The sequence below is a fragment of the Streptomyces sp. NPDC058092 genome (assembly GCF_042884935.1).
Taxonomy (GTDB): Bacteria; Actinomycetota; Actinomycetes; order Streptomycetales; family Streptomycetaceae; genus Streptomyces.
Genome location: NZ_JBHVSY010000036.1, coordinates 1 through 56,561 on the forward strand (window position 1 = coordinate 1; position 56,561 = coordinate 56,561).

Here is a 56,561-nt window from a genome sequence, read left to right on the forward strand (position 1 = left end):
CACAACAACCAGCCCAGGCTGGACACCCCAGTCATCACCCTCGTCGGACCCACCAAACCAGCCCCGACCTCCCGGAAGAAGACCTAAATCACCGGCATTGCGTCTAGGCCCTGTCCGGCGGATCATGTGAACGCCCCGTTCCTGGAGCACTATTTCGCTTGTGGGGCGGGGCGATCTGACAAACGATGAGTGGGTACGACTGGCGCCGCGGCTCCCGAAGTCCGGCTGCCGCGGCGGGCGTTGGATTAATCACCGCAAGGTGATCAACGGGATCCTGTTCCGGATACGTACAGGCGTCCCGTGGCGGGACCTGCCCGAGCGGTTCGGCAAATGGAAAACGGTCTACGAGCGCCACCGCCGTTGGTCGGCGGACGGCACGTGGGAAGGCATCTACCAGGCCGTCCTGACCGACGCCGACGCGTTGGAGCGAATCGACTGGAGCATGGTCAGCGTGGACTCCGGTGAGCCGTTGCTGCTGCTCCACGGCATTGGTCACCACTGTCAGGCCTGGTATCCGGTGCTGTCCGTCCTGGCTGCGGAACGGGACGTGACAGCCGTGGACCTTCCCGGTTTCGGTACCTCCCCGGCACTGCCCGAGGGGGTGAACAACAGTTCCCATTTCTTTCAGCGGATATCGGTCATCCTGGGTGAATATCCTGATGTTGTAAAGCTTTCCGAGTGGGCGGCGCGTAACGGCGTGCATTACCAGACCGCGTGGACCTGGGCGAAGGAGGGCCGTATGCCGGTCCCGGTTGTCCAGACGCCGTCGGGTACATGGCTCGTGACCGAGTCCGTCCCGCAGGCTGCGGGACGGGTCGTGGCGTACTGCCGTGTCTCGTCCGGTGACCAGAAAGCGGACCTGGAGCGCCAGGTCGCCCGGACCGTTCAAGGCGCAACGTCCCAGGGTCTCGCGGTCGCTGACGTGGTGACGGAGGTCGGCTCCGGCTTGAACGGGCGCCGTCGCAAGCTGCACCGGCTGCTCGCCGACCCGGGTGTGGGGACGATCGTGGTCGAGCACCGTGACCGCCTCGCCCCGTTCGGCGTCGAGCACCTGGAGGCCGCCCTCTCGGCCTCGGGGCGGCGCCTGCTCGTCCTTGACCCGGGCCAGACCGCCGACGATCTCGTACGGGATATCACCGAGGTCCTGACCTCGATGTGCGCACGCCTGTACGGCCGGCGCTTGGCGAAGAACCGCGCCGCCCAGGCAGTCGCCGTTGCCACCGGCCCCGAGGTGGCCGGATGAAGAAGTTCAAGTCCCGGCCCGGTTTCACCGTCCTCGCGTACAAGCTCGCGCTGGACCCGAACGCCACGGCCGGCCGCCACCTGCACTCGCACGCAGGTGCCGCGAGGGCAGCGTACAACTGGGCGGTCGCGTACATCACCGCCGCGTGGTGGCAGCGCAAGGCCGAGCAGTCCTACGGCATCTGCGAGGACGAGCTGACCCCATGGCGGTCGTGGTCGCTGCCCTCGCTGCGCAAGGCGTTCAACGAGGACAAACGCACCAACCCACGTTTCGCCGACTGGTGGGAGGAGAACTCCAAAGAGGCGTACAACACCGGCCTGGCAGGCGCGTCGGCGGCGTTCGACAACTACGCGAAGTCGAAGAGCGGTAAGCGCAAGGGCCCGAGGATGGGCATCCCCCGCTTCAAGTCGAAGCGGAAAGCGTCCCTGACCTGCCGGTTCACCACCGGAACGATCCGTATCGAACCTGACGGCAGGCACATCACCCTGCCCAGGATCGGCACCATCCGCCTCCATGAACACCGGGCGGACCTGCGCGCCCTCGCCGACGCGGGAAACATGCGGATCCTGTCCGCGACGGTGCGTCTGGACCGGGGCCGCTGGTTCGTGTCGTTGCAGGTCGAGGAGAAGCATCAGCTGGTGAAGGTCGCCCGTCCGGACGCGTCGGTCGGTGTCGACCTCGGCATCAAGACCCTCGCCGTCCTCGCGGACAGCGACGGTGTCCTGGCTACGGAACCCAACCCACGCCACCTCGACCGCGCGCAGAAGCAGCTGCGCCGCGCCAGTCGTGTCGTCTCGCGCCGCCAGGGCCCCGACCGGCGCACCGGTCGGCAGGCATCGAAGCGCTGGGAGCAGGCGAACCGGGCGCGGAACAAGGTGCACCACCGGGTCGCGAACCTCCGCGAGGACACCCTCCACAAGATGACGACCCGCCTCGCCTCCGAGTACGGCACGATCGTCATCGAAGACCTCAATGTGGCCGGAATGGGCCGAAACCGGCGCCTGTCCCGCCGGGTCGCGGATGCCGCGTTCGGCGAGATCCGACGCCAGCTCACCTACAAGACCCGTCGGCACGGCACGCGACTCGTCGTTGCCGGCCGCTGGTTCCCCTCCTCGAAGACCTGCTCGCGCTGCGGTGCGGTGAAAGCCAAGCTGCCCCTCAGCATGCGCGTCTTCGAGTGCGACAACTGCGGACTCGTCATCGACCGGGACGCAAACGCCGGACACAACCTGGTCGCCCTCGCGGCCCGCACAACAGGTACCGGAGTGGCCGGAGACCTGGACCCCGCCAAGGCGGAGTCGAAACCCCGTGGAGCCGACCGCAAGACCCGCAGCACCCGCCCGCGCCGCAACGCCGGGACGGGGCGGGCAGGCGGCACAATCCCCAGCCCCCGGGCCGGGAAGGAAACGGGAGACCGTCAACAAGCCACCAGAGCACAACTCACGCCCTGGTGACCCGTTACGGACCATTCCGGCGGAAACGCCGGGATTGCTGAAATCACTTGATGATCAAAACAACGGTTCCGTGCGACCTGGCGAGTGTGGTCCCGGTGCTCGGTGCGTTCCGCGCGCAGCTCGGCCTGGACCGTCCCCACGTGGCAGGCAATTCGCTCGGTGGTCTGCTGGCGCTGGAGCTGGACCGGGAGAATCTCGTGCGATCGGTGACGGCGCTGTCGCCCGCCGGCTTCTGGACGGAGGGTGAGCGTCGCTATGCGTTCGGGACACTGCGCGCGATGCGGCAGAGCGCACTGTCGATGCCGATGCCGGTGATCGAACGGCTCTCGCGCAGCGCGGCCGGACGGGCGGCCCTGACCAGCACCATCTACGCCCGGCCGGGCCGCCGTTCACCCGGTGCCGTTGTCGCGGAGACCGTCGCCCTGCGCGAGGCGACCGGTTTCCACCAGACGCTTGCCGTCGGGCGGAGTGTCGCGTTCACCGACGATGTGCCGAGGCTGCCCGTGACCGTCGCCTGGGGCAGCCGCGACCGGCTGTTGCTGCGCCGTCAGGGAATCAGGGCCAAGCACACCATCCCCGGTACCCGGCTGGTGCGGCTGCCCGGTTGCGGCCATGTTCCGATGAACGACGATCCGGCCGTCGTGGCGCGCGTCATCCTCGGCACCAGTCGTTGAATCGGCGCCCGGCGCCACGTCGCGCCCCGCAAGTAATCCGGAACCCAGCGCCACGCCCAGACCGACCAGAAGGCTGCCGCCGGCCTGCGGGATGCCGTACGAACCGGTGCCGACGAGCGGTGCGCTCAGCGCGGCGGAGACCGGGATCAGGCCGGAGAAGAGCGTGGCGCGTTCGGCGCCGATGCGCTGCATGCCCATGTACCAGCAGACGAAACCGACGACGGTGACCACGGCCGCCTGCCAGAGCAGCGCCATGGCCTCGCCAGGTGTCGGCGTCCGCAGAACGCCCCCGCCGTCGAGCAGTACACCGAGCAGCACGGACTCCGCGGCGGCGATGCCGCAGACCGTGGCGGACAGCAGCTTCGGCCCCAGGGGGCGCAGCACCGGTACGGCGAGGACGGCGAAGCCGACCTCGCCCGCCAGCGCGCCGACCGAACAGAGGATGCCCGCCAGGTCCGTACGGCCCCATCCCTGGACGGTAAACGCTCCGGCGGCTACGAGCGCGGCCGCGTACAGGACCGTTCGCGTCGGCCGACGCCCGTCCAGCAGCGGCACGAGAACGGCGACGAGGATCGGAGCGCAGCCGACGAACACTCCTGGAACGGCGGGTTCCGCGGAGCGTTCCGCCCCGAGGACAGCCAGATTGAAGCCGACCATGCCCACGGCTGCCAGCAACGCGAGCCGTCCCCACTCGCGCAGGGTGAGAGCACGCAGCCCGGCAGCCGGGCGGGACTGTCCGTCGCGGGCCACGAGGGGCAGGAGCAACAGCGCCGCAAGGCCGTACCGCAGTGCCTGGCCGCCCGCGTACGGGTAGTGGCCGAGGATGCTGTTGGCGGTGAAGGAGGCGCCCACGAGCATGCAGGCGAAGGCTGCGAGGAGCGCCCCGCGCAGAGAAGTGACGTTCATGGAGTCGACGCTAGGCAGCCCTGTGGTCCGGTTTAAGGTCCACTTTCATGACGCCTTCAAGGACCAATCCACCATCGGACCGTGTGGAGACCGGGGAGTTCGGCTCCGCTGCCTGGGAGTTGCTGCTTCCGGCTCCCGCCGCCCCGGCACGTCGGCGCGGTCGCGCGCTCCAGTCGGCACTGCGCGAAGCCGTCCGCTCCGGCAGTCTGGTTCCGGGTACGAGACTGCCGTCCAGCCGTGCGCTCGCCGCCGATCTGCGGGTGTCGCGGGGACTGGTCACCGAGGCGTACGGACAGCTCACCGCGGAGGGGTACCTGCGCAGCGGACGGGGTGCGGGCACATGGGTGAGCGGGACCGTTCGGGCCGCCACCCCGAGGGCGCGCGATCGCGCTCCGCGCGCGCCGGGCGCACGTGTGGACTTCCGTCCCGGTACACCGGATCTGTCACTGTTTCCGCGCAGCGCGTGGACCGCCACCCACCGTTCGGTGCTCGACCGGCTGCCGCACAGCACACTCGGCTATCCCGATCCGCGTGGGCTGCCCGAACTGCGCGAAGCCGTGGCCGCCCTGCTGACCAGGCGCCGGGGAGTGGTCGCCGATCCGGAGCGCCTGGTGGTGTGCTCCGGCGTGGCGCAGGCGATGACCCTGCTCGGGTTCGTTCTGCACGGGCGGGGAGTACGGACCGTCGGCGTCGAGGATCCCGGCAGCCCCGAGCATGCCGCGCTCTTCGCATCGGCCGGCATCACCACGACCGGGCTGCCGCTCGACGGCGAGGGACTGGCCGCCGAGGCTCTCGGACGCTCAGGTGTCCGCGCGGTCGTGACCACTCCGGCACACCAGTTCCCCACCGGAATCGCCTACTCCGCCGCCCGGCGGGGCAGGCTCCTGGACTGGGCACGCACCACGGACGGGCTGATCGTGGAGGACGACTACGACGGCGACTTCCGATATGACCGCGCGCCCGTCGGCTCGCTGCAGGGTCTCGACCCGGAACATGTCGCGTACACCGGTTCGGTGAGCAAATCGCTGGCCCCAGGGCTGCGGCTGGGCTGGCTGGTCGCACCGGCGACGATGACCGACGAGATCGTCGCGCGCAAACGCACGATGGATCTGGGCAATCCGGCCGTCGACCAGGCGGTCCTCGCCGACTTCATCGGGCGCGGCGGCTACGACCGGCAGTTGCGCCGCTGCCAGCGCGCCTACCGTGAGCGCCGGGACACGATGACCGCGGCGTTGGCGGAGCACTTCCCCGGCACCGAGGTGAGCGGGATCGCCGCCGGTCTGCACATCATCGCCCGACTGCCGGAACGGTACGGCCCCGAGCCGGTGTTCATGGCGCGCGCGGACGAGGCCGGAGTGGCCCTGCGGCCACTGACCGACTTCGGCACCAAGCCCTCAGCGGACCGAACGGTGAACCTGGTGCTCGGCTACGCGCATCTGCCTCCCCGGGATATCGCCGAAGGGGTGCGGTTGCTGGCGGCGGCTCAGCGGGATGCGAAAGGACCGGACATCGGTGAGAGCCGGAGCCGGGTGTTCATCTGAGGTTGGTGTGCGCGCTGCCGACGGGCACAAGGGTGGGGTCGGCCGACCAGCCACCCCGCTTCGTCCGCTGACCACTGCCCGGAGGCGCCTCGATGTCGTACCGTCCGTGTATTCCGTCCCTCGACCGCCGTGGTGTGCTGCGCGGTTCGCTCGCCGCATCGGCCGCGCTCACGCTCCCCGTGGTGGGTGCCGCAGCCCCCGCCTTCGCTCTGTCGGGGCGGCCGCGCGCCGCATGGGGCGTGCAGGTGGGCGATGTCACCTCGTCCTCGGCGCTGGTGTGGGTTCGTTCGGACCGCCCGGCACGGATGGTCGTGGAGACGTCGGCGACGGAGTCCTTCCGGCGGGCCCGCACCTGGCACGGTCCGCTGCTCGGTTCCGGCACCGACTTCACCGGGACGACACCGCTCTACGGGCTGCCGCCGGGTGAGCAGGTGCACTACCGGGTCACACTCGCGGCCCCCGAGGACCCCCGCCGCACCGGCGAACCGGTGTACGGAACCTTCCGTACCGCGCCCGCCCGGCGCCGGGACGGGGTGCGTTTCCTGTGGTCCGGCGACATCGCGGGCCAGGGCTGGGGCATCAACCCGGACATCGGCGGCTACGTGGTGTACGACGAGATGCGCCGCCTCGACCCGGACTTCTTTCTCTGCAGCGGCGACAACATCTACGCGGACGGGGTGATCGAGCCCAGCGTGAACCTGCCCGACGGGCGGGTCTGGCGCAACATCACCACCGAGGAGAAGGCGAAGGTCGCGGAGACCCTTGCCGAGTACCGCGGGAACTTCCGTTACAACCTCCTCGACGAGAATGTTCGCCGGTTCAACGCACAGGTGCCTTCGATCGTTCAGTGGGACGACCACGAGGTGCGCAACAACTGGTACCCGGGGCAGATCCTCGACGACTCCCGCTACACAGAGAAGAACGTCGACGTGCTGGCAGCCCGTTCGATGCGGGCGTTCCGCGAGTACTTCCCGGTGTCCACGCTGCGTGCCTCGGTCGGCGAGGGCCGGATGCACCGCGTGGTGCGGCACGGTCCGCTGCTCGATGTGTTCGTTCTCGACATGCGGTCCTTCCGCAACGCCAACTCCCCCGGCCGGCAGCCCGACGACACCACCGGCATCCTCGGCGCCGAGCAGCTCGGCTGGCTGAAGCACGAGCTGTCGCGGTCCCGCGCGGTGTGGAAGGTGATTGCCGCGGACATGCCGCTGGGGCTGGTGGTCACGGACGGTGCGACAGACTTCGAGGCGGTCGCGCAGGGCGATCCCGGAGCGCCGCTCGGCCGTGAGCTCCAGATCGCGGAACTGCTCCGGTACATCAAGCACCGAAAGATCACCGGCACCGTCTGGCTGACGGCCGATGTGCACTACACATCGGCGCAGCACTACGAGCCCGAGCGTGCGGCGTTCAAGGATTTCGCCCCGTTCTGGGAGTTCGTGTCGGGCCCTCTGGCCGCCGGTCAGTTCCCGGCCAACGCACTCGACGCGACATTCGGTCCCGACCGGGTCTTCGTGCGGGCGCCCGACCGCGCGAACGTGTCGCCGATGGAGACTCCGCAGTTCTTCGGCGAGGTCGACATCGACGGCCACAGCGGCGAGTTGACCGTGCGGCTGCGGGCGCAGGGTGGCTCGGTCCTGTTCAGCAAGGTGCTGCAGCCGGGCCGCGTAGGACAGTGAACCGGCCTGCTGCGCCAAGGCCCCGGGCGGCGGTCCGGGGCCGATTGTCAGTGCTGGGTTCTACCGTTGTTGCATGACCCGATCCGTGCTGGCATTGGCCTACTCACGCCCGTCCGCCCGGGAGTTCTCGCAGGCCGGGCAGAACCTCGGCCTGGAGACTTCCGGTGGCCTCACACCGCGGGGCACCGAGTCGCACCCCCGGTTTTTCTCCGGATTTCTCACATCGCCGAGGATCGCTGCCCGCGGCCTGCTGGCCGTGGCGGACGTGGCATCCGCGCGCTACTACCAGCGCACCCTGCCCGCGTCGCTGGACGAGGACATCGGCATTCAGGAGCGGGCACTCAAACTGGTGGCCCGGCACCTGCCCGCCGTCGGTGACGCGGTGCGGAAGGAACTTTCCCTGTCCGCCGCGCTGTTGAGTCCGGTGCACCGTACGACGGCGGCCGAGGTGTTCGGCGACCTGCCGGACCAGCAGTCGGCGTCGGAGCCGTACGAGGAGTTGCTGCCGCCCGCTCCGGCGCTGCGGCGTCTGGAATCGGTACCGGCGACGCTGCCCGAGCTCGTCGAGGAGGTGGCGGTCCTTGCAAGGTCCGCATCGCAGGAGATCACCTCCTTCGAGCGGGCGTTGGACGGGCTGGTCCGCCATGCCCGCACCGACCGGTCGGCGTTGGCCGACGCGCTGCGTGAGGCGCTGGCGGGTCAGTGGTGGCTCGACGACGGCCAACTGCCCTACGTCCAGCGGTGGCTCACCTCGGACGCGGGCATCGAGCTCGTCGTGGCCGTCCTGCTCGGACGGGTTCCTGTTCGGGCCGTGCAGGACGGGCGTGCCGCCTGGACCGGCACCGGGACCTGCGTCCATGCCGCGCTCGACGGGGTGATGAAGGCCCGGCTGTGGGAGGCCGCCGACGCCGTGCTGAGCGGCGGCGTGCCGTTCCTGTTGGCCGTCCCGACATGGCACACCGGCTCGCTCGACCCGGCCGTGCTCGTCGATCGACTGCATGCGTACAAACAGCTCGGGATCCGGCCCGGAGAGGCCGATTTCGCCCAGGCCCTGCTGCGCGTACGACGCGACGGTCAGCACGAGGCAACGGCAGCGGCCGGCCTGCTCGGCACCCCGGAAGGTGACCTGCTGGCCGCCTGGCTGCGGGCCGACGAGCCTGTCGCGCCCGTGTACCGGTTCGATCTGGAGAGGCAAAGGTCCTCGTCCGGCGGCTGGGCGCAGCAACCGACCGACTGGACACGGCGTGTCCTGGTGGCCACCGAGGAACGCCCTTTCATCCAGCAGGAGTTCCCTCGTTCCTTCCACTGGCTGGGCCATCCGCGCGTCCCGCATCGGCTCTGCTGTCACTGGGGCGAGAGCCCGTGGCCCTGGACCGCCACGCTGCCGGAGGACGGCGAGACACTGGCCGCATGGCTGCTGCCGAACCTCGCGACCTGTGCGATCGACGAGATCCGGGGCACGGCCGAGCCGCTGACCACGCTCGTCGAACTCGGCGGGCCGGCCGGCGAGGCCATCCACCTGGCCGTGGCGTACGCGATGGGAGCCCGGTATCCGGAGGACCGGCTGTCGGCAGTGGACGCGCTACTGACACTCGCGGCCCAGCACCGGCTGGACGCGGCGTTGCTGGGCAGGGAGTTGGCGATCCTCCTCGAACACAACCTGGTGAAACCCAATCGGCTCGCGGACTCCGCCCGTACGGCTGCTGCCACCGGCGCGTACCGGACGGTGCTCTCCGTGCTGACGGGGGTGCTGCCCGGGCTCCTGGCGCACAAGAAGGGGCCTCGCGGGCTGAGTGATCTGCTCTCCGTGACCGCCGAATGCGTGGAGCACTGTGGTCCGGTGGGTGCCGAGCCGATATCCGGGCTCGCCGAAACGGCCGCGCGCGGCGGATCGTCACAGCTGGTACGTCAAGCGGTGCGTCTGAGGACGGCCTGGGAGCAGGGTCCGGGGCCGAGGTGACGGCCCAGGACATCGTGGCGTATCCGGCAGCGACCTGTAGGCCGATGGGTTCCGCCCGGGCCGGGCGACAGCGTCCGGGCGGCGTCCGGGCGGCGCGGCGTCGTCCGGCCCGAGGGCTCCTGTCCGGGCCCGCCGGGCCCACCCGCCGGGCCCGGACAGGAGCTACCCGGCCTGGTCAGGAGCTGCCGTACCGCCGGCTCACAGCCCGGGCTCGAGGGCCGGCCGTACTGCTCCGAACCGCAATCGATCAAGACATCAATCGGCCAAAATAGATGATAGGGGACTAGATCCACGCTTAACCCATCAGTCACAAAGCGTTCGTGATCAGGCAACACCGCTCAGTCACAGTGAAGGCATGACTGATGCGACCTCCGCCAAGACTGCCCGCCGCTCCCACCACTGGCGGCGGGACGTGACCGAACTGGCCGCGCTGTTCACCGCCGTCGCGGTGGCCGACGCGATCGCCAACCTGATCGGGCACCAGCCGGACGGACCGTATCTCCTGATCGCCTCGGCCGTGGCCCTGGCTGTGACAGCCGCGTTCCACACCTGGTGGGCACGGCGCCACAGCCACGCCCCGCCGCCGACCGGTACCGACCTCATCACCGATACCGGCAGTACCGACAGCACAGCCCCGTCCGACAACACCAACAGCAACACCAACAACAACAACAACCATAGCGGCCACGACAGCCACACCGCCGCGACCGCGCTCGTGACCGCTCCCGCCGCCATGGGCCCGGGCCCCTCCCCCGAGGGCACGGTGCTGTGGCGGATGCGTACGACCGTTCGGGACGTCCCGGGCAGTCTGGCCGCGCTGTGCAGCACGCTCGCCCGGCACCGGGTCGACATCCTCACCCTGCAGACGCACCCGCTGCCACAGGGCACGGTCGACGAGTTCCTGCTGCGCGCCCCCGCCCCGCTCCAGGCGCAGCAGCTGAACCGGGCGATCTCCGCAGCGGGGGGCGGCTCGACCTGGATCGAGCGGGCGGACGAGCACGACCTGGTGGACGCCCCGACACGCATCCTGGGTCTCGCCACGCGTACGGCCCTGGATGCGGCCGAACTCCCCCTCGCCCTGCGTCAGCTGCTCGGCCGCTGCACGATCCACTCGCTGCCCGCCGTCTCGATCACCGGCCGCGCAACGGGTGAGACCGCCCCTGTGGAGGGTGTGCTGGAGGAGACGGTGATGCGGCTGCGCGACCCGTCAGGAGGCGCCATCACCATCGAGCGGCCCTATCTTCCGTTCACCCCGACCGAGTTCGCCCGGGCCCGCGCCCTGGTGGAGCTGGACGCCCGGCTCGGCCCCCGCGTCCCGCGCAGCGAGCACGTCCTCACGCTCCCCGAGGGCAACGAGATCACCGTGCGCCGCGCGGACCGCAGCGACCTCGGAGCCGCCCTCGCCATGCACGACCGCTGCTCCGAGCAGACGCTGCGGCTGCGCTACCACGGCCCGGTCCGTGACGCCGACCGTTACCTGGACCACCTGCTGAGTCCACGCTTCGGCCGCACCCTGGCGGGGCAGACGGCCTCGGGCCGGCTGGTCGCCCTCGGCCACCTCCTGTGGGACGGTGACGAGACCGAGGTCGCCCTCCTCGTCGAGGACGAGTGGCAGCGTCGCGGGATCGGCTCCGAACTCCTCGGCCGCCTGGTGGCGCTCGCCATCGAGGCAGGCTGCGAGAGCGTCTACGCCGTCACCCAGTCGTCCAACACCGGCATGGTCGCGGCCATGCGTGCGCTGTCCCTCCCGCTGGACTACCAGATCGAGGAGGGCACGCTGGTCATTACCGCCCGGCTGGATGCGACTCCCGTCCGTTCACTGCCTCCGTACGAGCAGGCCGGCCGCTGACACCCCCCTGAAGACCGAGGCCCTGCCGGCCGACGCCGTGCGGACCGCTCTCCTTGAGGCCGCCCGGCTCCTGTGAGCTCAGCGCCTGACACAGGTCGGCCCACAGATCCTCGACGTCCTCCAGACCGACCGACATCCGCAGCAGCCGGTCCCCGACGCCGGACGCCTGCCGGTCTCCCTCATCCACAATGCGGTGGCTGATGGAGGCCGGATGCTGGATCAGGGTGTCCACACTGCCGAGGCTGACCGCGGGCGTGACGAGCCGTACGGCCGAAATCACCCGGTGCGGATCCCCGTACACCTCGAACGAGACCATCGCCCCGCCCAGCTTCGGGTAGTGGACCCGGGCGACGCGCGGATCGGCCGTCAGCCGACGGGACAGTTCGGCGGCGCTCGCGGAAGCCGCCCGTACCCGCACCGGGAGCGTGGCGAGCCCGCGCAGCAGCAGGTACCCGGCCATCGGATGCAGCACTCCGCCGGTGGCGAAGCGGACCTGCCGCAGGCGGGCCGCGAACTCCTCGTCACAGGCGACGACCCCGCCCATCACATCGCCGTGCCCGCCGAGGTACTTGGTGGCGCTGTGCAGCACGATCCGCGCGCCGTGCTCGACGGGACGCTGGAGCACGGGTGTGGCGAACGTGTTGTCGACGAGCAGCGGCACGGAACCGCAGGAGTGCGCGATCGCCCGGATGTCGACCTCGGCGAGCGTCGGGTTGGCGGGCGTCTCCACCATCACCAGACCCGTGTCCGGACGGAGCGCCTCCGCAATGCCCGCCGGGTCGGTCCAGGTCACTTCGGTGCCCAGCAGACCGGCGCCGAGCAGGTGATCGCTGCAGCCGTAGAGCGGGCGGACGGCGACCACATGGCGCAGTCCCATACTGGCCCGGACCAGCAGGACGGCGGTGAGCGCCGCCATTCCGCTGGCGAACGACACCGCGCTCTCCGCTCCTTCGAGCCGGGCGAGGGCCGTCTCGAAACGGGCCGTAGTCGGGTTGTCCAGTCGTGCGTAGACAGGCGGCCCTTCAAGTCTCGCGCCGGTGGCGGCGAAGGTGTCGATCCGCTCGGCCTCGCCCCTGGAGTCGTACGAGGGGTAGGTGGTGGACAGATCGATCGGCGGGGCGTGCAGGCCGAGCGCCGCGAGATCGTCGCGGCCCGCGTGCACGGCTTCGGTGGCCAGCGCCCTGGACCGGGTTGTCGTCGAGGGCGCCATCGAGGCTTCGGTGTCCATGACGGCACTCTGAACAAACGCCGGGTGATCATGAAGGTGTCCCGTGTTACGTTCGGCAGATGGCCGATTCAGTCGTTCTCGACCCGGTGGATCTGCACATTCTGCGGCTGCTGCAGAACGATGCCCGGACCACCTACCGCGAACTGGCCGCCGAGGTCGGCGTCGCGCCGTCGACCTGCCTGGACCGGGTGGCCAGGCTGCGCCGCTCCGGCGTCATACTCGGCCACCAACTGCGTCTGGACCCGGCGAAGCTCGGCCGCGGTCTGGAGGCGCTGCTCTCCGTACAGGTCCGTCCGCACCGCAGAGAGCTCATCGGCCCGTTCGTCGAACGCATCAGGACGCTGCCCGAGTCCCGCGCGCTCTTCCATCTGACCGGGCCCGACGACTATCTGGTCCACGTCGCGGTCACCGGCACCGCGGATCTGCAACGCCTGGTGCTGGACGAATTCACCTCACGCCGTGAAGTGGCACGGGTCGAGACCCGGCTGATCTTCCAGCAGTGGGAGTGCGGACCCCTGCTGCCACCCGCCGCCGGACGGCCCGGGACGGGCGGCTGAGAACGCACGCCCGGCGGGCCACCGAGGCCGAATAATGGTGACGCGCAGGCCCCCGACGTACGAGGATGGCCGCATGTCAGATATTCCCAGCAGCGCGCTGCCCCGCCAGGTCGCCGACGCCTACGTCGACGCATTCATCGAGCTCGACCCGATCGCCGGCACCTACCTGGGTGTCGCGGAGAGCTCGCGCCACCTTCCCGACTTCTCCCCCGCGGGGCAGGAAGCCCTCGCCGAACTCGCCCGTACCACCCTGGCGAAGCTCGACGCCGCCGAACAGCTGCCCGGCGCGGACAGCGATGCCGAGCGCCGTTGCGGCCGCCTTCTGCGCGAGCGTCTCACGGCGGAACTCGCCGTCCATGAGGCCGACGAGAAACTGCGCACCGTCTCCAACCTCTCCTCCCCACCGCACAGCATCCGTGAGGTGTTCACGGTGACACCGACCGAGACCGACGAGGACTGGGCGGCGGTCGTGGACCGGCTGCGCGCGGTTCCCGCCGCACTGGAGGGCTACCGCGAGTCGCTCGCGCTCGGCCTGGAGCGCAAGCTGTACGGCGGCCCGCGCGCCACCGCCACCTTCATCGGCCAGCTCGACGAGTGGGCCGGCGACGGCGGGAGGGGTTTCTTCCATGACTTCGCGGCCGCCGGCCCGGCGTCCCTGCGCGCCGATCTGGACGACGGCGCCCGCCGGGCCACGGAGTCGGTCGTGGCGCTGCGCGACTGGATGCGCGATGTGTACGCCCCCGCGATCGAGGGCGCGCCGGACACGGTGGGCCGTAAGCGGTACGCGCGCTGGTCGCGCTACTTCAACGGCACCGATCTCGACCTCGACGAGGCGTACGCGTACGGCTGGTCCGAGTACCACCGGCTGCTCGCCGAGATGAGGACCGAGGCCGAGAAGATCCTGCCCGGCGCCGGTCCCTGGGAAGCGCTGGCCCATCTCGACGTGCACGGCAAGCACATCGAGGGGGTCGACGAGGTCCAGGCCTGGCTGCAGAGTCTGATGGACGAGGCGATCGAGGCGCTCGACGGTACGCACTTCGAACTCGCCGAGCGGGTACGGAAGGTGGAGTCCCGCATCGCCCCGCCCGGCGGCGCCGCTGCCCCGTACTACACGGGCCCGTCCGAGGACTTCTCCCGCCCCGGCCGCACCTGGCTGCCCACCATGGGCGAGACCCGTTTCCCGGTGTACGACCTGGTCTCCACCTGGTACCACGAGGGCGTGCCCGGCCACCATCTGCAGATCGCCCAGTGGACGCATGTCGCCGACAGCCTCTCGCGCTACCAGGCGTCGATCGGCGAGGTCAGCGCCAATGCCGAGGGCTGGGCGCTGTACGCGGAGCGGCTCATGGACGAGCTGGGCTTCCTGCCGGACGCCGAGCGCCGCCTCGGCTATCTGGACGCGCAGATGATGCGGGCCTGCCGGGTGATCGTGGACATCGGCATGCACGCGGAGATGGAGATTCCGGCGGACTCCCCGTTCCACCCCGGCGAGCGGTGGACCCCGGACCTGGCCCAGGAGTTCTTCGGCAACCACAGCGGCCGTCCGGCCGACTTCGTGGAGAGCGAGCTCACGCGCTATCTCTCGATGCCGGGGCAGGCGATCGGCTACAAGCTGGGCGAACGTGCCTGGCTGCTCGGCCGGGAGAACGCCCGCAAGGCGCACGGCGACGCGTTCGACGCCAAGGCCTGGCACATGGCCGCGCTGTCGCAGGGGCCGCTCGGTCTCGACGATCTCGTGGACGAGCTGTCCAAGCTCTGATCTGCCTCTCGCCCCCTCCCGTCGCCCCCGGTCCTCCGCACCACTCGCGGAACACCCCGGCAGGGGCGGCAGAGAGGGGGCACGCGTCCGGCGCGGCCGGTCAGCAGCCGCAGTCGTCGGAGTCGACCGGTGCGGTGAGCGGGTCGGCGTCGCGCCGTTCGCGCCCCTGCCAGGTCTCGAACGCGAAGCCCTCACGCACCCAGTACTCGAAGCCGCCGAGCATCTCCTTGACCTGGTAGCCGAGTTCGGCGAGGGCGAGCGCGGCGCGTGTTGCACCGTTGCAGCCGGGGCCCCAGCAGTACGTGACCACGGGGACGGCCGGGTCGAGGAGGTTGCGGGCCTGTTCGGGGATGAGGGCGGTCGGCAGATGGACCGCGCCGGGGACGTGCCCCTGGTCCCAGGATTCGGTGGAGCGCGTACTGAAGGTCACCGCCCGCTCGATGCGTCATCTGGAGGCGCTCTCGGGGAAGATCGGCGCCCTCGGCTCCGTCACCACGAGCGTCGTCTACTCCTCGCCGCTACCCCGGCGCGCCATCAGCCGCTGACCTCGCCCGCGGTGCGGTGCCGTACCGCCGATCCGTGTCGCTCCTTCACCACTTCGAGCTGTGCGGGGATGCGGCGGCGCAGGTCGGCGACATGGCTGACGATGCCGACGCTGCGGTCCCGTTCGCGCAGCGAGTCCAGTACGTCGAGCACCTCGTCGAGGGTCTGGTCGTCCAGGCTGCCGAAGCCCTCGTCGATGAAGAGGGTGTCCAGTCGTACGCCGCCGGCCTCGTCGGTGACGACATCGGCGAGGCCGAGCGCGAGGGCGAGCGAGGCGAAGAACGTCTCTCCGCCCGAGAGCGTCGCCGTGTCGCGTTCGCGTCCGGTCCAGGCGTCGACGACGTGCAGACCGAGGCCCGATCGGCGGCCTCCGGTGCGGGCATCGGAGTGGACCAGCGTGTAACGGCCGGACGACATGCGCTGCAGCCGTGCGGTGGCCGCGGCGGCGACCTGTTCGAGCCGGGCGGCGAGCACGTAGGACTCCAGCCGCATCTTGCGTTCGTTGTCCGCAGAGGTACCCGCGGTGAGCCCGGCCAGCCGTGCCACCCGGTCGTACTCCTCACGCAGCGGCCCGAGCCTGCGCACCTCGTCCGTGGCGCTGCGCGACAGCCTGCCCAGCTCGGCGCAGCGCTCGCGTGCGGCTGCCAGTGCCGCGGAGGCGTCCCGCAGCAACCGTTCGGCCGTGTCGTACGCGGCCTGCGCGGCGTCCACCGCGGCGGGCGGGCCGTCGGCGGCGGCTCGGGTCGCGGTCTCGGCGAGACGGTCGGCGACGGCCGCCGCCTCGGACTGCCAGGCGTCGATCAGGCGCTGCAGTCCGCGCTGTTCGGCGTCGGTGAGGAGAACCGCGGACGCGGCCTGCGGGGTGTCGAACCCGGCCCGGAACGCGGCGTCCGCGAGTCGGCCGTCGGACTCCTTGCGGCGCTGTGCGGCCGACTCCTCCTCGCGCACCGCCGCGGCGGCCGCGGCGAGCAGACCGACCCGGCGCTCCAGCAGCTCGGCGTGCTCGGCGACGCTGCCGGACTCCCCGCGGGCGACCGCCAACTCTGCTTCCAGCGTGGCCTGTTCACGGTCCAGGCCTTCCCGTAGGGAGGTACGGGCCGCGGTCCGGCGCTCGGCCAGTTGCCGGCTCTCGAGACACTCGGCGTGTTCCCGCTCGGCCACGGCGAATGTCTCGCGCGCCGCGTGCGTGCCGGCGGCGGTCCGGTGCGCCTCGGCATGTCTGCGCGTCAGCCCCTCGACGAGCGCCGCGAGTTCGGCGACGGTGGGATCGGCGACGGGCTCGTCCGCGGAAACCCGAAGGGGCCGCTCGCCGTGGGCCGCATCGGTCGCAACCACCTCGGCCCCGGCGCCCGACGCGGCCGGTGCCGACCCGGAAGCAACGCCTCCAGCCACCGACGCGGACACGGCCGACTCGACCGCAACGCCCCCGGCCCCCCGCCCGGACGCACCCGGGTCGGTGGCAGCGGCGCCGTCCCTCGGCTGCGGCACCATCGGCTGTGCGGCGGCGGCGCGGGCCGCCAGGTGCTTCTCGCGTACGACCCCGAGCTCCCGGTCCGCCTCCGTGCGCGCCTCCTCGGCCCGCCGGTACGCGTCGAGAGCCCGCTCCTCGGTGGCCCGGTCGACATGGCCGTCGCCGGCGCGTGCGGGCCTGGGGTGGTCGGCGGAGCCGCACACCTTGCAGTCCTCGCCGTCCACCAGCTCGGCGGCCAGTTCCGCGGCGATGTCGCGGAGCCGTCGTTCGCGAAGCTCCAGCCACGTCTCGTGGGCGCCCGAGGTCCGCTCACGGGCCTCGGCCAGCCGCTCGGCGGCGGCCGACGCCTGGATGGCGAGCGCGTCACGGCGGCGGGCCGCTTCCAGCCGTGCGCGGGCCGGCTCCAGTCGGCCGGCGAGCTGTTCGGCGCGGGTCGCGGCCTCCTGGGCCTCCTCGATGCGGGCCCGCAACTCGTAACGGGTGGCTTCCCAGTCGGCCAGCCGGCCCTCGGCCTCGTGGATCAGCTCGTCGTCGGCCCGGGCCTCGCGCTCCAGCCCGGCCCGCTCGGCGTCGATCTGCACACTGCGCCGCTCGGCGCGCTGCGCGGCGTCGAGGCCGCCGAGTTCCTGGCGGAGTCTCCGTTCCAGTTCCGCCAGTTGTTCGGCACCGGCGTCGGCCAGGGTGTCGGGCAGCAGTGCCCGGGCATCGTCGCGGGCCTCGCGGGCCGTGCGGTACGCGCGCTCGGCCTCGTCACGCAGCTCCAGTGCGGGAGCGACGAGGTCGGCCTTGCGGGCCCGCGCGAGCCGTTCACGGTGCCGGTCGTGGTCGGGACGGCCGGCTTCGAGTGCGTCTGCGCGGCGCTGCGTCTCCTCGTACCGCTGCTGGAGCGCGGCACGTTCGCGTTCGCTGTCGAGGGCCAGGCGGGCGGCGGACTGCCGGCCTTCGGCCATGGCCAGTACGGACGCAGCGATGTCGAGCCGTTCCCGGGCGTTGCTGCGGGCCGCCGCGGCCCACTCCAGCACGCCGTCGGCGAGCCCCGGTTCGCCGGGCTGGATGCCGGGCAGCGGCGATTCACGCGCGGCGGGTCCGGCGGCCTGGGCGATCCGCTGGGCGATCGCGAGGATCCGTTCGTCCCCGGCCCTGACCTGTGCTTCGGCGGTACGGCGCAGTTCGGCGAGGCGCTCCTCGACGGCGGCGAAACGGCGGGTGTCGAAGAGCCTGCCGAGCAGTTTGCCGCGCGCCTCGGCATCCGCGCGCAGGAAACGTGCGAAGTCGCCCTGGGGCAGGAGGACCACCTGGCAGAACTGGTCCCGGCTCATCCCGATGAGCTGGGTGATCTCCTCGCCGATCTCCTGGTGCGAGCGGCTCAGGGGCTGCCAGCCGTCGTCGGGGTCGTACTCCCGCAGCCTGCTCTGGGCCTTCTCCGTGGTGAAGCCGTTGCCCTTCTTCTTGGGGCGGGGCTGTGCGGGGCACCGGGTGACTTCGAGGCGTCGGCCGCCGACGGTCAGTTCGAGCGTGACCTCGGTGGGGAGGCCGGCCGGGGCGTGGTCGCTGCGCAGCGACGTGCCGGGGCTCTGGCGGGCGCCGGGCACCGCGCCGTACAGGCCGTAGCAGACCGCGTCGAGGACCGAGGTCTTCCCGGCACCGGTCGGCCCGTGGAGCAGGAAGAGCCCGGCCGAGGAGAGTGCGTCGAAGTCGATGTCCTGGGTGGCGCCGAACGGCCCGAAGGCGGTGAGGCTGAGCCTGTGGAGTCTCAACGGTTCACCTCGCGCACACCGTCGTCGACCCGTACGTGGTCGAAGGCGCCGCGCAGCACGGTGCGCTCCTGCTCGTCCGCCGACGTCCCGCCCCGCACATGTGCCACGAAGTCCTCCGCGATCTGCTGGTCGTCGCGCCCCTGGAGGCGCTGTGCGTACGAGGCGAGCGGGTCGTCGGGGGCCCGGTCGGGTTCGAACACGAGACTGAGGGTGTGCGGGAACCGCTCGACGAGGCGGGCCATCGGCTCGACCGGACGCACCGGGTCGGTGAGCGTGGCCTCCACCCAGGAGTTCCGGTGCCGCTCCAGCGCGGGGTCGTCGACGAGGATGTCGAGGCGGCCGCGGAGTCTGGCGAGCGGACGGGGCACCGGGCAGTCGATGCGTTCGGCGGCGATCGCGCCCGAGGCGTCGAGGTCGATCAGCCACATCGTCTTGCGGTGGGCGGCCTCGGAGAAGGAGTACGCGAGCGGCGAGCCCGAGTAGCGGACCCGTTCGGTGACGGTCTGGCAGCCGTGCAGATGCCCGAGCGCCACGTAGTCGACGCCGTCGAAGACTCCGGCGGGTACGGCGGCCACCCCGCCGACGGTGATGTCGCGTTCGCTGTCGCTGGGCTCGCCGCCCGCGACGAAGGCATGCGCGAGCACCACGGACCGGGTGGTGCCGGGGCGGCTCGCGAGGTCGGTGCGCACCCGGTCCATGGCTGCGGTCAGCACCGCCTCGTGCCCGGCACGCTCCGCCTTGAAGATGTCCTTCACCAGGGCGGGTTCCAGATAGGGCAGCCCGTAGAACGCCACGTCGCCGTGTGCGTCGCGCAGGACGACGGGGGTGGCGCAGTGGGCGGGGTGGGTACGCAGATGGATTCCGGCCCGCTCGATCAGGCCCGCGCCGACACCCAGCCTGCGCGCCGAGTCGTGGTTTCCGGAGATCATCACGGTGGGCGCACCGGCGGCGGCGAGCCGGTGCAGCACGTCGTCGAAGAGCTCGACGGCGGAGAGCGGCGGAACGGCTCTGTCGTACACGTCACCCGCGACGAGGACCACGTCCACCTCGTGTGCCCGCACCGTGGCCACCAGGTGGTCCAGGTAGGCGGCCTGGGCTTCGAGCAGGGAGACCCGGTGGAACGACCGCCCCAGGTGCCAGTCCGATGTGTGCAGAATCCTCAATGTGACGCTCCGACCTGCACGTTGCCCCTCACTCCGCTCCCAGAACCAGCACCGAACCAGCACCGGCCCCGCCACCATCACGAACTACGCTAGCGCCGGTCAGCAGCTGATCCATCACGGACCTCAGTTTGCCACCGGCGTCCGGGGTGAGATGGCCATAGATGTCAGCGGTGATCTGGATCGTCGAGTGGCAAAACCAGCGCGAAACTTCCAAGAGTGAAACCCCGCCCGCGATGGCGCTACTGGCAAAGAAGTACCGCAGCGTGTGTGCTGTCCAGGGCTCATCCCCCTAGCACCTTCTTGACAGCCCTCTTGAAGTCGGTGCGACAGTTCGGTCCAGGACCTCGCCTCCATGATGAGCATGCATGAGATAGCCGTCACGACCGACACGATGCTCTTCCACATGGCGTTCGACGGCGGCCCAGACGGTCGGGAGGAAAGGGACATTCTGCCTTGCACCCATCGGCTCGCTCAACTCTCACGAATTGACGACGAAGGCGGAGCATTCCATCATCGAAGTCTGCTTATCGAACGGCCAGGACTTCACCAATAAAAGGTCGCAACCAGCCATAAGCCGGCTCCAAATCGCCCAGTCGGAACGAATGGCATCTGCGATGGCACGCACAGCCTTCCCGCCTGGAAGGGACTTTTCATCAATCCTTCTGGTCTTGAAATTTGGGAGCGACGCCAACGCAACGGGCGACTCAGGGGTTCGCTTTTATTTCACCGCCACATTGTCTCGATATCCCGCGAAGTGACCGCGATCAAAGGCTTCGCCCCAAGGTGCGGATCCAGGTGCAGGTCCGAGGACCTGGTCGCCACGGTGACCGGCTTCAACGTCTCCCCCAAGCTGTCATCCGCCGGGGGATGCCCCGTCCGCGAAGGACCCGACGCCGGAAAAGCAGCCGACGGCAGTGACACACTTCTCGCAGGGCCCGGCCGGAAACGACCGGGCAATGGCGGACGTGGAGGTCACCGAGGAGCAGCCGGCCAAGGGTAACGAGCCGGAGTTGGACCAGGCGCTGTCCGCGAAGATGAGCCGTGTACGGCCAGTATTAGCCACGTTCCGCTTCGTAGTGCATGCCCGCGCAGAGCGCCCAGGCAATCAAGAGATTGATGGCGATGAGCACGGTTGCCCACAAGGGGTAGTAGGGCACCCACAGAAAGTTGGCGATCGCGCCCAGCCCGGCGATGGCGACACCGAAGAAGCGCGCCCACACGGCACCGCTGAGGACTGCGCAGCCGGCGAGGACGAGAAGGATGCCCAGGATCAGATGGATCCAGCCCCAGCCCGTCAGGTTGAACTCGAATACATAGTGACGCGTCGCGAGGAACAGGCCACCCTTCGCGATAGCGGCGATCCCCTCGAAGATCGCCATCGCTCCGCCGATGATCATCAGAGCTGCTGCGAGAACGGTCAAACCGGACCGGAACGCAATCAGCGAATTCGTGTCGCTGGTGCCGGTTTCGGGTCTGTTGATGTCACTCGTCATCTCGGCCTCCTTGGGTGGCTGAATCATCCGGCCGACCGAACCGGCCCAGCGAAGTTTCCCCACGTCCAAGCGTGTCATGGCGGTACCCCGACGGCACTTCGTGGCCGGCCTTCCAGGGAAGCCGCCCCGGCCCGGGCACTCGCCGTCGGTGTGCACGCGGGGCGTGAGCCGGTGCGGCTGTCGCAGCATGTCCCGGTGTACGTGGGCAGGCCGCGTGATGCCGCCAAGCGCGCCCGGGGCCACTGACCGCGTCTTGCTCCAGGGACACAAGCCCCGAGAACAAGACCAAACAATCCGCAAAAGGTACATTTCCTCCCCGTGAAGAGGTGCAGCATCTCAGCCCCCTGAGCTGTGAGCGAGGGGCCGGATGCCGGAAGACATGAAGCGTGCAGCGGACACTGCGGTGCGCGAGCCGTCGCTGACGGACGCGCTGGTGCCGATGGGCGTGCTCGTGGTGCTGGTCGGCGGTGCGCTGGGGCTGTTCGGCCTGGATGCTCTGGATGGGCCGCTGCAGGTCGCGCTGGTGCTGTGCGCCATGTCCGTCGCGCTGGTCGCGATGCGCATGGGGCACCGGTGGCAGGCGGTTCAGAAGGTCGGCCAGGGGGCGATGTCGTCCATCACCAGCGCGGTGTTCATCCTGCTGGCCGTCGGGGCGCTCATCGGGGTATGGAACCTGTCCGGCACCATCCCGACCCTGCTCTACTACGGCATCCAGCTCCTTTCGCCGAGCTGGTACTACGCGGCGACGGCCCTGATCTGCGGCCTCATCTCGCTGAGCATCGGCAGTTCGTGGACGACGGCCGGCACGATCTGGGTCGGCCTGGTCGGGGTCGCCGACATGCTCGGTGTGTCGGCCGCGATCACCGCGGGCGCGGTCATCTCCGGCGCCTATCTCGGGGACAAACTCTCACCGCTGTCGGAGACGACGGTGCTGACGGCGCAGATGGTGAAGGTGGACGTCTACGAGCACCTCAAGAGGCAGGCGTGGACCTCGGTCCCGGCGTTCGTCATCGCCTTCGTTGCGTTCCTCGTCATCGGTCTGGTCAAGGGCCCCGACGTGACGAACCCGGTCGGCGAGCAGATCGAGCTGAACAGCCTCAACGGCATTTACCACATCACCCCGCTCAGCCTCCTGCCGCTGGTGCTGCTGGGCTTCCTGTCGATCCGCAAGGTGCCCGCCTCCCTGGCGCTGGTCTACTCGACGCTGTTCGCCGGATGCCTCGGCGCGTTTCTGCAGCCGTCCGTGATGCGGGACTTCGTGTCCGGCTCGGGCAACATAGTCATCGAGTCGGTCAAGGGCGTCTGGAGCGCCATGGCCAACGGCTTCTCCATCCACTCCGGCATCGGCGAGATCGACGAGCTGCTCTCCCGCGGCGGTATAGACAGGATGCTGCTCACCCTGTGGCTGATCGTCGGCGCCGTGACCTTCGGCGCGCTGCTGGAGGAGTTCGGCCTGATCGGACGACTGATCGATCCCGTGATCCGTTCGGCCAAGAGCACCGGACGCCTGTATGTGACTGTCTTCGCCTGCGCCTTCGGCCTGAACATCGTCGCCGGTGACCAGTACATCGCCCTCGTCCTGCCATCGAGGGTCTTCCGGCTGGAGTTCGCCAAGCGGGGTCTCGCCCCCACCAACCTGTCGCGGCTCGCGGCCGACAGCGGCACCGTCACCTCGCCACTCGTGCCATGGACTTCTGCGGTGCGTACATGGGCGCCGTGCACGGCGTACCGACCCTGTTGTACCTGCCGTACGGGATCTTCAACTACGCCAGTCCCGCCCTGAGCGTCCTGTACGGCATCACCGGCTTCAAGATCGAAAAAGTGGAGCCCGGCACCGGCGCGGACCAGCCCGCCCCCTCCAGCTGACCGCCGCAACCACCGCCGTACCGCCGTACAAGGAAAGGCCGTGAGGCATGGCTACCTACGCTGATGCGAAGACTCCCGCAGTCAAACTGTCACTGGTCACCCTGTCCGCGATGGTGGTCGGCTCCATGGTCGGGGCCGGGGTCTTCTCACTGCCCCGCCGGTTCGCCGAGGAGACCGGCGTCGCCGGGGCGCTCATCGCCTGGGCCATCGCCGGCACCGGCATGCTGATGCTCGCACTCGTGTTCCAGTCGCTCGCCATGCGCCGACCGGACCTGGACGTAGGTGTGTACGCCTACGCCAAAGCCGGATTCGGTGAATACCTCGGCTTCTTCTCGGCGTTCGGCTACTGGGCCAGCGCCTGCGTCGGCAACGTGACCTACTGGGTCCTGATCATGTCGACGATCGGCGCCATCTGGCCCGCCCTCGGCGACGGCGACACGATCCTCGCGGCGGTACTGTCCTCGATCGGGCTGTGGGCCTTCTTGCTGCTGATCAAACAGGGAGTCAAAGAGGCCGCGGCGATCAACCGCATCGTCACCGTCGCCAAGATCGTGCCGATCCTGGTGTTCATCATTCTCGCGCTCTTCTACCTGGACACCGACGTGTTCGCCCAGAACTGGGGCGGCGCCGACTACGCCGGCTCCCTGTTCAACCAGGTCCGCGGCACCATGCTCGCCACCGTCTTCGTCTTCCTCGGCGTCGAGGGCGCCAGCGTCTACTCCCGGCACGCCAAACGCCGCCAGGACGTCGGCCGCGCCACCGTCCTCGGCTTCCTCAGCGTCTTCGCCGTCTTCGCCTCGGTCACCATCGTCTCTTACGGAATCCTGCCCATGAGCGAGATCGCCGAGCTTCGCCAGCCCTCCATGGCCGGCGTCCTCGAGCACGCCGTCGGAACATGGGGCGAAGTGTTCGTCAGCGTCGGACTGATCGTCTCCGTCCTCGGCGCCTACCTCGCCTGGACCCTGATGGCCGCCGAGGTGCTCTACGTCGCCGCCAAGGACGACGACATGCCCCGCTTCCTACGCCGCGCCACCGCGGACGACGTACCCGTCCCGGCCCTGGTCATGACCACCCTCCTGGCCCAAGTGGTCCTGATCATCACGCTGTTCTCCGACGACGCGTTCAACTTCGCACTCGACCTGACCAGCGCCCTGAGTCTGATCCCGTATCTGCTCGCCGCCGCGTTCGCCGTGAAGATCACGCTCAAGCCCGACAGCCGCACCGAGGGAAGCGGCTCCGCCACGGGCCTCGCCGTCGCGGTCCTCGCCACCCTCTACACGGCATTCCTGCTCTATGCGGCCGGGCTCAAGTTCGTCCTGCTGTCCTTCATCGTCTACGCCCCGGCCACGATCCTGTTCGTCATGGCCCGCCGCGAACAGGGCAGACGCCTGTTCGCACCCGGCGAACTGGCGATCTGCGCCGTATCGGTCGCCGGCGCCGTGATGGGCCTGATCGCCCTGGCGGCCGGCTGGATCAGCATCTGAGCCGAGTCAACCGCCCCACTCATCCGCGGCTGCCCGTCGCCCACCGGAAAGGGAAACACTTGACCAGTGACACCACGACCCCCACCTCGCTGGGCGTCCACTCGGAGGTCGGCAGACTGCACAAGGTGCTTGTGTGCGGACCGGGGCTCGCGCACCGCAGGCTCACCCCGACCAACGCCGCCGACCTCCTGTTCGACGACGTGATGTGGGTGGACAACGCTCAGCGAGACCACGCCGACTTCGTCAACAAGCTCACGTCGCGGGGTGTCGAGGTCGTCGAACTGCACGACCTCCTCGCCGCAACGCTGGCGATCCCCGGGGCCAGGGACTGGCTCCTGGACCGCAAGATCATCGCCAACGAGGTGGGCATGGGTCTCGTCGACTCCACCCGCGCCTTCCTGGAGGCTCTGGAACCCCGCCCGCTCGCGGAGTTCCTCATCGGCGGCCTCGCCACGGCGGACCTCCCGGACGAGTTCCGGCCCGGATACGTCGCCCTGGCCCGTGAGTCGACCGGCGTACGCGAGTACCTGATGCCGCCGCTGCCCAACACCCTCTACACACGCGACACCACCTGTTGGCTCTACGGCGGCGTCACCCTCAACCCCCTGTACTGGCCCGCCCGCCACGACGAGACCCTGCTGATGAAGGCCGTCTACCGCTTCCACCCCGACTTCAAGGACGCCACCGTGTGGTGGGGCGACCCCGAACAGGACTGGGGCCAGGCCACCTTCGAGGGCGGCGACATCATGCCCGTCGGCAACGGCGTGGTGCTCATGGGCATGAGCGAACGCACCTCCCGCCAGGCCATCACCCAGGTCGCGGCGGCACTGTTCGAACAGGGCGCGGCAGAACACGTCGTCGTCGCCGGCATGCCCAAGCTGCGGGCGGCCATGCACCTGGACACCGTCTTCACCTTCGCCGATCGCGACATCGTCACCCTCTACCCGCGCATCATGGACGCCGTCCACACCTTCTCCCTGCGCCCCGGGAGCGGCACCTTCCCCGTCGACATCACCAACGAGGGCTCCCGCCCCTTCACCGACGTCGTCGCCGGCGCACTGGGCCTGCCGAAACTGCAGGTGATCGAAACGGGTGGCGACGTGTACGCCTCCGAACGTCAGCAGTGGGACAGCGGCAACAACGCCGTCGCCCTCGAACCGGGTGTCGTCTTCACCTACGACCGCAACACCCAGACCAACAACCTGCTGCACAAGGCGGGCGTCGAAGTCATCACGATCGTGGGCGCCGAGCTCGGCCGCGGCCGCGGCGGCGGCCACTGCATGACCTGCCCCCTCATCCGCGAACCCGTCACCTACTGACCCGTCCTGACAGCCGGCTGTCCCACCACGGGACGGAGTCGCGCTATCTGCGGTCGTCACATGGGGGCGCTCCGTACGTGTCGAAGAGCTGCGTTCCCACAGCAGTTCGCGAGGCAGTGCAGCAGCCGGTCCCGACGGGTTGACCAACCGGCGCCCCGGACGGAGTGGGGTGCCTCGGTGGTCTGGTTGCGCCCGAGGGAACCGAGGGCAGGCGACGCTGCGTTCATCGCGGACATGAGCCGAGCGACGGGTACGAATCGAGACACGGGCGTGAGCCAGGAGGCGAAAGGGTGCGGAGGGTTCCTCGTAGCGGCCCTCGCCTCCGTGATCGCGGTGCTGTCCCGGGCGCAGCCGGCGCGCATCAGCATCGACGGCGGGTTCGAGCAGCAGCACCTGGATCTGAGCGTGCTCTACATCGACCTCTCGTTCATCGCCGTCGAGGGCGCTCCTGTACCACTCGCAGCATGGCTGCCGACCTTGCGGAGGCTGCAACGCTCATAGGTCTCGGCGGTGGCCGCCATGGCCGCGCTCGCCCCCGGTGCATGGGTCCCACCAGCTGGTGGACCCTCTGCCAGCGGCCGGAACACCGCCCGACCCACCTCGACCGGGCAACCAGCCGGCGAACCCACCCCCGAACACGACGACGGCCTGCACAACCCCGACGGGGTCGTACAGGCCGTCGTCACGCACGGCCCGAATTCACCAACAGGGTCCGGACGTTCGGAGCGGGACGCAAGGTGAGCGGCCTACGTGGCAGGATTCCACCGGCCGTCAGGAATTCCGGGCCGTCGGGTTTCCTGCTTGCCGTCAGATCTGTTCCTGGCCGCCGGATCCCTCCTTGTTGTAGGACCTTTTGTGGGGTGCCTTCTTGTGCGCGGGCTTGTGGTGCGCGGGCTTCTTGTGCGGAGGCTTCTTGTGCGGAGGCTTCTTGTGCGGAGGCTTGCTGATGTGGATGGTGACCTTGGCGGGCTCGCTGGCAATCTGGTTGCCTTGCGGGTCGGTTCCCGTCGCGACCGCCACGTTGGTGACGGAGCAGCCCTTGCCATCGCCGCCTGCCTTGGTCTTCTTGCACGCGTTGGCGTCGGCCTGGGTGATCGTGAAGGTGCCGTGGCAGTTGGTGCTGGCTCCGGGTGCCAGCGTGGTCGCGTCGCAGGTGACGTCGGCGACGCGGTTGTCGCTGACCAGCACGCTGTGCAGGTCGGTGCTGCCGGTGTTGGTGACGGTGTAGGAGTACTGCACCTTCTTCCCGACGACGTACGGACCGGGTGTGACGACGCGCTTCTTCAGGGCGATCGAGCCCGTGACCTCGAAGTTCAGACAGACTGTCTCGTTGTCGATCGTGGCGCAGATCAACTCGGGCCGGGGTTGGCCGGCGGGCCAGGTGGTGACGGCGTGCAGCAACGCGTCGGTGATCACCTGATTGGGCGTCACGGTGCCTGGATTGGCGGTGAACATGGTCAGCACCGGCTGGAAGAACGGGCCGGCCGGCGTGCCGCCGTTGGAATCGTTCTGCAGGCTGGCGGTGATCTGTGCTTGCTGTCCGGCTGCGATGTCGGCGGGCACGGAGTGGATCGTCAGGACCAGCCAGGGCTGAAAGTCGATCTCCTCGACCGCCGTCCCGGCCAGGTGATCGCAGCCCGGGCCGTTTGGCATGTCGTTGCAGCCCCACCAGTTGAACCGCGCGTCGATGTCCGCGGCAGGATCGTTGTTGACCACGCCCTGCCCGGAGCCGCTGTCGACGATCCGGTTGTACTGGACCGTCATCGGCCCGTCGTAGGCGCCCTGCGCGACGAAGATGCCGGAGCCACCCGACCCGGTGATGGTGTTCTGCGTGATCGTGGCACCGGAACTGGGTGTCGTCTGGCCGCGCAGAGTGAAGCCGATGGCATCGTGACCGGAGTCGACGATGCGGTTGTTGCGCAAAGTGACGCCACTGGTGTTGGAGATTTCCACGCCGAAGCGTCCGATGACCGTTCCGGTCCGCTCGATGGTGTTGTCCTCGACGGTGATATTGGTGTTCGTCACCGCGGCGAACCCGGTGAAGAGCAGGATGCCGCCGTGGGTCTTGTCGACGATCGTGTTGTGCGTGATCGCGATGTTGTGGCAGGCGCCCGACACCTGAACACCGCTAAAGCCGCCGACCATGCTGTTCCGCGTGACGACGGCGTCCGAGACAACGACGAAGACGACCGGGAACTCGCCGTCCATGTTGTTGTCGTCGATGGTGATGTTCCTTGTTGCCCCGGGGACTTCACCTCCGGCGATGTTGATCGGCGAGTTGCCGTTGTCCTGGAATTTGTTCTGCGAGAACGTCGCGTTCGCCAGCGGTCGGAAGGTGAAGACCCCGTTGCCCTGTGCTCCGGGGTGGAGTGTGGCGTTGTTGTTGTCGATGAAGAGGTTCTGCTGGAAGACCGAGGGGATCGCGCCGTTGGAGGACGGGGCGAATCCCTTGAGGTTGTTCGAGAAGATGTTGTTCTCGACCTGGTAGCCGCTGAAGTTCTCGCTGGTGCTCACCCCCGCGCCGTCGGCGTTGCCGGTGAAGGTGAAACCGTCGATCGACACCCCATTGGCCTGCGCGATCCACATGTCCTCTTGGATCGGGGTGTTGAGCGTGGTCGTGATGACCGTCTCGCCCGGGCCGCCGGGGGTGCGGGTGCGGGCGTCCACTCCGGCCTGGGCGCCTTCGAAATGCAGGTCGGCCTTCTGGATGACCAAAGGAGTGGTCATGACATAGGTGCCTGCCTGCACCCTGATGGTGTCCCCAGGGGCGGCCTCGTTGTAGGCGAACGGGATCGATGCGCACGGCGCGACGGCCGAGCCGCACCCCGGTGTGTCGGCCCCAGTGGTCTCGACGTTGATGACGGCCGCGGCGGCGGCCGGAGGTGCGGTCCCCAGCACTGGGGCCACTCCGCCGAGCACCCCCGCGAGGAGGTAGGCGAGCCATCGTTTGTTCATCGAAAGGGACCTCCCGAGCCGTGGTTACAATGAGTACTGGATCGTAGCGGGGAGTAACATGATCTCCGTGGATGTGCACGCCGACTCGCACGAGCACGCACGCCCGGGTCACTCCTTGGGCGTAGGCGTGTGCGGATGCGCGCTGGGCGCCATCTGCCCACCCGCAGGCGACGCGGCGGCGCGGCAAGAACCCCCTGACACTCCAGCAGCGTTCGTCCATTTGCGCTGGTCAGAAGGCCTGTATGGAGTCCATCCGGTTGATGGTTCGTCAGGGCTGAGGCGATTCGTGACTCGCCCGACCGGGGTACGTACGGTGTTGGTATGCCAGTGGCGGGCTATGGCCTGATGGCATCGGCGCCAGTTCGACCATTGGAGCCGATGTTCGGGGCGTAGGCACCGCAGAGATTGTGTTTTCGAGGTCCGGGCGGGGTTCAGGGTTCTTCGGATTTCCGCCGGAGAGGGGCGCGCGGATGCAGGAATCGTTTCCTCGACCCCGTTACCGTCTTCGTAGCCTGAAACAGGGCTCTCAGCCTCCGGCCCCCGGTACGACCCGCCGCATCCACCGTGGGAGCGATCCGCCGGCGCATGCACGTCCTGGCCCCGAACGACGTCGCTGTCTTGTACGCCTGGAGGAGTATCCCGGGCTGGACGCCGGGAACGGCGCAGTGTGGTTCCACCAGCCGGGTTCCGACCCGGCGGAGTGCTGGCTCTTCGATGCGAAGGACTGTGTCGGGGCGACGCTGCTGGGGCGCCGCTTCACCTGCGACCGTCGGTTGCGCGCCGCTCGTCGCTTCCTCGTCGTGGCCCAGCACCGCGCGACGCCCGCGTACTTCGCCGACGTGGGCCGTGACCTCGACGGCCGGATCAGCGGTGTGGGAGTCGTCGACGAGGAAGCCGGCGGTGAGCGGACCTGCGGAGAGCCCCTGCTCCCGGGGCTCATCGGCGTCGAACGCAGACCCCGGACCCCGGTCAGGCGTCCCCGTACGCCTCGCCGCCCAGCTCCAGCAGGGCCTCGCCCGCCGTCGCGTCGGCCAGCCAGCCACGGAATCCCTCGACATCGGCGTCCGGCAGCCCGATCTCGATGACGACGGCCTCCGCGTAGCGGACCTCGCGCACGGTCCGTCCGGTGGCCCGGAGGTCGTTCTCCAGCTTGCCGGCGCGCTGATGGCCGACCGTGATCGTGGCGAGGCGGAACCGCTGCCGGGTGAGTGTGCCGATCGCGTCGAGGGCCTCGCCGACCACTCCCCCGTACGCCCGGATCAGTCCGCCCGCGCCGAGCTTCACACCGCCGTAGTAGCGGGTGACGACGGCCACGACGTACCGCATCTCACGGCGCGTCAGCATCTGCAGCATGGGGACACCGGCGGTGCCGCCGGGCTCTCCGTCGTCGCTCGCCTTCTGCACGGAGGCGTCGGCGCCGATCACATAGGCGAAGCAGTTGTGGGTGGCGGTCGGTTGTTCCCTGCGGATGCGTGCGACGAAGTCCTGCGCCTCCTGCTCGGTGGCGGCGGGGGCGAGCGCGCAGATGAAGCGTGACCGGTTGATCTCGGTCTCGTGCACGCCCGCTCGGGCGACTGTCCGGTACTGCTCCTGCATCTGGCCAGCCTATGCCCCGGCCGGGAACAGTCCGGCGCCGCCGTCCGTTGTCCGGATCATGTACGCAGACGCAGAGACGATCCGCAGGATTCTCCGGGACACGGGCGAGACCTGGGCCGTGGTGGGCCTGTCCGACAACCGGTCGCGCGCGGCCTACGGCGTCGCCGAGGTGCTTCAGCGCTTCGGCAAGCGGGTGGTCCCGGTGCATCCGAAGGCGGAGCGGGTCCATGGCGAGGACGGCTATGCCTCGCTGGCCGACATACCGTTCCCGGTCGATGTGGTGGACGTCTTCGTCAACAGCGAACTGGCGGGCGGCGTGGCCGACGAGGCGGTGGCCGCGGGCGCGAAGGCGGTCTGGTTCCAGCTCGGGGTGGTCGACACCGAGGCGTACGACCGCACGCGCGCGGCGGGGCTCGACATGGTCATGGACCGCTGCCCGGCCATCGAGATTCCGGCGCTGAGCCGATAGCCTCAGCACTCCCGTCTCTCGTCCGACTGTGCGTGGTGTCACACTCGCGGTCCGGCTGGGAGAATGGCCCGCTGTGGGTACTACGACTGCGCCGATCGTCCGTCACGGCCGAACCGGGCTGGCCCGGCAGCTGTCCGAGCTCGGAGTGGAGCGGAACGGCGTCCTTCTGGTCCATGCGTCGATGCGGGCGGTGGGCGCGGTCGGCGGCGGGGTCGGTGCGGTGGTCGGTGCGTTGCGCGACGCCCTCGGCAGGCAGGGCACACTCGTCGTCCCGGCTTTCACCCCGGAGAACTCCGACACCTCTCCGCACTATCTCGACCGGGTGCGCGGTCTCACCGACCAAGCCCGGGAGGCGGTACGGGCGAGCATGCCGCCGTTCGACGCGGCGACCTCGGCCGCGCCGTCAATGGGCCGCCTCGCGGAAGCGGTGCGGCTGACCGAGGGGGCGGTACGCAGCGGACACCCTCAGACGTCCTTCGCCGCGCTCGGCCCGCTGGCCCGGAATCTGGTGGCGCACCACCGCTCCGACTGCCATCTCGGGGAGGACTCCCCGTTGGCCCGCCTCTACGACCTGCGGGCCCAAGTGCTCCTGCTGGGCACCGGGTTCGACACCTGCACCGCGTTCCATCTCGGTGAGTACCGGGTGCCCGCCCCGCCCCGCCGCAGCTACCGCTGCGTGGTGACGGCCGAGGGCCGACGCCAGTGGTGGGAGTACGACGACGTCGCACTGGACGACGGCGACTTCGCGGCCCTGGGAGCGGGCTTCGCCCGCTCGGACAACGGTGCGGCCGTCCGCACCGGTCCGGTGGGCGCGTCGACGAGCCGGCTCTTCCGCCTCACCGATGCCGTCGACTTCGCGTCCCGCTGGCTGCCGTCACACCGGGGCGGGTGCCGGTGAGGGCCCTCTGCCGGGCGCACGGCTGAGCGGCGGCCTCAGACCCTGACACCCAGGCCGTCGACGATCACCGCGCCCGGCAGGGCGGCCAGTGCCTTGCCCGGGACGATCAGCTTGCCCCGGCGGCTGCCGCTGCCGATCAGCACCCACTCCTCGTCGACGACGGCGGGATCGATCAACAGCGGCCATCCGGCCGGAAGTCCGATCGGTGTGATGCCGCCGTACTCCATGCCGGTCTCGCCGATCGCCGTGTCCATCGGGGCGAAGGACGCCTTGCGGGCACCGAGGTACTTGCGGACCGCGCCGTTCACGTCGACGCGGGAGTGGGAGAGGACGAGGCAGGCCGCCAGCGTCACTTCGCCGCCGCGCTTGCCCGCCACCACGACGCAGTTGGCCGACCGGTCGAGCAGTTCCGCGCCGTGGTGCTCGACGAAGACCGCGGTGTCGGCGATGGCCGGATCGGTGTCGACGTGGATGACGTGCTCGGCGGGGACGCCGCCCCAGCCCTCGGTCACGGCTGCGGCGACGGGCTCGGTGAGCAGGTCGAGGCGGTCGGCCGCCGGGCAGGCGTTCTCGAAGGATCCGATGGGTGCGCGCATGCCCGCCACGCTAACAGCGTCCCCGAGGCGGCCGGTTGGCCGTCTCACCGTACGGGCGGGATCGAGACCGCCATGGTCACCTCGGTGGGCTCGGAGCCGTCGTTGCGATAGGCGTGCGGGTGATGCGCCTCGAAGGTGGCGGATCCACCGGCGGGTACGCGGTACGAGGAGCCGTCGACGACCAGGGTGAGCTCGCCCGCCGTGACGTGGAGCAGTTCGACGGTGCCCTCGGGGTGCGGATCGGAAGTGCTGCTGTCGCCGGGCATCAGGCGCCACGACCAGAGTTCGAGGGGGCCCCTGGCCTCCGTACCGACGAGCAGGGTGGTGGCACTGCCCGCCTCCGTGGACCACATGCGTACCGCCTGGCTCTCGGGCACCAGCCGGACCGGTGAGCCCTGTTCGTAGTCGAGCAAAGTCGTGATGCTGACGCCCAGCGCGTCGGCGAGCTTGACCGTGGTGCCGACGCTCGGATTGGTGCGGGCCTGCTCGATCTGAATGATCATGCCGCGGCTGACCCCGGCACGGGCGGCGAGTGCGTCCAGGGTGAAGCCGCGTTCCCCCCGCCAGCGTTTGAGATTACGTGCCAGCGACTGAGTGAGCTGATCCAGGTCAGACACATTCCGTCCAATATTTTGGATGACAGGGTCAAAAATACTGCACTACGGTGTGGTGGACCGCACCGTTCATCGCACTGTACTGCGAGGCATGCCATGACAGCACTGTTCGCCCTGGCCACCAGCCTGCTCTGGGGGTTGGCCGACTTCGGTGGCGGACTGCTCACCCGGCGTATGCCCGCACTCACCGTGGTCGTCGTCTCGCAGGCCGCCGCTGCCGTGGTGCTGGGCGGCATCGTGCTCGCGACCGGCGGCTGGAGCGAGGCGGGTCCGCGTCTCTGGTTCGCCGTCGCGGCGGGCGCCGTCGGACCGGTCGCGATGCTGAGCTTCTACAAGGCCCTGGCGCTCGGCCCGATGGGCGTGGTCTCGCCGCTCGGATCACTGGGTGTCGCCGTTCCGGTGAGCGTCGGGATCGTCGTCGGGGAGCGGCCGGGGCTGCTGCAGTTCGCGGGGGTCGGCGTGGCCGTGGCGGGCATCGTGCTGGCCGGTGGTCCGCAGTGGCGCGGGGCGCCGGTGCAGCGCCGGGCGGTGCTGCTGACCCTGGTGGCCGCGTTCGGCTTCGGTTCGGTGATGTCCTTGATCGCGGAGGCGTCCACCACGGTCACCGGGCTGTTCCTGGCGCTCTTCGTCCAGCGCCTGACCAACATCGCGGTGGGCGGTACGGCCCTGTACGTATCGGTGCGGCGCGGGGAACGCGCACTGCCGGAGGAGGGCGGCGTCGCCGTGGTGCCGGCCGCGCTGCCCGCCCTGGCGTTCGTCGGACTCGCGGATGTAGCGGCCAACGGCACCTACTCGATCGCCGCACAGCACGGCCCGGTCACTGTGGCCGCCGTGCTCGCCTCGCTCTACCCGGTGGTCACGGCCCTGGCCGCGCGCGGCGTGCTCAAGGAACGGCTGCGCGGGGTACAGGTGGCCGGGGCCGGTCTCGCGCTGATGGGCACGGTACTGCTGGCGACCGGCTGAAGGCTCCAGGCCACCACCGCCCTCAGCCGCCGGACGGGCCCGAAGCCTCGCCCGGTTCCGCCAGGGACAGCAGCTGCTCGGGCGTGACGCCCGACGGAATCGGTACCGGGGCAGGGGTACGCAGCGGAGGCTGCCAGCCCTTCTCCGGGTCCCAGCTGCGCACGACACGGGCGGGAGCACCGGCCACCACCGCGTGGTCGGGCACCTCGCCCCGTACGACCGCTCCCGCCGCGACCACCACATTGCGCCCCAGCACGGCCCCCGGCAGGATCACCGCTCCGGTGCCGATCCAGCAGCCCGGCCCGATGACGACCGGCTCCATGCGGGGCCACTGCTTGCCGACCGGCTCGTGCGGGTCGTCGTAACTGTGGTTCGTGGACGTGACGTACACATACGGTCCGCAGTACGTGTCCGGGCCGATGGTCACCCTGGTGTCGGCGACGACATGACTGCCGCGGCCGAGCACCACTCCGTCCCCCAGGGTCAGGATCGGTTCGGCGCCGAGGTCCAGGTCGGGCATGAGCCCGGCCGTCAGCGTGACCTGCTCACCGATCACACAGTGCGCGCCGAGCTCGATCCACGGCTCCCCGAAGACCGTGCCCTGCGGGAAGGCCAGCCGGGTGCCTTCGCCGATCCGGCCGAACCGCAGCCCGCCGGGGTGTTCCGCGGTGACCGCGCCCGACTCCTGCACCCAGTGCCAGCCGCGATGGACGGCCCGGGACAGGGCGCGCCGCCGCCAGGCGGCGAGGGAAGAGAACGCGTTCCTGTTCTTGGACACTCGCACACGGTAGTCGGCGGCGACCGGCGTGATCACCGCGGCAACCTGTGATGTTCACCCCACTCGACGCCGGCCCTCAGCCCGTCGCATACCGTTTCTCCGACGCGATCGGACAGCGACGGCCGAGCCGTGGCGGTCGGACGACCGCGACCGCACCCCACCTGAGCACGGAGGAACGGGCGATGGCAGAGCAGGCGTTGATCACGGCAATGGGCGGCAAGGAGCCGGACATCGATGCGGAGGCCTTCACCGCACCGACGTCGGTCGTGATCGGCGAGATCACGATGGCGGCGGGCTCCAGCGCCTGGTACCACGCCGTGCTGCGTGCCGACTGCGGTCCCATCGTCATCGGCGCCGACAGCAACATCCAGGACAACTGCAGCGTGCATGTCGACCCCGGGTTCCCGGTGACGGTCGGCGAGCGTGTCTCGGTCGGGCACAACGCCGTACTCCACGGCTGCACCATCGAGGACGACGTCCTTGTCGGCATGGGGGCCACGGTCCTCAACGGCGCCCGCATCGGCGCCGGTTCGCTGGTCGCGGCACAGGCACTGGTTCCGCAGGGGATGCAGGTACCGCCGGGGTCGCTCGTGGCCGGCGTACCCGCCAAGGTCAAGCGGCAGCTGACCGAGGAAGAGCTCGAGGGCATCAAGTTCAACGCGGTGGGCTACGTGGAACTGGCCAAGGCACACCGCCAGGCACACGAGAGTTGAGCAAGACGCAACGACACGGAGCGCAACCGAGGGGCACGGGCGGGTCGGCGGAGGGAAGCGAAGGAAGCGTCGGACGACGATTCCCGTGGGACCGTTCCGCCCCCGGCCCGGCCCGTACAGCCCCGGCCGGGACGGTTCACCCCGGACCGGTCCCGTACGGCCCCGGTCCGGTCAGTCCACTGCCGGCACGGTCTTCGCGTCGGGCGCCGATACGGCCGACGCCTGCGCCGCCGCCTTCTCGGCCCGGTTCTTCAGCACCAGCATCGAGGTCACACCGATCAGCACCGCGGCGACCAGGCCGAGGTACGAGAACCGCTTGAGCCAGGCCTCGGCGACGACACCCACCGAGTAGACGACGGCCGTGGTGCCACCGGCCCAGACGATGCCGCCGAGCACGTTCGCGATCAGGAACTTCCAGTACGGCATGTGCAGCACGCCGGCCAGCGGACCCGCGAAGATCCGCAGCAGGGCGACGAAGCGGCCGAAGAACACCGCCCACATGCCCCACTTCTGGAACGACCGTTCCGCCATGCCGATCTGGCTCTCCCCGAAGTGCTTGGGGAACTTCCCGCCGAGCCGGGCGAGCAGCGGCCGTCCGCCCTTGCGGCCGATGGCGTAGCCGACCGAGTCCCCGATGACCGCGCCCGCCGATGCGCAGGCACCGAGGATCCACGGGTTGATTCCGTCGTGTCCGGCGGCCAGAAGTGCCGCGCTGACCAGGACGATCTCGCCCGGCAGCGGAATACCGAGGCTCTCCAGCCCGATGACGACGCCCACCAGGACATACACGCTGACCGCCGGGACGGTCTCCAGCCACTCCTGGATGTGCAACGCCGATTCCTCCCGTAACTGAATGTCCGGTTGCCCGCCGGCCAACTCCTCGGCGCACCGCGGGAATGCTACCTGTCCGGCCATCCGCCCGAACAGCGCGAAGGACCGCCACGGCCCCTGGAGTCCAAGGGGTCCGTGGCGGCCCTTCGAGCCGTTCCTGATCAGGCGTTCGGACGCAGCGTCCAGACGACCGTCATCTCACCGGTCACCGCGCCGTCCGCGCGCCGGATCTCGATGGCCACCGGGAATTCGGGGCGCTTGCCCTCGTCCAGTTCGGCGACGATCTCGGCCACCGGGCGGCCGAGGGTGGCCGTGGCCGTGACGACGCCCTTGGCCAGCTTCTTGTAACCGATCTCCGCCTTCACCGCCAGCGGAACAGCGCGGGACAGCTGGTCGCCGAAGGCGGCGATGACGATCGCACCGCTCGCGGACTCCGCGAGCGTGAACATCGCGCCGGCATGGGGTCCGCCGACGTGGTTGTGGTAGTCGGCCTGGTCCGGCAGACGGACCACCGCGCGCTCGGCGGTCGTCTCCAGGAACTCGAGATTGAGGGTTCGGGCCATCGGGACCGTCGCGGCGAGCATCTCGCCGACAGTCGTCTGTTCAGCACTCATGACTGGATGTTACTTACGAGTAGAGCTGTTTGGCCATCCCTGGATCCCCTGCGTCCCGTACCGCTGTCGCTTCCTTCACCGTCCGCTCACGGGGGCGGGCGTAGCCGACCGGGCACCGCCCCTCTATCGTTACTCGCCATGTGGCCAGGACAGCAGCCGCCCGGGGGCGAGCAAAACCCGCAGGACCAGAGTCAGAACCCGTATCAGCAGCCGGGGTACCGGCAGCCGAATCCCTATCAGCAGCCGGGATATCAGCAGCAAGGACAGCCCGGGCAGCAGCCGGGGCACCCGCAGCAGGGTCAGCAGCCCGGCTACCCGCAGCCGAACCCTTACCAGCAGCCGACCGTGCCTCAGTACGCGGTGCCCGGCCCGCCCGGTGGTCCGCGGCCCGACGGCGGCAAGAAGAAGACCACCGCCGTCGCGATCGTCGCGGCCACCGCTGTCGTCGTGGCTGCCGTGGTCACCGGTGTCGTCGTGATGAACAAGGACGACACCAAGGGCAAGGACGTCGCCGACGACAAGAACTCCTCGGCGCCCGCCGATCCGTCCGAATCCGCGTCCTCGCCCGAGGCGAACCCGCGCGGCACCGACGGGGACGCCAAGCCCCTGATCGCGGGCTGGAAGGTCGTCACCAACCCCAAGTGGGGCACGCAGTTCGACGTACCCGGCGACTGGGAGGTCGGCGCTCCCGGCACGTCCTCGTTCTTCGAGGACGACAAGAAGGGTGACGGCTCGCCCCTCATCGGTTTCTCCGCACCGTCGTACTACCAGAGCAAGTGGTGCGTGGACGATTCCGACAAGGACGGCACCACGGAGGACATCAGCCTCGCCAGTGCCGGTACCAGGGGCGCCCAGGGCGCCACCGACGCCGCCAAGAACGCGCACAGCGAGGCCGGCACCTGGGCATGGGCCGCCTATGCGCAGCACATGCCGCAGAGCACGATCAAGTTCACCCCGGCCAAGCAGTACACCACCAAGTCGGGGCTCACCGGCCAGGTCGTCACGGCCACCGCTCCCGACGTCACGAAGCGGAAGGAGTGCGACAGCGACGGCAAGTCGATCGCCTTCACCTTCAAGAACAAGAAGGGCGAGTTCGCGTCCTGGGTCCTGTACGGAGCGGACAACGTCAAGGACGAACTCCCCGACACGACGATCCAGAAGATTCTGAGCACCGTGCGGCTGGTGGACATCGCCCCGTCCCCTTGACCCACTTCCCCGCATCCGGGAAAGCAGTTGGCAGGGCGGGGCCGCGGCAGCGATAGTCCCTTGGTGACTGCCGCTCCCGCTTCCCCTGTGCGCCGCCCCGGCCGCAACTATCGTCTGCTGACCGCCGCCGCGATCATCACGGGTCTGGGTACCCATGGCGCGCTGATCGCGGCGGCGTTCGCGGTTCTGGAGGCGGGCGGTGACGGCGGCGACGTCGGGCTGGTGGCCGCCGCCAGGGCCGCACCGCTGGTGCTCTTCCTGCTGATCGGCGGGGCGGTCGCCGACCGGCTGCCGCGCCACCGGGTGATGGTCGCGGCGAATGCCCTCAACTGCGTCTCGCAGGCCGCCTTCGCCTGGCTGGTCCTGGCCGGTGATCCGAAACTGTGGCAGATGATGCTGCTCACCGCGTTGTGCGGCACCGGGCAGGCGTTCTTCAACCCGGCGGCCGAGGGCATGCTGATGTCGAGCGTCAGCCGTGAGCAGGCGAGCCGCGCCTTCGCCCTCTTCCGGATGGCCATGCAGGGCGCGACGATCGGCGGTGCGGCGCTCGGCGGCGCCATGATCGCCGCGATGGACCCGGGCTGGGTGCTGGCCATCGATGCCGCATCCTTCGCCTTGGCGGGTGCGCTGCGCGCCTTCCTGGACGTCAGCCACATTCCGTCGCGCGCGCCGGGCGGCGGTCTGCTCGCCGATCTGCGGGACGGGTGGCAGGAGTTCGTCGGCCGCCCCTGGCTGTGGAGCATCGTGGCGCAGTTCTCGGTGGTGGTCGCCGCGGTGGGGGCCGCCGAGTCGGTGTACGGGCCGCTGGTCGCCCGGGACGAGCTCGGCGGCGCCCGCCCCTGGGGCTTCGCGCTCGCCGCGTTCGGGGCCGGCACGCTGGGCGGGGCGTTCCTGATGACGCGTTGGAGGCCCCGGCGGATGCTGCTGGCCGGGACCCTCTGTGTCTTCCCGCTGGCGCTGCCGCCGGCGGGGCTCGCGGTGCCGTTGCCGGTGGCGGGGCTCTGCGGGGTGATGTTCGTCAGCGGCGTCGCCATCGAGGTGTTCGGGGTCTCGTGGATGACGGCCATGCACCAGGAGATCCCGGAGGAGAAGCTGTCGCGGGTCTCGGCGTACGACTGGTTCGGCTCGGTGGCGATGATGCCGGTCGCCACCGCGCTCGCCGGTCCGGTGGAGGCCCTGGTCGGGCGCGGTCCGGCCCTGTGGGGCTGCGCGACGCTGATCGTGCTGGTCACCGGCGCCGTGCTGTTCGTACCCGAGGTACGCAATCTGACCCGCGCCACCGTCACCACCGAGGTGGTGACGGCCAAGGCGCAGGCGTCGGCCTCAGCCGATGCCGAAGGCTCCGTCGGGCGGCTCGGGTGAGGCGACCGCCTCGCTGTCCCCGACCGGCCGGGCGGCTCCGGCGAACCGGTCCAGCGCGGGGCCGTACTCGACCCTGGCGGGGAAGGCGTCGGCGGCGCAGCGACGGGTCAGTGTCGCGGTGTCGACGGGGAGCAGGGACGCGACGACGATGACGTTGCCGAAGCGCCGGCCGCGCAGCACCGCGGGTTCGGCGATCAGCGCGAGCTCCTCGAAGACGGCCGCGAAGGTGGCCAGTTGGGAGCGGAGGAACCCGAAGGGGGCGCCGTCGGCGAGGTTGGCGGCGTAGATCCCGCCGTCGCGCAGCGCCCGTCGGGCGGCCTGCGCGTACTCGACGGTGGTGAGGTGGGCGGGCACCCGTGAGCCACCGAAGACGTCCGCGATCAGGAGGTCCACGGAGCCGGGCCGGGTCTGTTCCAGCCGGCTGCGGGCGTCCGTGCCGTGCACGGTGATCCCGCTCCCTTCGGGGACCGGCAGGTGCTCGGCGACCAGGGCGAGGAGCCCGAGGTCGGCCTCGGCGACATCCTGGCGGGAGCCGGGCCTGGCCGCGGCGATGTAGCGGGGCAGGGTGAGCGCACCGCCGCCGAGGTGGAGTACGTCCAGCGGTGCGCCCGGTGCCGCCGCGCAGTCCACGACGTGGGCGAGCCGTCGCGCGTACTCGAATTCGAGGTGGTCCGGCGCGTCGAGGTCGACGTACGACTGGGGCGCGCCGTCGACGGTGAGCAGCCAGGCCCGGTCCCGGTCCACGTCGGGCAGGAGTCTGGCGGTGCCCTGGTCCACGTCCCGGATGACAGGTATCGACTCGTTCACTCCCCCATTGTGGGGTGCCGGATCAGCTGTTCACGACCGCGGCGACGGCTTCGGTGTGCGCCGCCGCCTGGGCGAGCCCGGCGCGGGCCGCCGCGGCCCGGTGGCCCGGGTCGAGGGGGTTGTGGCCGAACGCCTTCTTCGCCGCCGCGTCGGGGGTGATGACCTCGACACGGGCGCCCTTCGCGGCGAGTTCGGCCGCCTGTGAGCGCGGCGAGGCGATGGCCTTGTTGCCACTGGCCGTCGGTGCGATGACGACGACGCGTCCGTAGCCCGCGGCAAGATGGGCGTTGGCCGGGGAGTGCACCCCGCCGTCGATCCAGGGCCGTCCCCCGACGGTGGCGACCGGCCAGACGGCCGGGACGGCGCAGCTCGCGGTGACGGCGTCGACGAGGGGCACCTCGCTGTCCTTGTCGAACGTGTGGAGTTCACCGGTGGTCGCGTCGACCGCGGTGACGCGCAGGGGCCGCTCGGGCCAGTCGGTCGTCGGGAGGCGTTCGGCGATCGCCGCGCGCCGCTCTTCCGCGGTGACGCCGAGGCGGGCGCCCTGCGCGATCCCGGCCAGCTTCCGGCCGTATGCCTCGGGGGTACGGGCGGTCAGTACGGCCCCCGCGTAGCGCAGGAGTGTGAGCGCGCCGAGCTTGCCGCCGGTCGTGTCCTGCGGATCGGCGAGCTGGAGTTCGTACAGTTCCGGAAGGCCGAGCAGCCCTGAGGCCAGCTGCGCGCCGACCACTGCGCCCGCCGAGCTGCCGATGATCAGGTCGGCGCCGGTGAGGTCCACGCCCGCCTGCGCGAGTCCGTAGAGAATTCCCGTTTCCCAGACGCTGCCGGTGACGCCGCCGGCACCGAGCACCAGTGCTGTTTCCGTCATGCCGTCAGTCTTGCGCAAGGCATCGGGCCCGCCTCCCGTGGGGTACGGGAGGCGGGCCCTTGGTGCGGCACGCGTCAGAGCAGTCCGGTGACGGTGCCCGCGCCGACGGTGCGGCCGCCCTCGCGGATCGCGAAGCCGAGTCCGGTCTCCAGCGGGACGTCACGGCCCAGTTCGACGGTCAGGTCGACCGTGTCGCCGGGGCGCGCCACCGCCACCGCACCGAGGTCGACGTCTCCGACGACGTCCGCGGTGCGGATGTAGAACTGCGGCCGGTAGCCGGTGGTGACCGGCGTGGTCCGGCCGCCCTCCCGCGCCGACAGGACGTACACCTGCGCGGTGAAGCGGCGGCTCGGCGTCACGCTGCCGGGCGCCGCGACCACATGGCCGCGGCGGACCCGGTCGCGCTCCACGCCGCGCAGCAGCAGCGCCACGTTGTCGCCGGCCTCGGCGGACTCCATCGGCTTCCCGAAGGTCTCCAGACCGGTGACGACCGTCTCGATGTCCGGACCCAGCACCGACACCCGGTCGCCGACCCGCACGGTGCCGCGCTCGACGGCTCCGGTGACGACGGTGCCCCGGCCGGTGATGGTCAGGACGTTCTCCACCGACAGCAGGAACGGCGCGTCGGTGTAGCGGACCGGCATCGGCACGTACGTGTCGACGGCGTCCAGCAGTGCCTCGACGGCCGCGGTCCAGCGCGGGTCGCCCTCCAAGGCCTTCAGGCCCGACACGCGTACCACGGGGACGGAGTCACCGCCGTAGCCGTGCGCGGAGAGCAGCTCGCGGACCTCCAGCTCGACCAGGTCGGTCAGCTCGGAGTCGCCCGCGTCGGCCTTGTTGAGGGCCACGACGATGTGGTCGACGCCCACCTGCCGGGCGAGCAGGACGTGCTCGGCGGTCTGCGGCATGATCCCGTCGAGCGCGGAGACGACGAGGATCGCCCCGTCGAGCTGGGCGGCGCCGGTGACCATGTTCTTGATGTAGTCGGCGTGGCCCGGCATGTCGACATGGGCGTAGTGACGGGTGTCGGTCTCGTACTCGACGTGCGCGATGTTGATGGTGATGCCGCGCTGCGTCTCCTCCGGCGCCCGGTCGATCCGGTCGAACGGGACGTACGTGCCGGTTCCGCGGTCGCTGAGGACCTTGGTGATGGCGGCGGTCAGGGTGGTCTTGCCATGGTCGACGTGGCCCATGGTGCCGATGTTGAGGTGCGGCTTGGTGCGCACGTATGCCGTCTTGGGCATGGCTCATTCCTTGGAATTCGAAGCTGAGAGAGAAGACCCCAGGGCCCCGCCGACCCTCCCCTTACGGGGTCCGCCGGACTGTCGGGGGAGGGTCAGCTTCGGGCGCCGCCGATGGGCGCCGCGGCAGCGGTGAATGCTGCCGCTGCGACAAATGCCGCTGCGATGACGGAGTTCACGGCAGCCTTCGGCGCGTCCGCGACTGCGGACCTCGCTGCGGGAAAGGCGTACCGGAACATGGGTCCGATCATGGCCGAGGGATGTGGCGGCGTCCAACGCTTTTCCGGCGGACATCGCGGGCGGGATACGGGAGTTCGGCATCCGGCCGCCGTCGGAGGCACGACGTTCCGCAGGGCTCCGGGAGTGGTACGGGCCGCCCGTACCGTTCGCGTTGCGGCGATCACCCACGGGCGTCGGTTAGTCTCCCCGCATGCTCGACCCCGTCCCCGCCGCCCGGCCCGCCACCGGTCTCGCCGCGCGCTGCACGAGGGCGCTGCTGTCGCCCTGGTCCCGGTTCTCGCTGCTCGTGGTGGTGCTGCTGGCCGCCGCGGCGGCGATGCTGCTCCTCGAACCCCAGCGGCTGCTCGCCGCCGACTGGCCCGGCCGGCTGAGCGGGGGCACCGCCGCGGTCGTGCTGTTCGGTGTCGCGTACGGCGCGTGCACCGTGGCCTTCGTACCGCGGCCCCTGCTCAATGTCGCCGCGGGCGCGCTCTTCGGTTCGCAGGCGGGTCTGGCCGCGGCGCTGGCGGGCACGGTTCTCGGCGCGGGCATCTCGTTCGGGCTGGGCAGGGTGCTCGGGCAGGACGCGCTCCGTACGCTGCTGCGCGGGCGCTGGCTCAGGGCGGCGGACGGTCAGCTGAGCCGGCACGGTTTCCGCTCGATGCTGGCGCTGCGGCTGTTCCCCGGTGTCCCGTTCGCGGCGGCCAACTACTGCGCGGCGGTCTCGCGCATGGGGTATCCGCCGTTCCTGGCCGCCACCGGGCTCGGCTCGGTCCCGAACACCGCCGCGTATGTCGTCGCGGGCAGCGAGGCCTCGTCACCGACATCGCCCGCGTTCCTGGCGGCGATGGGCTTCATCGTGCTGACGGGGCTCGGCGCGGCCGTCGTCGCCTGGCGCAAGCGCCACCGCCTCGCCGCCGAGTGAGCCGGTACGAGCCGGAGCGGGCAGCCGGGGCGGCACGGGGTACGCGTAAAGCTGTTCATCTGAGGGCGATACCCTGCCCGCGACCGACCGAAGATCTCCGGGCGCGGCACGGCCCTGCCCTCATTCGACCGCAAATCCGCACATGGCCGACGGCACCCATGCCCGTCGGCCGATGCACGATCACCTCCGGGATGGCCAAAGCCCCATGAGCTGGTTCGAATCGTTCGTCCTGGGCCTCGTTCAGGGACTGACCGAGTTCCTGCCGATCTCCTCCAGCGCGCATCTGCGGCTGACCGCCGCGTTCGCCGGCTGGCACGACCCGGGTGCGGCGTTCACCGCCATCACCCAGATCGGCACGGAGGCGGCCGTCCTCATCTACTTCCGCAAGGACATCGTCCGGATCGTCTCGGCCTGGTTCCGCTCGCTGATGGACCGGTCGATGCGCGGCGACCACGACGCCCAGATGGGCTGGCTGGTCATCGTCGGCTCCATCCCCATCGGCGTGCTCGGTGTGACGTTCAAGGACCAGATCGAGGGGCCCTTCCGCGATCTTCGGCTGATTGCCACCACGCTGATCGTCATGGGCATCGTCCTCGGCATCGCCGACCGCCTCGCCGCCCGTGACGAGGCGGGGGGCAGGCACCGGGCCAGCAAGGAGCGCAAGACGCTCAAGGAACTCGGCGTCAAGGACGGCCTGATCTTCGGTTTCTGCCAGGCCATGGCCCTGATCCCGGGTGTCTCCCGCTCCGGCGCCACCATCAGCGGCGGTCTGCTGATGGGGTACACCCGCGAGGCGGCGGCCCGCTACTCCTTCCTGCTGGCGATCCCGGCGGTGCTGGCCTCGGGTGTCTTCGAGCTGAAGGACGCGGGTGAGGGACATGTGTCGTGGGGGCCGACGATCTTCGCGACGTTCATCGCGTTCGGCGTGGGGTACGCCGTCATCGCGTGGTTCATGAAGTTCATCACGACCAAGAGCTTCATGCCGTTCGTCATCTACCGCGTGCTGCTGGGCATTCTGCTCTTCATCCTGGTCGGCGCCGGGGTTCTGAGCCCGCACGCGGGCGAGTCGGCGGGGTAGGTCCTTCCTTATCGGAACACGCCGGGCTCGCAGGTCGGCACGTACGTGCACATAGCCGCGAGCCCCCGGGTCGGCTTCCCGTCCGTGGGCTCAGCGCTTCGCACGGCGGTGGGCCATCAACCCGCCCATGAGCAGCCCGACAAGCAGGGTCACGGTCAGTACCGCCCAGAGCGGCAGGGTGACGGTGGGGACCCACAGGCGAATGCCGACCGATTTGGTGTTCGCGGCGATGAACCAGATCGCAACTCCCGTCAGCACCACGATCCCGATGGTGCGTATGCGTACGTCCTGGCCCTTGACGGAGAGGGTGGGCGGCGCGTGGGGTCGAGACATCTTCTGTGCCATGAATCCAGTATTGAGCGATTCAGGTGATTAGTCCTGACAGGCCGCATTCATTGCTCTCTGCGATGCGGGCAGGAAGGGGGCCTCTTGGTAGCTCGGGGGCGCGCGCCCGGGACCACAGACCGCCACCCGTGGATCACGGCCTAGACAGGAGTCGGAAACACGAACCGCACGTCGGTCAATTGTTCCGACAACTCCCACAGACGGCGGCCGGTCCCGGCATCGGCCGCTGCGGGGGACAACTGCACCCGCGTCGGTCCGCCGCGCAGCTCGGCCGGGCCGTCTGGCCCGATGAACTGGCCGCCCTCCACATTCGGGTCGGTCGCCGCGTACAACTGTGGCAACGCGCCATGGGCCGGGGTCTGGGCGAACAGCGGGTTGCCGATGCGGCCGAATACCACCCGCCACAGGGCGATCGGTGCACTCCTCTGCAGGTTGGTGGCGGTATAGCCGGGATGGGCCAGCAAGCTGCGCACGGGGCTGCCGGCCTCGGTCAGCCGCCGGTGGAGTTCCTGTCCGAAGACGGCATTGGCGAGCTTCGACTGGTTGTAGAAGGCCATGGGTTTGTACCTGCGCTCACCGGCGAGGTCATCGAAGTGGATACGCCCCTGCCGGTGGTTGATCGAACTCACCGTGACCACGCGGGGGTCGCGCCCGACGGTCAGCAGGTCGAGCAGCAACCCGGTGAGCGCGAAGTGGCCGAGGTGGTTGCAGGCGAACTGCAACTCGTGGCCCTGCGCGCTGAGTGATCGAGGCGGCGCCATCACGCCGGCGTTGTTGACGAGCACGTCGAGCCGCGGATGATCGGTGTGCAACTGGTCGGCGAAGGCTCGGACCGAGTCGAGATCGGCCAGGTCGAGGTGGCGCACCTCGAGGCCGGCGCCCGGCTGCTCTGCGGCGATCTCTGCGACCGCCCGGTGACCCTTTCCCTCGTCGCGTACCGCGAGGATCACGTGCCCACCCTGGCGGACGAGCGCCCGGGTGGTCGCCAGGCCGAGACCGCTGTTGGCTCCGGTGACGACGAACACCCGCTTCGTCTGGTCCGGGATCTGCTCGGGAGTCCAGCGCTGCTGCTGTGTCATGCGGCATAGGCTGCCTCTAGTGGCATCAAGTGTCAATACGCTACCGAGTGCCATGCGGGGCATGGCATTACCATGGTTCGGTGAGTTCCCGTCCTGAAGTGACCATGGCCCAGCGCAAGCGTCAGCTCGTCTCGAACGAGCTGACGGAAGCAGCGCTGCAACTTCTGGCGCTGAAGGGGTTCGACGTAGTCACCATCGACGAGATCGTGACCAGCGCCGGCGTGTCCAAGCGAACGTTCTTCCGGTACTTCGCGTCGAAGGAGGACGTGGTCGTCCGATTCCTGGCCGACATGGGCACCGGAATTCGCGCAGAGTTGGCGGCCCGCCCCATCGAGGAGCGGCCCTCCGTGGCACTGCTGCACGCCGTCTCGGTCCCCGTCACTGCCTGCGCCGACCACTCCGACAGGGCACTACGCGTGGTGCAGCTGATTCTGCGTACCCCCGCCCTGCTCGCACGCTTCCTGGAACGCCAGGCGCGGTGGCGCGACGACCTGACAGTGGAGTTGGCGCGCCGCCTGGGGCTCGACCCCGACGCCGATCTGTACCCACAGCTGGCCGCCGGGATGGCCCTGACCGCCTTCGACGCCGTGCTGCAACGGTGGAGCGGAAGCGACGGTGCCGAGGACCCCGCCGAACTGATCGACCGGGCCTTCGCCGTGATCGCCCCGGCGTTGGACGCCGCCCGCACGACGGGGGAGCCGAGTTGAACCCGACCGGCATGACAGCGCAGAACTGCGACAACAGGGCCGCCTGACACTCGGTTGGATTCGTCTCTGCGTTGGACTCGAACAGGAGCCCCCGCATACCGGCCGCCTCCGCCGCGGTGACGTTGACCGTGACATCGTCGATGAAGGGACAGTCCGCGGGCCGAACCTCAACCGGGTGCACGACACTTCGAACGCGCCCGCTTCGGGCTTGCAGATGCCGGCTCGTGCGAGTAGACGATGTCGTCCACCAGATTCGAAAGCCGTACACCTTCTCCTCGCGTTCCCGGGCATCGACGAAGCTGTTGCTCAGGATGCCGAGCCTGCAGCGGGGAGGCGAGGGTTCGTACGTGGTCGATCAGCTCTTCGTTGGGGCTGCCGAGGTACTCGCCCCAGAGCGAGGGCCATACCGGCGGGCCCCTGCGGGCGCCGGGTGAACGAGGCGATCGCGAGAGTGGCGAGGATGCCGACCAGCAGTCCCCCGCCGACAGCCAGCGACATGGAGACCGCGGTGTCGAACGGGGTCTCCCTGTTGAAGTGGGACGGTACGCCGCGCCACGCCTGCAGCGTGATGCCGCCGACCTCCAGCACGCAGTCTGCGACGAACAGCCCGAGCAGCACGGCCCGGACCCGGTTCCCGAGCCGCACGTACGAGGACACCCAGGTCACCGCGGCGAGCGTCAGGCCGAAGGAGAACCCGAAGCCTGCGCCAGGACACCGGGCCCTCCCAGGGACCGTCGTCGGCGGCGAGGACGACGAGGTGGAACAGCCCGGAGCCGACGAGCACCGCTCCCGTCACATAACAGTGTGCTTCGACGGGGCGCAGCCGACGCCACTCGGCAATGAGGGGCGGCTGCCCGGCGCTCGCGGGCCCGGGCACGGCCGTCTCCACTGCGGACTGGTTCTCCGTGGCCCGAAGCATCCCCGGTCCGCCGCGGCGGACGTCGTACCGGCGGAGGCGGTCGTCCTACGCCGCGCGGAGTACCGGCGGTGCCGTCCGGCGGACCACGACCGCCCGTAGCGTACGGGGCATGCCCCGGCCGGACACGAGTCGGCCGGTCCGGGCAGCCGGCCCGGGCAGAAGGGGCCGAACGGCCCTGCCGTACGGCTCGTGCGCGCATCAGTCTGGGACACGTACCGCTGGAATCTGGAGGGAATCATGACCACAGCCGATCGTCCCGTGATCGCAGCCGTCGACGGCTCGTCGCACAGCAGCGAGGCACTCGACTGGGCCGCGCGCGAAGCCGTCCGCCGGGGGCTCGCGCTGGTGATCGTGCACGCCCGGACGCCGACCCGGCCCGCCGTCCGGGAGACGCAGCAGCGCGGGGCGGAGGAGCTGCTCACCCGGTCCGTACGGAGGGTGTGCGAGATCGCTCCGGATCTGCACCCGACGACGCTCGCACCGCTGGACTTCCCCGCGGCAGCGCTCACCGCGCTCAGCCGCGACGCGTCGCTGGTGGTTGTCGGCTCGCGCGGTCTGGGCGGTTTCCGGTCCCTGATGCTCGGCTCCAACAGCCTGGCGACCGCCTCGATGGCCAAGTGCCCCGTGGTCGTCATCCACAGCGGACCGTCGGAAGAGGACGAGGGGGAGGCGGCGGAGGCCTACCCCGACATCGTCGCGGGCGTGGCCGCCGACGAGAGCAGTGAAGCGGTGCTGGACTTCGCCTTCGCGACGGCCGCGTCCCGGCCGGGTGCGCGGCTGCGGATCGTGCACGGCTGGACGATGTTCTCCTCGATGCTGTCCGGCGGTCCCGTCTTCGACCGGGACGCGGCGGCGGGCGCGGCCGCGCGCACCCTCGCCGAACTCACCGCGGGCCGGCAGGAGAGGTACCCGCAGGTCGAGGTCGTCAGGGAACCGGTCGGCGGCTCCGCCGCACGCACCCTGGTCACGGCCTCGGCGACCGCGGCGCTGACCGTGATCGGGCGGCGCAAGGGCGGTGAGTCCCTCGGGCTCGGGCTCTCCCCCGTCGCACAGACCACGCTCACGCACGCGCTCGGCCCGGTGGCCGTGGTGCCTTGCTGACAGCGGAGCCGACCCGCCCGTGCGTGCACGCCCCCTTGGCCTCGCACTCCAGCGGGCGGACACTGACCCGATGACGCAGCGCGTGGATCTCTCGACCGTGATGGACCAGCTGTCCATCGATGCAGTGATCACCGGCTATGCGAGGGCGGTGGACGACGGCGCATGGGCGGACTACCGGGCCCTGTTCACCGCGGACGGCCGCGCCGACTACCGCAGCGCGGGCGGCATCGAAGGGCCCGCCACCGAGGTCGCCCAGTGGCTTGCGGAGACCATGCGGCTCTTCCCCGTACGCCAGCATCTGATCGTCAACCGCCGGCTCGACATCCAGGATCTGGGCGGCTACCCGGGCGACCGCGCCGAGGTGCGGGCCGACTACCTGAACCCGATGCGGCTGGAGGGCACGACGGGCAGCGAGGGCGGTTCCGGGACGGGGGCGGGCGCGCCGAATTTCGTCTCCGGCGGGCGGTACGCCTTCACCCTGTCGCGTACGGGGAGCGGCTGGGGGATCCGTACCGTGACCGTCGACGAGAAGTGGCGCGGCACAGCGGGCTCGCACGTCGCGGGCTGAACCCGCCCACCGGGTGCTTCCGCTCGCCGGCTCCGGGGAAGAGCTGCGCAACGGGAGCCCAGGGGCGACACTGCTGATCAGGGAGGCGCGGCATGCGGATTCCGGCGGGTCGGCCCGAGCGGTGGCAGCGGATTCTGCGGTCCGGAGGGTGGCGCGGCTGCATCGCTCTGCTCGCCGGTGCGCTGCCCGCGCTCGCGTTCCCCGCCCCTTCCCTGTGGTGGCTCGCCTACGTCGCTCTGGTGCCGTGGCTGCTGCTGATCCGGTCCGCCGGTACGAGGCGCCGGGCGGCGCTCGACGGCTGGCTCGGCGGGATGGGCTATCTGCTCGCCGTGCATCACTGGCTGATGCCGAGTCTCCATGTGTTCATCGTGATCCTGGCGGCCCTGCTCGGTCTGCTGTGGGCGCCGTGGGGGCTGCTGGTCTTCCGGACTCTGCACGGGCGGGTGCGCGTCGCATCCGCGGCGGCCGCGGTCGTGGTGGTGCCGTGCGGCTGGCTGATGATCGAGCTGGCCCGCTCCTGGGAGGGGCTCGGCGGTCCCTGGGGGCTGCTCGGCGCAAGCCAGTGGGAGGTGGCTCCGGCGCTCCGTGTGGCATCGGTCGGCGGGGTGTGGCTGGTGAGTCTTCTCGTGGTCGCTGTGAACACCGTCGTCGTCCTGCTGTTCGTGAGCGCGGCCGCCCGGACGGTCGCCGCCGTCTCCGTCGTGACGTGCGCCCTGGCGGTGGGGGCGATGGTCCGGTGGGCGCCGCGGCCGGAGCCGTCGGGCGTGGCCAGGGTCGCCGTCGTGCAGCCGGGTGTGCTCGCGGGTCCCCACAGCGTCGAGCGACGGCTCGCCGTCAGTGAGCGGCTGACCGGATCGCTGGCGGGACGCGGTCTCGATCTGGTGGTGTGGGGCGAGAGCAGTGTCGGGGTGGATCTCTCCCAACACCCGGACATCACCGCCCGGATCGCGGCCCTGTCGCGTCGGGTGGGCGCGGATGTGCTGGTCAACATGGACGCCCGGCAGACCGACGCATCGGGTCGGACGGGGATCTTCAAGTCCGCGGTGCTGGTGGGTCCGCACGGGCTGACGGGAGAGCGGTACGACAAGATGCGCCTGGTGCCGTTCGGGGAGTACGTCCCGGCCCGTTCGGTGCTCGGGTGGGCCACGTCCGTGGGCAAGGCGGCGGGCCAGGACCGGCTGCGCGGCACCCACCCGGTCACGATGTGGATCCCCGGAGCCGATGGCGGGAAGGGGCTGCGTGTCGGGCCGCTGATCTGCTTCGAGTCCGCGTTCCCGGACATGAGCCGGCGGCTGACCCGGGACGGCACGCAAATCCTGATCGCCCAGTCCTCGACCGCGACGTTCCAGCACAGCTGGGCTCCCGAACAGCACGCCTCGCTCGGGGCGCTGCGGGCCGCCGAGAACGGCCGCCCGATGGTGCATGCCACGCTCACCGGCGTCAGTGCGGTGTACGGCCCGCAGGGCGCTCGGATCGGTGCCCCGCTCGGTACACATACGAGTGGGGCCGCGGTGTTCGACGTACCGCTGGCGTCCGGTACCACCCTCTATGTGCGGCTGGGCGACTGGCCGGTGCACGGGGCGTGGGCGGTGCTGGCCGTGTTCTTCGCGTGCGAGGGCGTGCGGATGCTCAGGAGGCGGGACGGGGGCGGGCCGGGCGGTGCGAGGGATGCGGAGGCTCCGGTGGTCGGCTCACGCGACGGGCCCGCGGTGTGAGCCCGGGTGGGGAGGGGGGCGGCCGCCCGACTATCCCGGGCCGTTCACGGAGATGATGTGCCCCTGGGCGTCGACGGTGAGCGAGACCCGCTCGACCTTGTTGATCACGGCCAGCACCAGCCACACCGCGCCCCAGAGAAAGCAGGTGAACACCATCAGGAGGGCGTGCAGCACATGGTTGAGCGGCCGGCCCCGGACCATGACGACCTGTGTCTCGGACCGCGACTCCACACGCCAGCCGCTCGCGATCCGCTGATTGACCGCCCAGTCGAGGATCAGACCGCGCTGCATGGCGTCGGGCGGTCGCCCGTCGGCCGAGTAGTAGCCGGGCGGCGGCTGGAGGGCTCCCCAGCCCTTTGGCTCGTCGTGGGGCCTCACGAGGTCACCTCCACGGGCCGGTGGTCCATTTCCTCAGCCTGCACCGGAGCGGGTCCCGACGCATCCCGGAGCACAAAGCCCAGGAGAGTGCTGAAGGTCCTGGCCGGGCCCGACCTTCAGCACCCTCCTGCCTAGGCGCAGTCCAGGTCGCGCAGGACGCGCTCGCACAGCTCGTGCGTCTGCAGGGCGTCCCTGGCGCTCAGTACCTTTCCTGCCCGTACGGCGTCCAGGAACGACAGCACGCTCTGCTCGATGCCGCGCTGACGGGCCACCGGAACCCAGTCGCCGCGCCGGCGTACGCTCGGCTGGCCCTTGTGATCGATCACCTCGGCGAGGTTCACGACCTCGCGCTTGGAGTCCTGGCCGGAGACCTCCAGCCGTTCCTCGGCCGAGCCGCTGAGCCGGTTCATCAGGCCGATCGCGGTGAATCCGTCACCGGACAGCTGCAGCACGACGTGGTGCATCAGACCGTCACGGATCCTGGCCTGTACGACGGTGTGCTCGATCGGCCCCGGGGCGAGGAAGCGCAGGGTGTCGACGACATGGATGAAGTCGTCGAGCACCATGGTGCGTGGTTCCTCGGGCAGGCCGACCCGGTTCTTCTGCATGAGGATCAGCTCGCGCGGGTGCTCGGCGCACTGCGCGTATCCGGGCGCGAGCCTGCGGTTGAATCCGACGGCGAGGCTCGCCCCGCGCTCCTCGGCCAGGCTCACCAGCCTCGCGGAATCGGCGAGTTCATAGGCCAGCGGCTTGTCGACGTAGGTGGCGACGCCCGCGTCCAGCAGCCGCCCCACGATCTCCGGATGTACGGCGGTGGGCGCGTGGACGAACGCGGCGTCCAGGCCCTCGGAGAGCAGCGATCCGAGGTCGGTGTGGCACTGTCCGGACGGGATCCGGTGGGCCTCGGCGACCGCCGTCAGGGTGGCGGGGGTGCGGGTCTGCAGATGCAGTTCGACCCCGGGCAGGGTGGTCAGAACCGGCAGATACGCCTTCTGCGCGATGTCGCCGAGCCCGATGCAGCCGACCTTCACGGGGGTCTCCCTCTCACTGATTCGGCGCCGGCCGGCGCGGAGTTCACCGGGTGAGGGTGCCCGTCGGGCTGTTCGAGCCGATGTCTACCGCGGTGGCCGGTGCGCGTCCTTCGTCCGGGCAGCATACGGGTGCCCCGGCGGCCGCCAGTCCGCGATGTCGTCGAAGGTGCGCAGGACGAGAGCGGGCCCGAGCCGCGAGACGACGGCAATCAGGGCGTCGCGCAGCAATACGGCCGGGGCGCCGGTCCGGCGCATCAGCCGGGAGGCCTTTGCCGCCTGGCGGACGATGGCCGTTGTGCGGGGCAGCCGGTCGGCGGTGTACGCGGCCAGGCCCGCGCCGAGGTCCCGGTCCGGCGTCACGTGGTGGGCGAGCACGATGGCGTCCTCGACCGCCTGGTTGCCGCCCTGGCCGAGGCTGGGGGCCATGGCATGCGCGGAGTCGCCGACGAGGACGGTGCGGCCCCGGTGGAAGGAGGGCAGGGGGTCGTTCAGGTGGTGCACGTCGTTACGGAGCACCTGGCCGGGCTCGGCGGCGGCGATGACGGAGGGAATCGGGTCGTGCCAGCTGCCGAACCGGCGCATCAGCTCCGCCTTCTCGTCGTCGGCGGCATGAGTTCCGACGGGGGCGACGGCGGCCGCGTAGGCGTAGATCCGGCCGTCCTTGAGCGGCTGCGTGCCCCAGAGCGCGCCGCGCCCCCAGGTCTCGTGCGGGGCGAAGGGCCGCCCGCACGCGGGGACGACGAGGCGCCAGGTGGTGAATCCGGCGTACGAGGGCCCGGGGTGGGCCGGGAAGAGGACGCCGCGTACGCCGGACCTGATGCCGTCGGCACCGATCACGAGATCGGCTTCGATGGTCCCGGACATCGTCCGCACCACGGCACGCGCACCGCCCACGACGCCCGGGTCCAGCAGTTCCGCGGCGGCACCGGTGCGGACGGTGGAGTCGGGGAGCCGGGCCACGAGGCGGTCGACGAAGGTGGCCCGGTGCAGCAGGACGATCGGGCCGCCGAACCGCTCGGTCGCGGCGGCGCTGTTCGTACGGGAGAGCCGGCGGCCGCCCGGGGTGCGCATGCCGCCCGCGCCCTGCCAGGCGGCGAGGGACCTGATCTCGTCGCCGAGACCGATGACGTCCAGGGCGCGCTGGGAGTTGGGGGTCAGGGCGATACCGGCGCCGACGGGTTCCAGGGAAGCGGCGCGCTAAAGAACGGTGACCCGCCAACCGCTCCTGTGCAGGGCCACCGCCGTGGTGAGGCCTCCGATTCCGCTGCCGATGACGACGGCGTGGGGATGGTCCATCGCTCCTCCTCGAATCCTCGAAACTACACCCGTAGTGACCTATTCACCGCATTACGGGCGTAGTACCGCAAATAGGTTGGCCCCATGGTCACACGCACCACCGGCACCTCCCGGGCCGATCTCATTACCGATGCCGCCCTCGCGCTCCTCGCCGAACGCGGAATGCGCGGGCTGACCCACGCGCGGGGGACAAGCGCGCCGGGCTCCCCCAGGGGTCGACGTCCAATTGCGCACGCACCCGGCAGTCCCTGCTGGAGGCGACGGTGCGACGGCTGGCGGATCTCGAGGCACGGGTGCTCGCCCCGGGTGAACTTCCGGTTCCGGACGCCGCGCAGGCACACGGCCCGGAGGCGCTGGCCGCCGGTCTCGCGCCGGCCCTGCACCGGTATCTCACCCGCCGTCCCGAACTGCTCGTCTGCCGCTACGAGCTCGCCCTGGAGGCCACCCGCCGCCCCGAGCTGCGGGAGTTCTTCGACGCGACGGGCCGGCAGTTCCGCGAACCGCTGATGGCGCTGATGACGGCGGCCGGATCGGCCGAGTCCGAGCGGCACACCCTGTCCCTGGTGGCCTGGTGCGAGGGGCTGATGTTCTCGTGCGCCGCGGGGTCGTACCACCGCTCCGTACCGACGGAGGAGGAACTGCGTACCGGCTTCACCGAACTGCTGCGCGGGATGCTGGGATCCGCTGGGGCGTTGCGCTGACCGGCGTCACTCGTGCGGGCCAATTCCGGCTTCCCGGCTCACTGAAAGCCATTTCCGCACAGCAGAGTTGATCAGGTGCAACGAACCAGAATCACCGCGAAGCTCCTGGTCGGCGTGGCGGTCACGACGCTGTCCGGCTGTGTGTCCGTGACCCCGCAGCCGGATGTTCCGCCACGGCCCCGGAACAGCAGCCCCGCCCGGTACCTGGCGCCGCAGATCGCGCGGCCACCGGTCCACGACAGTCTGGAAGCCGTACCGCTCCCCGCGCCGTCCGCCGCCGCGTCCACCCCGGCGGGCGCACCGCCGGACACCGGCCGCGCCGCGGCCCGCGCACCGCGGCAATGGAACCATCCCGGGGCGGTCCAGCCCCGGCCGCGTCACGCCCCGCCCGCCGTGACCGCCACCGTCCCGGCCCCGCCGGCCCCCGTCACCGGAACGGACATCTGCGCACTGGGACGGGGGTACGGACACTGGCCGGCGGGCAGCCCGCAGTCCCGGATCTGCGAGAACACCTACGGCCACTGAACCCGGCGCGGCAGACACAAGCGGTCGTCCGGCACCGGCAAAGCAACGACTGAACCCGGCACGGCAGACACAAGCCGGTCCGATACCGGAACGCCACTCTCCCGGTGCCGGGAGAGTGAGCGGTGGCCCGGCCGCCACGGCCGGCCCACCGCTCACATCTCCCGCAGCCTCAGCTCCAGCCGCACGATCGCCGCCCGGACCCCTCCCCCGTAGCCGTCGTCCGACCCGTCCTCCGCGAGCACGCCGGAGGCGGCGTGCGCGCGGTCAAGGTGGATCCGGGCCGCCTCGGGACGCTGGAGCTTCACATAGTCCGCCGCGAGATTGAGATGGAGCGAGGGATAGAACGCCCGCACCGCGAGCGCGTCGGAGTGCTGCGTCGCCCGCTCGTCGGTCAAGCTGTCAGCCGCGGTCAACGCCCGTAGGTCCCAGGCCAGTTCATCACCGGGGTCGTCCTGGGTGTCGGCCATGTAGTGGGCGAGGGTGCACCGGTGCAGGGCGTCACCGTCCGCGCCGATCTCCGACCAGAGGTCGCCGAAGCGATTGCGGGCCTCCTCCCGGTCACCGCCGTGCAGGAGCATGATGGCCTGGCCGATCCTGGTCATGACGGCGTCCTTCGACGCCTCCCGCTGCTCCGTCACTGCGGCCTCCCTGTCCCTGTCCACTCGTTCCCGACCGACCGTTCCCGATCGACGCTAGCCGCAGCCGCGGCCAATCCCGCTGAGGCTCGGGCGGGCGTCCGGGCCTGTCCACCGGGCGCCCGCCACCGGCCCCGGCCCGGACCGCGGCGTCAGCCCAGGTCGGGAATACGCCAGTCGATGGCCTCGTGCCCCTGCGCCGCCACCGCCTCGTTGATCTGTGTGAACGGACGGGAGCCGAAGAACTTCTTGGCGGAGAGCGGTGAAGGGTGCGCGCCCTTCACCACCGCGTGGCGCTCCTCGTCGATCAGCGGGAGCTTCTTCTGGGCGTAGTTGCCCCAGAGCACGAAGACCGCCGGATCGGGCCGCGAGGCGACCGCGCGGATCACCGCGTCGGTGAACTTCTCCCAGCCCTTGCCCTTGTGCGAGTTGGCCTCGCCCGCGCGCACCGTCAGCACGGCGTTGAGCAGCAGGACGCCCTGCTGGGCCCACGGCATCAGATACCCGTTGTCCGGGACGGGCAGACCGAGCTCGTCGTTCATCTCCTTGTAGATGTTCCGCAGGGAGGGCGGCGTCTTCACACCCGGCCGCACGGAGAAGCACAGGCCGTGTCCCTGTCCCTCTCCGTGGTACGGGTCCTGGCCCAGGACGAGGACCTTCACCTTGTCGTAGGGCGTGGCCTCCAGGGCGGCGAACACCTGGTCGCGCGGCGGATAGACCGGCCCCTTGGCCCGCTCCTCCTCGACGAACTCGGTGAGCTCCTTGAAGTAGGGCTTCTGCAGCTCTTCGCCGAGGACGCCGCGCCAGGACTCGGGCAGCAGGTCGGTGTCGGTCACGTCAACAACCTCCGGTAGGTAATACGTTCTTCACCCGAGAACCTACCGGGGG

At 70.3% G+C, this 56,561-nt stretch carries 46 protein-coding genes and 9 pseudogenes; 31 read left to right on the forward strand and 24 right to left on the reverse strand.

Annotation, left to right across the window (positions count from 1 at the left end):
- Window positions 1–160 precede the first annotated feature (160 nt).
- From ACFVV1_RS36990 to ACFVV1_RS37005, 4 genes and pseudogenes are all read left to right on the forward strand, one after another.
- A pseudogene (locus tag ACFVV1_RS36990) lies at window positions 161–544 on the forward strand (transposase); the annotation flags it as partial.
- Between the two features lie 99 nt (window positions 545–643).
- Window positions 644–1,243, forward strand: a complete 600-nt coding sequence (locus tag ACFVV1_RS36995) for an IS607 family transposase (RefSeq protein ID WP_389999043.1) — start codon at window positions 644–646, stop codon at window positions 1,241–1,243.
- Window positions 1,240–2,697, forward strand: a complete 1,458-nt coding sequence (gene tnpB / locus ACFVV1_RS37000; protein WP_389998897.1) for an IS607 family element RNA-guided endonuclease TnpB — start codon at window positions 1,240–1,242, stop codon at window positions 2,695–2,697. Before ACFVV1_RS36995 ends, tnpB begins: the two co-directional genes overlap by 4 nt.
- Before the next feature lie 65 nt (window positions 2,698–2,762).
- A pseudogene (locus ACFVV1_RS37005) lies at window positions 2,763–3,371 on the forward strand (alpha/beta fold hydrolase); the annotation flags it as partial.
- Window positions 3,372–3,428: 57 nt separating this feature from the next.
- Here the strand turns inward: ACFVV1_RS37005 and ACFVV1_RS37010 are convergent.
- Window positions 3,429–4,277: pseudogene (locus ACFVV1_RS37010) on the reverse strand (DMT family transporter); the annotation flags it as partial.
- Between the two features lie 47 nt (window positions 4,278–4,324).
- Here ACFVV1_RS37010 and ACFVV1_RS37015 point away from each other — a divergent pair.
- From ACFVV1_RS37015 to ACFVV1_RS37035, 5 genes and pseudogenes are all read left to right on the forward strand, one after another.
- Window positions 4,325–5,818, forward strand: a complete 1,494-nt coding sequence (locus tag ACFVV1_RS37015) for a PLP-dependent aminotransferase family protein (RefSeq protein WP_389998900.1) — start codon at window positions 4,325–4,327, stop codon at window positions 5,816–5,818.
- 92 nt (window positions 5,819–5,910) lie between these two features.
- Window positions 5,911–7,491, forward strand: a complete 1,581-nt coding sequence (locus tag ACFVV1_RS37020) for an alkaline phosphatase D family protein (protein ID WP_389998903.1) — start codon at window positions 5,911–5,913, stop codon at window positions 7,489–7,491.
- Between the two features lie 73 nt (window positions 7,492–7,564).
- A pseudogene (locus tag ACFVV1_RS37025) lies at window positions 7,565–7,804 on the forward strand (SWIM zinc finger family protein); the annotation flags it as partial.
- 12 nt (window positions 7,805–7,816) lie between these two features.
- Entirely contained in the window at window positions 7,817–9,451 is a 1,635-nt protein-coding gene (locus ACFVV1_RS37030; RefSeq protein WP_389999046.1) for a DUF6493 family protein, read from the forward strand.
- Between the two features lie 355 nt (window positions 9,452–9,806).
- The gene (locus ACFVV1_RS37035; protein ID WP_389998906.1) at window positions 9,807–11,300 is read left to right on the forward strand and encodes a GNAT family N-acetyltransferase; all 1,494 of its coding nucleotides are present in this window, start codon (window positions 9,807–9,809) and stop codon (window positions 11,298–11,300) included.
- Here ACFVV1_RS37035 and ACFVV1_RS37040 read toward each other — a convergent pair.
- On the reverse strand, window positions 11,236–12,528 hold the full coding sequence (locus ACFVV1_RS37040) for a trans-sulfuration enzyme family protein (RefSeq protein ID WP_389998909.1): 1,293 nt from the start codon (window positions 12,526–12,528) through the stop codon (window positions 11,236–11,238). The genes ACFVV1_RS37035 and ACFVV1_RS37040 overlap by 65 nt on opposite strands.
- Window positions 12,529–12,587: 59 nt before the next feature.
- On the opposite strand from ACFVV1_RS37040, the gene ACFVV1_RS37045 reads away from it, so the two are divergent.
- Together ACFVV1_RS37045 and ACFVV1_RS37050 are read left to right on the forward strand one after the other, a co-directional pair.
- The gene (locus ACFVV1_RS37045; protein WP_389998912.1) at window positions 12,588–13,085 is read left to right on the forward strand and encodes an Lrp/AsnC family transcriptional regulator; all 498 of its coding nucleotides are present in this window, start codon (window positions 12,588–12,590) and stop codon (window positions 13,083–13,085) included.
- 73 nt (window positions 13,086–13,158) lie between these two features.
- Window positions 13,159–14,844 carry a DUF885 domain-containing protein gene (locus tag ACFVV1_RS37050; RefSeq protein ID WP_389998915.1) on the forward strand — a complete coding sequence of 562 codons (1,686 nt, stop codon included), beginning with the start codon at window positions 13,159–13,161 and terminating at the stop codon, window positions 14,842–14,844.
- Between the two features lie 100 nt (window positions 14,845–14,944).
- Here the strand turns inward: ACFVV1_RS37050 and ACFVV1_RS37055 are convergent.
- Window positions 14,945–15,274, reverse strand: a pseudogene (locus ACFVV1_RS37055) (rhodanese-like domain-containing protein); the annotation flags it as partial.
- Between ACFVV1_RS37055 and ACFVV1_RS37060 the strand changes: the two are divergent.
- Window positions 15,261–15,389 (forward strand): annotated as a pseudogene (locus ACFVV1_RS37060) (Lrp/AsnC family transcriptional regulator); the annotation flags it as partial. The pseudogenes ACFVV1_RS37055 and ACFVV1_RS37060 overlap by 14 nt on opposite strands.
- Here the strand turns inward: ACFVV1_RS37060 and ACFVV1_RS37065 are convergent.
- The 3 genes from ACFVV1_RS37065 to ACFVV1_RS37075 form a co-directional block, all read right to left on the reverse strand.
- Entirely contained in the window at window positions 15,379–18,615 is a 3,237-nt protein-coding gene (locus ACFVV1_RS37065; protein WP_389998918.1) for an AAA family ATPase, read from the reverse strand. The pseudogene ACFVV1_RS37060 and the gene ACFVV1_RS37065 sit on opposite strands and share 11 nt — an antisense overlap.
- A complete protein-coding gene (locus ACFVV1_RS37070) occupies window positions 18,612–19,778 on the reverse strand; it encodes an exonuclease SbcCD subunit D (protein WP_389998921.1) in 1,167 nt (388 codons plus the stop codon). Before ACFVV1_RS37070 ends, ACFVV1_RS37065 begins: the two co-directional genes overlap by 4 nt.
- 1,055 nt (window positions 19,779–20,833) lie before the next feature.
- Entirely contained in the window at window positions 20,834–21,271 is a 438-nt protein-coding gene (locus ACFVV1_RS37075) for a hypothetical protein (RefSeq protein ID WP_389998923.1), read from the reverse strand.
- 379 nt (window positions 21,272–21,650) lie between these two features.
- Between ACFVV1_RS37075 and ACFVV1_RS37080 the strand changes: the two genes are divergently transcribed.
- The 4 genes from ACFVV1_RS37080 (at window position 21,651) to ACFVV1_RS37095 (ending at window position 26,441) form a co-directional block, all read left to right on the forward strand.
- A complete protein-coding gene (locus ACFVV1_RS37080) occupies window positions 21,651–23,054 on the forward strand; it encodes a Na+/H+ antiporter NhaC family protein (RefSeq protein WP_389998926.1) in 1,404 nt (467 codons plus the stop codon).
- Window positions 23,055–23,184: 130 nt separating this feature from the next.
- Window positions 23,185–24,621 carry a basic amino acid/polyamine antiporter gene (locus ACFVV1_RS37085; protein WP_389998928.1) on the forward strand — a complete coding sequence of 479 codons (1,437 nt, stop codon included), beginning with the start codon at window positions 23,185–23,187 and terminating at the stop codon, window positions 24,619–24,621.
- 59 nt (window positions 24,622–24,680) lie between these two features.
- The gene (locus tag ACFVV1_RS37090) at window positions 24,681–25,940 is read left to right on the forward strand and encodes an arginine deiminase (RefSeq protein ID WP_389998931.1); all 1,260 of its coding nucleotides are present in this window, start codon (window positions 24,681–24,683) and stop codon (window positions 25,938–25,940) included.
- A 270-nt stretch (window positions 25,941–26,210) separates the two neighbouring features.
- Window positions 26,211–26,441: a hypothetical protein gene (locus ACFVV1_RS37095; protein ID WP_389998934.1), complete on the forward strand. Its 231-nt coding sequence runs from the start codon at window positions 26,211–26,213 to the stop codon at window positions 26,439–26,441.
- 306 nt (window positions 26,442–26,747) lie between these two features.
- On the opposite strand, the gene ACFVV1_RS37100 is transcribed toward ACFVV1_RS37095, so the two are convergent.
- Window positions 26,748–28,895: a right-handed parallel beta-helix repeat-containing protein gene (locus ACFVV1_RS37100; protein ID WP_389998937.1), complete on the reverse strand. Its 2,148-nt coding sequence runs from the start codon at window positions 28,893–28,895 to the stop codon at window positions 26,748–26,750.
- A 470-nt stretch (window positions 28,896–29,365) separates the two neighbouring features.
- Here ACFVV1_RS37100 and ACFVV1_RS37105 point away from each other — a divergent pair, with 470 nt between their 5' ends.
- Window positions 29,366–29,980 (forward strand): hypothetical protein, encoded by a 615-nt coding sequence (locus ACFVV1_RS37105; protein WP_389998940.1) that lies wholly within the window; start codon window positions 29,366–29,368, stop codon window positions 29,978–29,980.
- Here the strand turns inward: ACFVV1_RS37105 and ACFVV1_RS37110 are convergent.
- Window positions 29,865–30,491: a YigZ family protein gene (locus tag ACFVV1_RS37110; protein ID WP_389998942.1), complete on the reverse strand. Its 627-nt coding sequence runs from the start codon at window positions 30,489–30,491 to the stop codon at window positions 29,865–29,867. The genes ACFVV1_RS37105 and ACFVV1_RS37110 overlap by 116 nt on opposite strands.
- 58 nt (window positions 30,492–30,549) lie before the next feature.
- Here ACFVV1_RS37110 and ACFVV1_RS37115 point away from each other — a divergent pair, with 58 nt between their 5' ends.
- Entirely contained in the window at window positions 30,550–30,960 is a 411-nt protein-coding gene (locus tag ACFVV1_RS37115) for a CoA-binding protein (protein WP_389998945.1), read from the forward strand.
- A gap of 73 nt (window positions 30,961–31,033) precedes the next feature.
- A complete protein-coding gene (locus ACFVV1_RS37120) occupies window positions 31,034–31,858 on the forward strand; it encodes an aminoglycoside N(3)-acetyltransferase (protein WP_389998948.1) in 825 nt (274 codons plus the stop codon).
- A gap of 35 nt (window positions 31,859–31,893) precedes the next feature.
- On the opposite strand, the gene ACFVV1_RS37125 is transcribed toward ACFVV1_RS37120, so the two are convergent.
- Complete coding sequence (locus ACFVV1_RS37125) at window positions 31,894–32,454, reverse strand: YbaK/EbsC family protein (RefSeq protein WP_389998951.1); 561 nt, start codon at window positions 32,452–32,454, stop codon at window positions 31,894–31,896.
- Between the two features lie 44 nt (window positions 32,455–32,498).
- Window positions 32,499–33,071 (reverse strand): helix-turn-helix domain-containing protein, encoded by a 573-nt coding sequence (locus ACFVV1_RS37130; RefSeq protein WP_389998954.1) that lies wholly within the window; start codon window positions 33,069–33,071, stop codon window positions 32,499–32,501.
- 93 nt (window positions 33,072–33,164) lie between these two features.
- Here ACFVV1_RS37130 and ACFVV1_RS37135 point away from each other — a divergent pair, with 93 nt between their 5' ends.
- Window positions 33,165–34,031: an EamA family transporter gene (locus ACFVV1_RS37135; RefSeq protein ID WP_389998957.1), complete on the forward strand. Its 867-nt coding sequence runs from the start codon at window positions 33,165–33,167 to the stop codon at window positions 34,029–34,031.
- Between the two features lie 22 nt (window positions 34,032–34,053).
- On the opposite strand, the gene ACFVV1_RS37140 is transcribed toward ACFVV1_RS37135, so the two are convergent.
- Window positions 34,054–34,809 carry an acyltransferase gene (locus tag ACFVV1_RS37140; RefSeq protein ID WP_389998959.1) on the reverse strand — a complete coding sequence of 252 codons (756 nt, stop codon included), beginning with the start codon at window positions 34,807–34,809 and terminating at the stop codon, window positions 34,054–34,056.
- A 182-nt stretch (window positions 34,810–34,991) separates the two neighbouring features.
- Here ACFVV1_RS37140 and ACFVV1_RS37145 point away from each other — a divergent pair, with 182 nt between their 5' ends.
- Window positions 34,992–35,522: a gamma carbonic anhydrase family protein gene (locus tag ACFVV1_RS37145; RefSeq protein ID WP_389998961.1), complete on the forward strand. Its 531-nt coding sequence runs from the start codon at window positions 34,992–34,994 to the stop codon at window positions 35,520–35,522.
- A 171-nt stretch (window positions 35,523–35,693) separates the two neighbouring features.
- On the opposite strand, the gene ACFVV1_RS37150 is transcribed toward ACFVV1_RS37145, so the two are convergent.
- Together ACFVV1_RS37150 and ACFVV1_RS37155 are read right to left on the reverse strand one after the other, a co-directional pair.
- Window positions 35,694–36,353 (reverse strand): DedA family protein, encoded by a 660-nt coding sequence (locus ACFVV1_RS37150; protein WP_389998964.1) that lies wholly within the window; start codon window positions 36,351–36,353, stop codon window positions 35,694–35,696.
- Between the two features lie 161 nt (window positions 36,354–36,514).
- A complete protein-coding gene (locus ACFVV1_RS37155; RefSeq protein ID WP_389998966.1) occupies window positions 36,515–36,967 on the reverse strand; it encodes a DUF4442 domain-containing protein in 453 nt (150 codons plus the stop codon).
- Window positions 36,968–37,105: 138 nt separating this feature from the next.
- Here ACFVV1_RS37155 and ACFVV1_RS37160 point away from each other — a divergent pair, with 138 nt between their 5' ends.
- Both ACFVV1_RS37160 and ACFVV1_RS37165 read left to right on the forward strand, forming a co-directional pair.
- Window positions 37,106–38,173, forward strand: coding sequence for a hypothetical protein (locus ACFVV1_RS37160; RefSeq protein ID WP_389998968.1), 1,068 nt, complete (start codon window positions 37,106–37,108; stop codon window positions 38,171–38,173).
- Between the two features lie 63 nt (window positions 38,174–38,236).
- The gene (locus ACFVV1_RS37165; protein ID WP_389998971.1) at window positions 38,237–39,535 is read left to right on the forward strand and encodes an MFS transporter; all 1,299 of its coding nucleotides are present in this window, start codon (window positions 38,237–38,239) and stop codon (window positions 39,533–39,535) included.
- On the opposite strand, the gene ACFVV1_RS37170 is transcribed toward ACFVV1_RS37165, so the two are convergent.
- The 3 genes from ACFVV1_RS37170 to tuf all read right to left on the reverse strand — a co-directional run bounded on the left by ACFVV1_RS37170 (window position 39,497) and on the right by tuf (window position 42,454).
- Window positions 39,497–40,342 (reverse strand): spermidine synthase, encoded by an 846-nt coding sequence (locus ACFVV1_RS37170; protein WP_389998973.1) that lies wholly within the window; start codon window positions 40,340–40,342, stop codon window positions 39,497–39,499. The genes ACFVV1_RS37165 and ACFVV1_RS37170 overlap by 39 nt on opposite strands.
- Before the next feature lie 22 nt (window positions 40,343–40,364).
- Window positions 40,365–41,210 carry a patatin-like phospholipase family protein gene (locus ACFVV1_RS37175; protein ID WP_389998976.1) on the reverse strand — a complete coding sequence of 282 codons (846 nt, stop codon included), beginning with the start codon at window positions 41,208–41,210 and terminating at the stop codon, window positions 40,365–40,367.
- Window positions 41,211–41,284: 74 nt separating this feature from the next.
- Window positions 41,285–42,454 carry an elongation factor Tu gene (tuf, locus tag ACFVV1_RS37180; protein WP_389998978.1) on the reverse strand — a complete coding sequence of 390 codons (1,170 nt, stop codon included), beginning with the start codon at window positions 42,452–42,454 and terminating at the stop codon, window positions 41,285–41,287.
- Window positions 42,455–42,881: 427 nt separating this feature from the next.
- Here tuf and ACFVV1_RS37185 point away from each other — a divergent pair, with 427 nt between their 5' ends.
- Window positions 42,882–43,595, forward strand: coding sequence for a TVP38/TMEM64 family protein (locus tag ACFVV1_RS37185; RefSeq protein ID WP_389998981.1), 714 nt, complete (start codon window positions 42,882–42,884; stop codon window positions 43,593–43,595).
- Between the two features lie 205 nt (window positions 43,596–43,800).
- Window positions 43,801–44,673 carry an undecaprenyl-diphosphate phosphatase gene (locus ACFVV1_RS37190; RefSeq protein ID WP_389998984.1) on the forward strand — a complete coding sequence of 291 codons (873 nt, stop codon included), beginning with the start codon at window positions 43,801–43,803 and terminating at the stop codon, window positions 44,671–44,673.
- Between the two features lie 90 nt (window positions 44,674–44,763).
- On the opposite strand, the gene ACFVV1_RS37195 is transcribed toward ACFVV1_RS37190, so the two are convergent.
- Both ACFVV1_RS37195 and ACFVV1_RS37200 read right to left on the reverse strand, forming a co-directional pair.
- Entirely contained in the window at window positions 44,764–45,018 is a 255-nt protein-coding gene (locus ACFVV1_RS37195; RefSeq protein ID WP_389998987.1) for a DUF1049 domain-containing protein, read from the reverse strand.
- A 140-nt stretch (window positions 45,019–45,158) separates the two neighbouring features.
- A complete protein-coding gene (locus ACFVV1_RS37200; protein ID WP_389998989.1) occupies window positions 45,159–46,097 on the reverse strand; it encodes an oxidoreductase in 939 nt (312 codons plus the stop codon).
- A gap of 104 nt (window positions 46,098–46,201) precedes the next feature.
- On the opposite strand from ACFVV1_RS37200, the gene ACFVV1_RS37205 reads away from it, so the two are divergent.
- Complete coding sequence (locus tag ACFVV1_RS37205; protein WP_389999048.1) at window positions 46,202–46,804, forward strand: TetR family transcriptional regulator; 603 nt, start codon at window positions 46,202–46,204, stop codon at window positions 46,802–46,804.
- A 390-nt stretch (window positions 46,805–47,194) separates the two neighbouring features.
- Here ACFVV1_RS37205 and ACFVV1_RS37210 read toward each other — a convergent pair.
- A pseudogene (locus ACFVV1_RS37210) lies at window positions 47,195–47,723 on the reverse strand (hypothetical protein); the annotation flags it as partial.
- 237 nt (window positions 47,724–47,960) lie between these two features.
- Here ACFVV1_RS37210 and ACFVV1_RS37215 point away from each other — a divergent pair.
- The 3 genes from ACFVV1_RS37215 (at window position 47,961) to lnt (ending at window position 51,107) form a co-directional block, all read left to right on the forward strand.
- A complete protein-coding gene (locus tag ACFVV1_RS37215) occupies window positions 47,961–48,824 on the forward strand; it encodes a universal stress protein (protein WP_389998992.1) in 864 nt (287 codons plus the stop codon).
- Between the two features lie 70 nt (window positions 48,825–48,894).
- On the forward strand, window positions 48,895–49,392 hold the full coding sequence (locus ACFVV1_RS37220; RefSeq protein ID WP_389998995.1) for a nuclear transport factor 2 family protein: 498 nt from the start codon (window positions 48,895–48,897) through the stop codon (window positions 49,390–49,392).
- Window positions 49,393–49,484: 92 nt separating this feature from the next.
- Entirely contained in the window at window positions 49,485–51,107 is a 1,623-nt protein-coding gene (gene lnt / locus ACFVV1_RS37225) for an apolipoprotein N-acyltransferase (RefSeq protein ID WP_389998998.1), read from the forward strand.
- A gap of 30 nt (window positions 51,108–51,137) precedes the next feature.
- Here lnt and ACFVV1_RS37230 read toward each other — a convergent pair whose 3' ends face one another.
- The 3 genes and pseudogenes from ACFVV1_RS37230 to ACFVV1_RS37240 all read right to left on the reverse strand — a co-directional run bounded on the left by ACFVV1_RS37230 (window position 51,138) and on the right by ACFVV1_RS37240 (window position 53,812).
- A complete protein-coding gene (locus ACFVV1_RS37230) occupies window positions 51,138–51,485 on the reverse strand; it encodes a hypothetical protein (protein WP_389999001.1) in 348 nt (115 codons plus the stop codon).
- Window positions 51,486–51,616: 131 nt separating this feature from the next.
- Window positions 51,617–52,516, reverse strand: a complete 900-nt coding sequence (locus tag ACFVV1_RS37235; protein WP_389999004.1) for a Gfo/Idh/MocA family protein — start codon at window positions 52,514–52,516, stop codon at window positions 51,617–51,619.
- An 84-nt stretch (window positions 52,517–52,600) separates the two neighbouring features.
- Window positions 52,601–53,812 (reverse strand): annotated as a pseudogene (locus ACFVV1_RS37240) (FAD-dependent monooxygenase).
- An 84-nt stretch (window positions 53,813–53,896) separates the two neighbouring features.
- Between ACFVV1_RS37240 and ACFVV1_RS37245 the strand changes: the two are divergent.
- Window positions 53,897–54,513: pseudogene (locus ACFVV1_RS37245) on the forward strand (TetR/AcrR family transcriptional regulator).
- Window positions 54,514–54,588: 75 nt separating this feature from the next.
- Window positions 54,589–55,038: a hypothetical protein gene (locus tag ACFVV1_RS37250; protein ID WP_389999007.1), complete on the forward strand. Its 450-nt coding sequence runs from the start codon at window positions 54,589–54,591 to the stop codon at window positions 55,036–55,038.
- Between the two features lie 152 nt (window positions 55,039–55,190).
- On the opposite strand, the gene ACFVV1_RS37255 is transcribed toward ACFVV1_RS37250, so the two are convergent.
- Complete coding sequence (locus ACFVV1_RS37255; protein WP_389999010.1) at window positions 55,191–55,676, reverse strand: hypothetical protein; 486 nt, start codon at window positions 55,674–55,676, stop codon at window positions 55,191–55,193.
- A 149-nt stretch (window positions 55,677–55,825) separates the two neighbouring features.
- Window positions 55,826–56,509, reverse strand: coding sequence for a uracil-DNA glycosylase (locus tag ACFVV1_RS37260; protein WP_383762080.1), 684 nt, complete (start codon window positions 56,507–56,509; stop codon window positions 55,826–55,828).
- Window positions 56,510–56,561 lie beyond the last annotated feature (52 nt).

Bases quoted from the DNA above. Each gene is read 5' to 3' on its own strand.
- tnpB (WP_389998897.1), top strand. From the start codon at position 1,240: ATGAAGAAGTTCAAGTCCCGGCCCGGTTTCACCGTCCTCGCGTACAAG.
- ACFVV1_RS37015 (WP_389998900.1), top strand. From the start codon at position 4,325: ATGACGCCTTCAAGGACCAATCCACCATCGGACCGTGTGGAGACCGGG.
- ACFVV1_RS37020 (WP_389998903.1), top strand. From the start codon at position 5,911: ATGTCGTACCGTCCGTGTATTCCGTCCCTCGACCGCCGTGGTGTGCTG.
- ACFVV1_RS37035 (WP_389998906.1), top strand. From the start codon at position 9,807: ATGACTGATGCGACCTCCGCCAAGACTGCCCGCCGCTCCCACCACTGG.
- ACFVV1_RS37040 (WP_389998909.1), bottom strand. From the start codon at position 12,528: ATGGACACCGAAGCCTCGATGGCGCCCTCGACGACAACCCGGTCCAGG.
- ACFVV1_RS37045 (WP_389998912.1), top strand. From the start codon at position 12,588: ATGGCCGATTCAGTCGTTCTCGACCCGGTGGATCTGCACATTCTGCGG.
- ACFVV1_RS37050 (WP_389998915.1), top strand. From the start codon at position 13,159: ATGTCAGATATTCCCAGCAGCGCGCTGCCCCGCCAGGTCGCCGACGCC.
- ACFVV1_RS37075 (WP_389998923.1), bottom strand. From the start codon at position 21,271: ATGACGAGTGACATCAACAGACCCGAAACCGGCACCAGCGACACGAAT.
- ACFVV1_RS37080 (WP_389998926.1), top strand. From the start codon at position 21,651: ATGAAGCGTGCAGCGGACACTGCGGTGCGCGAGCCGTCGCTGACGGAC.
- ACFVV1_RS37085 (WP_389998928.1), top strand. From the start codon at position 23,185: ATGGCTACCTACGCTGATGCGAAGACTCCCGCAGTCAAACTGTCACTG.
- ACFVV1_RS37100 (WP_389998937.1), bottom strand. From the start codon at position 28,895: ATGAACAAACGATGGCTCGCCTACCTCCTCGCGGGGGTGCTCGGCGGA.
- ACFVV1_RS37105 (WP_389998940.1), top strand. From the start codon at position 29,366: ATGCAGGAATCGTTTCCTCGACCCCGTTACCGTCTTCGTAGCCTGAAA.
- ACFVV1_RS37110 (WP_389998942.1), bottom strand. From the start codon at position 30,491: ATGCAGGAGCAGTACCGGACAGTCGCCCGAGCGGGCGTGCACGAGACC.
- ACFVV1_RS37115 (WP_389998945.1), top strand. From the start codon at position 30,550: ATGTACGCAGACGCAGAGACGATCCGCAGGATTCTCCGGGACACGGGC.
- ACFVV1_RS37125 (WP_389998951.1), bottom strand. From the start codon at position 32,454: ATGCGCGCACCCATCGGATCCTTCGAGAACGCCTGCCCGGCGGCCGAC.
- ACFVV1_RS37135 (WP_389998957.1), top strand. From the start codon at position 33,165: ATGACAGCACTGTTCGCCCTGGCCACCAGCCTGCTCTGGGGGTTGGCC.
- ACFVV1_RS37145 (WP_389998961.1), top strand. From the start codon at position 34,992: ATGGCAGAGCAGGCGTTGATCACGGCAATGGGCGGCAAGGAGCCGGAC.
- ACFVV1_RS37155 (WP_389998966.1), bottom strand. From the start codon at position 36,967: ATGAGTGCTGAACAGACGACTGTCGGCGAGATGCTCGCCGCGACGGTC.
- ACFVV1_RS37160 (WP_389998968.1), top strand. From the start codon at position 37,106: ATGTGGCCAGGACAGCAGCCGCCCGGGGGCGAGCAAAACCCGCAGGAC.
- ACFVV1_RS37175 (WP_389998976.1), bottom strand. From the start codon at position 41,210: ATGACGGAAACAGCACTGGTGCTCGGTGCCGGCGGCGTCACCGGCAGC.
- tuf (WP_389998978.1), bottom strand. From the start codon at position 42,454: ATGCCCAAGACGGCATACGTGCGCACCAAGCCGCACCTCAACATCGGC.
- ACFVV1_RS37185 (WP_389998981.1), top strand. From the start codon at position 42,882: ATGCTCGACCCCGTCCCCGCCGCCCGGCCCGCCACCGGTCTCGCCGCG.
- ACFVV1_RS37190 (WP_389998984.1), top strand. From the start codon at position 43,801: ATGAGCTGGTTCGAATCGTTCGTCCTGGGCCTCGTTCAGGGACTGACC.
- ACFVV1_RS37195 (WP_389998987.1), bottom strand. From the start codon at position 45,018: ATGGCACAGAAGATGTCTCGACCCCACGCGCCGCCCACCCTCTCCGTC.
- ACFVV1_RS37200 (WP_389998989.1), bottom strand. From the start codon at position 46,097: ATGACACAGCAGCAGCGCTGGACTCCCGAGCAGATCCCGGACCAGACG.
- ACFVV1_RS37205 (WP_389999048.1), top strand. From the start codon at position 46,202: ATGGCCCAGCGCAAGCGTCAGCTCGTCTCGAACGAGCTGACGGAAGCA.
- ACFVV1_RS37215 (WP_389998992.1), top strand. From the start codon at position 47,961: ATGACCACAGCCGATCGTCCCGTGATCGCAGCCGTCGACGGCTCGTCG.
- ACFVV1_RS37220 (WP_389998995.1), top strand. From the start codon at position 48,895: ATGACGCAGCGCGTGGATCTCTCGACCGTGATGGACCAGCTGTCCATC.
- lnt (WP_389998998.1), top strand. From the start codon at position 49,485: ATGCGGATTCCGGCGGGTCGGCCCGAGCGGTGGCAGCGGATTCTGCGG.